Genomic DNA, 57,671 nt, shown 5'->3' on the forward strand with positions numbered 1-57,671 from the left:
AGGTTTGAGGCCGGTACAATCGCTCTTTTAAAGCCAAGCTTTGCAGCCTCTTGAACACGCTGTTCAATTCTAGACACCCTTCTCACTTCTCCAGTTAAACCAATTTCTCCGATAAAGCAGTCCGTTGGTGTAACCCCTGTATCTCGGAAACTTGAGACGATACTTACTAGGACGGCTAAATCGATCGCAGGTTCATCTAATTTTACTCCTCCCGCCACTTTTATATAAGCATCTTGCGTTTGGAGTAGTAATCCCATTCGTTTTTCCAGTACTGCCATTAGTAAGGAAACACGGTTTTGATCAATACCAGTAGCCATACGTTTCGGATAATTAAAACTAGATTGAGTCACTAATGCTTGAATTTCTACTAAAATAGGTCTGGTACCTTCCATCGAGGCAACAATTGCAGATCCTGCTGCTCCATGAGACCGCTCCTGCAGAAATAATTCAGAAGGATTAAGTACTTCTTTTAATCCGGATTGGACCATTTCAAAAATGGCGATTTCATTCGTAGAGCCAAATCTGTTCTTCTGAGATCTTAAAATACGATACGTATGGTGGCGTTCTCCTTCAAAGTACAAAACGGTATCTACCATATGTTCCAATATACGTGGTCCTGCAATTTGTCCCTCTTTTGTTACATGTCCCACTAAAAAGATTGCTACATTTTTAGTTTTGGCAATCCGCATTAGCTCTGCTGTACACTCTCGAACTTGTGATACACTTCCCGGTGCACTTGTTACATCGGGATGATGAACAGTTTGAATAGAATCGACAATAACAAATTTTGGCTCTACACTCTCAATAGTTTCATTGATTAACTCCAAGTTGGTTTCAGCATAGATATAAAGCTCTGCTGATGTTACCCCTAAACGTTCTGCCCGAAGCTTCGTCTGACGGATGGATTCCTCTCCCGAAATATACAGTACTCTTTCTCCTTTATTCGCAAGTAATGCAGAAACCTGCAAAAGAAGGGTCGACTTACCAATACCCGGATCTCCACCTATTAATATTAACGACCCAGGGACAATACCACCGCCCAGCACACGATTCAGTTCAGCAAAGTCAGTCGTCACTCGTGGTTCATCAGCTGTTACTACTGAAATTATTGGGGTCGCCTTCTGTGCTGTGCCATCTGAATGCTGAAACGAGCGTTTCGGGCCTTTGGATACTATTTCCGTTTCTTCTACCATTGTGTTCCATTCACCGCATCCAGGACATCTTCCCATCCATTTTGCGGACTCATATCCACATGAATTACACATAAACTTCGTTTTCTTTTTAGCCATAATACCTCCTACTATGAAAAGCACAAGCGCCTCTGAAAGAATTGCAATAATCCCTACCTCTGTCTTTATTGACCAGTCTGCAGCGATCGAACTGCTGCTTCCAGAGCTAAAAGTTAAAAAGGGCATTCCGGAAATATTTTTCGGAATGCCCGCTATATTAACCTTCTGTAACTAACGATTTAGTGCTGCGAACCACAAATTCATTGTCTTCTACATCAAATATTACATGTTGCCCGTCTAATACTTCTCCTTTAAGAAGTTCTTCGGATAGACGATCTTCTACATGTTTTTGAATTGCACGGCGTAGAGGACGTGCACCATATTCTGGTTCATATCCTTCAGTTGTAATTTTATCTTGTGCTGCTTCTGTAATTTCTAATTCAATGCCTTGTTCTTTCAAACGTTTAGATAATTGCTCTGTCATAAGTGAAACAATTTGTTTTAAATGCTCTTTTTCAAGCGAATGGAACACAATCATTTCATCTAAACGGTTTAAGAATTCTGGACGGAATGCTTTTTTCAATTCTTCTAGCATTTTGCCTTTCATATCTTTATAATCCGTTTTGCCACCTTCTGTTAAGTTAAATCCAACGTATTTATTGAATCTAAGTGCATCCGCACCAACGTTTGATGTCATGATTACTACTGTATTACGGAAATCTACTGTGCGACCTTTAGAGTCTGTTAATCGTCCATCCTCTAACACTTGAAGAAGAATATTAAAGACATCTGGATGTGCTTTTTCAATTTCATCTAATAGGATAACAGAGTATGGTTTACGACGTACTTTTTCTGTCAATTGCCCACCATCGTCAAAACCTACATATCCTGGAGGAGATCCAACTAGACGAGAGGTTGAATGTTTTTCCATGTACTCAGACATATCTACTCGAATCATTGCATCTTCGTCTCCGAACATCACTTCTGCTAAAGCGCGAGCAAGCTCCGTTTTACCTACACCAGTAGGTCCCAAGAAGATAAACGAACCAATAGGACGTTTCGGATCCTTCAATCCCGCGCGAGCACGACGAATAGCTCTTGAAATTGCATCCACTGCTTCACTTTGACCAATTACTCTTTCATGCAACTTATCTTCTAGTTTTAGTAACTTTTCAGATTCCGTTTGTGCTAATCTAGACACCGGTACCCCAGTCCACATAGAAACGACTGCCGCGATATCTTCTACTGTTACTTCAGATTCTTCTTTTCCTTGTTTTTCTTTCCAATTGTTTTTCATTTTCTCTAGTTCATCTTTGAGCTTCTGCTCTTTATCACGGAATGATGCAGCTTTTTCGAATTCCTGACTTTGAACTGATGCATTTTTTTCAGATCGGATTGCTTCTAGTTTAGCTTCTAATTCTTTTAGATTAGGAGGTGTTGTATATGAACGTAAGCGTACCTTAGAACCCGCTTCATCTATTAAGTCAATTGCTTTATCTGGCAAGAAACGATCAGAAATATAACGATCTGACATTTTCACGGCTGCTTCAACCGCTGCATCCGTAATCTTCACACGATGATGAGCTTCATAACGATCACGTAAACCGTAAATAATTTGAATCGCTTCATCTACTGAAGGCTCATCTACTTGAATTGGTTGGAAACGACGTTCAAGCGCGGCATCTTTTTCGATATATTTTCTATACTCATCCAATGTTGTTGCACCAATACATTGAATTTCTCCACGAGCAAGAGCAGGCTTCAAAATATTCGAAGCATCAATAGCACCCTCTGCTCCTCCAGCACCAATTAACGTATGAAGTTCATCAATGAATAGGATAACATTACCTGCTTGGCGAATTTCATCCATCACTTTTTTCAAACGATCTTCAAATTCCCCACGATATTTTGTGCCAGCAACAACTGTCCCCATATCTAGTGTCATTACACGTTTATCGCGTAGGATTTCTGGCACTTCATTTTGGACGATTTGCTGTGCAAGCCCTTCAGCAATAGCCGTTTTACCAACACCTGGCTCTCCAATTAGAACTGGATTGTTTTTTGTACGACGAGCCAAGATTTCAATTACTCTTGTAATTTCTTTACTACGACCAATTACAGGATCTAATGTACCTTCTCTTGCAATTTGTGTTAAGTCACGAGCTAGACCATCTAGTGTCGGTGTACTAGCTGGAGCTGTTCCATTGTTACCATTGCCGTGCGCTTGCTCTGTACTACCTAATAATTGAAGTACTTGTTGACGAGCTTTGTTTAAACTTACTCCTGCATTATTTAGTACACGAGCAGCTACGCCTTCTCCTTCACGGATTAATGCAAGCAATAGATGTTCTGTTCCAATGTATGAATGCCCAAGTTTTCGAGATTCATCTACGGAAAGCTCAATCACTTTTTTAGCACGAGGAGTGTAGTTAACAATTGGGCCAACTTCTTCTTTGCCTGCTCCTACTAGTTCCTCAATCCCTGCTTCAATTACTTTTAAATCTACTTCTATTGCCTCTAATGCTTTTGCAGCAATTCCACTACCTTCTCGGATAAGACCAAGTAATATATGTTCTGTTCCAATAGATTCATGCTTCAAGCGTATAGCCTCTTCTTGAGCTAGTTGTAATACTTTTTGAGATCTTTGTGTAAAACGATTAAACATCATTCAGATTCCTCTCCCTTTGTTTTCTGTTTTTCTTCTTTTTGCAATCTTTCCCTTAACAGCTTCGCGCGAAACATATCCCGCTCAGAAGTATTCAATGAAGTTCCTGCATATTTTTGTAGAAATCCTGGTTGCATAAACACCATACATTCATTCAAGATAGATACATCAACATCTTCTATGAGTCCCATATCTATTCCTAATCGTACATCCGATAGGCATCTCGCTGCTTCATCCGTTGCCATGATACGGGCAAATGATAAAGTTCCTAGAGATCGATATAGTCGGTCTTCTAGTGTATTGGCCGAATGCTTTAGAAGTGCATCTCGTGCTTCTCTTTCTTTTTGAATAATTTGTTCGGTAATACTCTGAAGATCAGCAAGTATGTCTTCTTCTGACTTACCAAGTGTGGTTTGGTTGGACACTTGATATACATTACCGAGCGCTTCACTACCTTCTCCGTAAATTCCTCTAACAACCATTCCAAGTCTTGAAATGATCGTAACAATTCTGTTCATTTGTTTGGTCATCGTTAATGCCGGTAAATGCATCATGACAGATGCACGCAAGCCAGTACCTGTATTTGTAGGACAACTTGTCAAATAACCAAACTGCTCGTCAAACGCATATGGTAATTCTTTATCTAATACACGATCTAACACATCTGCTTGTGCATAGGCTTCTTGAATTTGAAGCCCTGGAAAAAGACATTGTATACGAATATGATCCTCTTCATTGACCATTACACTAACCGATTCGTCATTGGATAATAAAACCGAGCCAGTCATAGGCGAGTTAGCGAGCTTTGGACTGATTAAATGTTTCTCTACTAACACTTGGCGACTTAGTTCCGATACATCCTTTATATGAATGGAAGAAAATTGCATATCTAATTCGTCACTTGCATCTAACAAAGTGGCAGATACAGATTGGTCAATTTTATGCGCCTCGTCTTCTGTAAATGCTAAAGGAAAACGATAGCCATTCAGATTTCTAGCTAAGCGTATTCTTGTACTCATCACGATATCTGAATGCTGTCCAACACCAGCCATCCAACTAGAAATGGAGTTATCTAAAAAGTGTTCAATTGACATTCGTTTGGTCACCTCCTCCTGTTGAAAGTTGACTTTCCAAATCTCTGGCTTCATCTCTCAACTTTGCGGCTTCCTCAAAACTTTCCGTGGCAATGGCATCTTTCATTTGAGTGCGAATGGCTTCTATACGTTTCTTTAAAGCAATCTTCTCTCCTAATGCACCTGGAGCCTTCCCGGTATGCTTCGTGTTTCCATTATGAAGTCGCTTAAATACATTCGGTAACTGAGGGCGAAAACTGTTATAACAATTCGCACAACCAAATTTTCCTTCATCTAAAAAACGCTGGATCGACCAACCACATTCATCGCATACAATTATATTTTTTTGTTGTTTTTGTTGCATTGGTTGTTGTTCTGTTTGACTAAACCAGTTCGATAATAGTTGATGTAAAGATAATGGATCTTGTTTGTACTCAACGTAAAACGGGTGGAGGCTATTTGCACAGACTTCACAATAATGTCTTTCAAGATGTTCACCATTATGCACTTGGGTAACCGTTACTTTCGCCGGTCTTTGTTTACAATTTTCACAAATCACCTTTAACACACCCCGTTCATTTTTCACTTTTTTCATATTTTAACGTTAATAACATGGCGCATAAAATACGAGACCTTAGTTCATCTCTGGCAGGTAACGGAATCACCAGAGTCGTTCTATTTAAAGCTGCTAAAATGAGTTTTGCTTCACGTTTAGTAATAACATCTTCATCGATTAATCGAAAAACGATATCTTCCGTGACCGATTCTGAAGCCCCATTTTCTAGTGTTTGTATAATATGCTCTATTAGATCAGCTTTTGTATGAGCTCGAACGCGGAGGATTCGAATATATCCCCCTCCACCTCGTTTACTTTCTACTAAGTATCCGCGATCTTGGGTAAATCGTGTATTGATTACATAATTTATTTGAGATGGAACACACTGAAACTTCTCCGCGATTTCACTTCGCTTAATTTCGATTTGTTCCTTACTTCCTTCTTCTATAATAGCCTTCAAATACCCTTCAATTATGTCAGATATATTTTTCATCTTCTCACCTCTTCTCACAAACTGACTTTGACTAACTTTGACTATATTATAACGAGAATTTTTTGTATGTGCAATTGATACGATTTGCACTTAAAAACAAGAAAAAACTACAAACCATTGTTTGTAGTTTAGGATATATTATTATGACTATTCCTATTCAATAAAACTTTTTTATCTTTCTTGAATGACTAATTGAACCTTCTATAGCTACAGCTAAATTAAATTTTCTTTTTATAATTATTTCGTTGAGACTTCGTAACTTGCTTCCATTTATTCGTTTCTGCTTTTTTGGCTGCAGCATCGCTTTTGCGGTCGATATGCGCAAGCTCTCGCATCAGTTTTACATAACTCTTGTATCGTTCTTGTTTAAGAGTACCATTGTCAATAGCCTCCTGAATTGCACAACCAGGCTCTTTTCCATGCTGACAATCACGGAAACGGCAATCTAATGCTAGGTCTTCGATATCCTGAAAACTAGCACTCACCCCATCACTTGTATCCCAAAGTTGAAACTCTCTCATACCAGGTGTATCGATTAGTAAGCCACCTTCAGGTAACAGCGTCAACTCTCTATGAGTGGTTGTATGGCGCCCTTTACTATCATCTTCTCTTATATGATTGACAGTCATTACTTCTACACCTGACAAGGCGTTTATCAAGGATGATTTCCCAACTCCGGAAGAACCTAAAAGTGCACCTGTTTTATGAGAGGCTAATAGACTTCCTAATCGATCGATACCTTCGCCGGTCACACTACTCACTGCGAATATATCCACACCAAATGCAATAGCCTCTACTTCTTTCATATAATATTCTAGGTCTTCACAAGCATCTTTTTTCGTTAATACCACGATGGGGGTCGCCCCTGAATCCCATGCTGCCAATAGATATCTCTCTAATCTACGGACATTGAAGTCATGATTAAGCGACATCACTAGAAATACAAAATCAACGTTTACCGCAATTAGTTGAATTTCTGTCGTCAATCCAGCCATTTTCCTAGAGAACTGTGAACTGCGAGGAAGTACTTCATGGATTATCCCCTTTTCCTCACCAGGCATCCGATCGAGCACTACCCAGTCTCCAACTGCCGGATATGCTTCTCTATCATTCCCAAATTTAAATTTCCCAGAAAGTGAGCATAGTAGCTCTCCTTCATTGGTCATAACTCTATATAAATTTTTATGTTCCAGTAATACGCGACCTGCAGTTCCACTACCTGTCATTTTTTCTTCCCAATTATTATTCCAACCATATTGTTCGATTAAATTCAATTCAATTTCCCCCTAATTTCCGTATGAATAATGCCCAAGCCACATTAATAGAGCTATAAGCTAAACAATAAAAAAACCATGACTGCACGAATCTGCAGCCATGGTTCCCCGGTCATTAGTAAAGAAGCATATATCTGGTTAGAGACATACGGAGTGGGACATCATAAACTTACAGATTCGTGGATACGTATATTCATTTGCCATGATGCCTCACTCCTTTCTTTTCGTTATTTTCAGAATACTACAAGTATTAGCATTTTGTCAATATAAATTATGCAAGATACGTATTTGTAATATGGGTATCATTATTAATTATAAAGATGACATCCTACAAAATGACCTGGTTCCTGTTCCTTCCAAGCTGGCTTTTTTTCCGTACAAATGGACATAGCATGTGCACATCTCGTACGGAACACACAACCTGAAGGTGGATTAATGGGGCTCGGAAGCTCTCCATGCAAAAGAATACGTTCTCGTGACTCCTCTATGTCAGGATCTGGAATCGGAATCGCAGATAACAAAGCCTGTGTATACGGGTGTAGTGGATTTTCATACAACTGGCTACTAGTGGTCATTTCTACCATATGCCCTAGGTACATGACCCCTATTCGGTCAGAGATGTACTTGACCATCGATAAATCATGTGCGATAAACAAATAGGTTAGATTTTTTTCCTTTTGTAGTCGTTGGAGCAGCTTCACTACTTGAGCTTGAACTGACACATCCAAAGCTGAAATAGGCTCATCAGCAATGATAAACTCAGGATCTAATGCAAGCGCTCGAGCTATGCCAATACGTTGACGCTGACCTCCTGAAAATTCATGAGGATATCGATTAGCGTGGTCTCTGTTCAAGCCCACATCCTCTAGTAATTCATACACTCTAGACTTTAACTCTTCCTTTTTGTATAGTTTATGTATTTCCATCGGTTCAGCAATAATTTCAAACACAGTGGAACGTGGATTTAAAGATGCATACGGATCCTGAAAGATCATTTGCATCTTTTTCAAGTAACCTCTTCTTTCTTTGTCAGTCATCTCATGCACATTTTCATTTTCAAACAGAACTTTTCCCTCTGTTCTATTGTACAATCCTAAAATAGTTCGACCTGCTGTGGATTTACCACAACCAGATTCACCCACTAGACCAAATGTCTCCCCTTTGACGATATCAAAACTTATCCCATCAACAGCCTTCAACGTCTCCCCATGTCCAATGTCAAAATGGCGCTTCAAATCTTGAACAGACAATAGAACTTTTTCCGTCATTTAAATCCCCCCTAAACGGCATATCTTCTAACTGCACAAATCTCCTTTTCTAACACAGATCCTGCTAGCCTTAAAATTTCTACTGTTTTCCCCGTTGAATGCGAATGCAATAGTTGGCCATTCCCATAATAGAACCCAACATGCCTTACCGTTCCCGTCCCTTCATCATTCGCAAAAAATAGTAAATCCCCTTTTTTCCAAAGCGAAGGGTCTTGTATAGAAATTTCTTCTCCCGATTTAGCCTGGTCACTTGCATCTCGAGGAATTATATAACCACAAGCCTTCAACATATTGTACGAAAAACCCGAACAATCATAGCCATATGGAGACATGCCCCCCCATAGATATGGTAAATCTAAATAATTTACCCCTAAAGCCACCGCTTCCTCTGCAGACCTCTTCGGAATCTGATCCACAGAAGATGCAAATTGGGCATGTACTTTCGATAATAACGCTTTGCCGTGTGGCGTAAGAACGGTATAAAATACTTCATCCTCTGAGATTATCGGTAGAATAGTATTAAAGGCTAAAACGAGTAGCGGATTATGTTGTAAATCCCAGAGCTGTACTTTTGCAGAAGAAACTCTGGCGGAACCCTTGGCATCCACTTGCTTTGTAGGTTGTATTTGCGAAAGCGGGATCCAACCTGGATAACCACGACTATCTTTTTTAGAGGGCTGCCAAATGGCAACAACTTTTGCCCATTCCCCTACTATCTCCTCCACAAGCACTGGTTCTCCGTAAAGTAGCTGCGTTTGCACACGATTTTCATCACATAAAGCTAACCTTTCTTTATACGGTAGTGCCTCAAGCCATTCCACCAATAACACAGGATTTGAGATTGCCGGAATATCTATCTCCCTGGCAGAGTTTGGTTCAGTCCAAATAGTTCCCACCTTTACAGCACAAACCCACTCTTTCTTTTCCACTGGCATCTTTTTGCCTCCTAATCCAAATTCACATGAACAATCCCTAATCCTGGTTCGTTGGAGAAGGTCATATCACTCTTATCATAGATAACACCACCGACTATTAAATCATTTTTTAGCATTAACGGTGCGTCAAAGTCAAAATATCGAATATTCGGCTGGCTAGCTGCAAAATGAGCAGCCGCTGTGATTCCCAATTTCGTTTCAATCATGCTGCCTACCATACATTTCACCCCACTTGCCTCTGCAAGTGTATTTATTTTTTGGGCGTGATAAATGCCACCCGATTTCATCAGCTTTATATTTATCAAATCAGCAGCTCGCATTTTTAGAACTTGTTTAGCATCCTGCACAGAAAAAACACTTTCATCCGCCATAATTGGAGTATATGTATGATCGGTAACATATTTTAGCCCTTCGAGATCCCAAGCAGGAACTGGCTGTTCTACAAATTCAATTGATAGTCCTGTATCCTCCATTAAGCTTATTGCTTTTACGGCCTCTTTAGCATTCCATCCCTGGTTAGCATCGAGCCTTAACTTTGGCGTCATTCCCACACGATCTCGAATAGCACGAATGCGTTGGATATCATCTTTTATCTCACCAATACCTACCTTGACCTTTAGAACTTTAAATCCATCCTTTATATACTGTTCTGCATCATCCGCCATCTCGCTAGGGTCATTCACACTAACTGTAAAATCGGTTTCTAGCTTTTTCCGATAACCTCCAAGAAATTGATATAAAGGAAGACCTGAATGCTTAGCAAGTATGTCGTATATGCCCATATCTAATGCCGCTTTAGCACTTGTATTTCTGACTAAGGCTGTGTTTAGTTTCTGGAATATCTGCTCACTTTGTAAAATGTTCATACCAATCAATTGAGGTGCAATTATCTCGTTAATAGCGTATCGAATACTGTCCATCGACTCGCCTGTAATTACATGTGTCGGTGGAGCTTCTCCATGACCTACTATGCCATCACTCGTCGTAATAGTTACATACACTGAGTAAGCCGTCGTCACAGTTCGTAGAGCAGTTTTAAATGGTTTAGTTAGAGGGACTGCCACATCAAAGGTTTCAATTGATTTTATATACAATCTCGTCTCCTCCTTATTCAACTCCAGGTAATATAGTTAGAGATAAGTTATCCGCATCCAATTCTGCTTCCATTCCAAGTGGGACGGCAAAATGAGGCTCGCAATGTCCTATTTTAAATCCTTTCACTGCAGGCTTACCTAATTTTCCAATGTAGTGATCAAACACTTCGTCTAACGACAAAGTAACCGGCCTTTTTTTAGGTTCTGCACCACTAAAATCCCCAATGACAAACCCAGCTGCCGCATCTAAAATACCAGCTTGGCGTAGTTGGTTTAGCATACCATCTACTTTGTAAGGCTCTTCCCCTACATCTTCTATCAGGAGAAGTTTTCCTTTTGTATCTACCTCATATTTTGTACCTACACCATTAGCAAGTAATGATAAATTTCCTCCTGTAAGTTCCCCTCTTACGATACCTGGAGAAACTTGTGTCAATGGAGAGATTGCTTCAGTATAAAATAGCTCCATTGGATTAAACAACTGCTGAAACATTTTTCGGGATAGCTCGGAGAACGTATCTTTTCCCACATCTGAAGCTAACATTGGTCCATGGAAGGTGACGATATCCGAATATAGATTCATACCTGTATGTAGAAAAGTTATATCAGAGTAACCCCAAAAAACCTTTGGATTCTCATGCATCAATTGAAAATCGATTTGATCTGTGTAACGTGCAGAACCATAGCCTCCACCGGCACAAATAATGCCTGCAATATTTGGGTTAGCGAACATCTCATGTAAATCTTCTAAACGTTCCTCATCAGTGCCAGCTAAGTAGCCATGTACATTTTCTAGACTTTTTCCTAATTGATAAGATAAGCCAAGCTCCTCTAAAAAAGCAAAAGAGCCCTTTAAGTTCTCTAGATTCGGTGGACTTGAAGGAGCAATAATACCGATAGTATCTCCTTTTTGCAATCGTTTTGGACGGATTTTCATATGTAATTTCTCCTTTATAATGAAGCCTTGATAAACCAACTCACTGCAAATTTTAACATATCTAATAGGAAAGAAAAGGGCGGTACCAAATGAGGCACCGCAGCTTTCGCATAGTTGCTAGGGCTTTTCTGGCAACTATTCTTTGTCAGCCCACTTTAAGTCCATATATCCAACTGGATGTCTTACGATTCCTGAAATTGTTGGTTTTTCAAGTGTTACTTGGTTGTAATAATGTACTGGGAAAATTGGCATTTCGTCCATTAATAACGCGTCTGCTTGAATAAGCATTTCCCAACGTTTTGCTTCGTCTGTTTCATTTTTTATATCAGCGATTAGTTTATCAAATTTTGCATCTGACCAAGTAGTACGGTTCATAGAGGAACCTGTGATGAAGCTTTCTAAAGCATTCACTGGATCTGCATAGTCAAATAAGAAGGAAGAGCGAGACAATTGGTATTTAAACTCTTTTTGCTCAGTCGCAAACACACTTGCTTCTACATTTTGTAATACTACATCTACTCCTAAAACTTCTTTAAATTTACTTTGCAGTGCTTCCGCTATTTTCTTATGAGTATCACTTGTAGAATAAGTTAACGTTACTTCAGGTAACTCTGTGTAACCCTCTTCTTTCATACCTTCAGCTAAAAGTGATTTTGCTTTTTCTGCATCAAAGCCTACCAGTTTACCAGCTGTTTCTCTGAACTCCTTACCATCAGGCCCTACAAATCCATAAGGAACAAAGCCCTCTGCTGGTTTTTCGCCATTTTTCGTTACAAACTCTACGATTTCTTGTTGATCAACCGCTAAACCAAAAGCTTGACGGATTTTTTTATTTGTAAAAGGCTCTTGTGATACGTTGAAACGGTAGAAATATAACCCTGCTTGATCTTCATTTTTCAATTCAGGAGAATCCAATAACTGATCTGCCAATTCCGCCGGTACACCAGATACATCTAATTCCTCTGTTTCGTACATTTGGTATTCGGTATTGGAATCATCAACCATAGCCCATTCCACTTTATCCAGCTTTACAGTATCGGCATCCCAATAATTTTCATTTTTTGCAAATGTAAAGCTTACATCATGCTCCCATGCTGTTAACTTGAACGGGCCATTTCCTACGAATGTATCTGCTTCTGTATACCAGGTTGCATTCTCAGTAGCCACTTTTTCATTAACTGGGAAGAAACTTGGGTTAGTAATGATGTTTAAGAATGCTTCTGTTGGAGCATTTAATTTCACTTCAAATACTTTTTCCTCTACCGCTTTAATAGCAACGTCCTCAGCTGCGCCTTCCCCACTATTATAGGCTTCTGCTCCATCAATGAAATACGCTAAAAATGCCGCTGGGGAAGCTGTTTCCGGATTTAACATATGCAACCAACCATAAACGAAATCACTTGCTAATACAGGCTCACCATTAGACCAATTCGCATCGTCGCGAATTGTAAATGTATACGTTAGACCATCTTCTGTAACATCAATTTTTTCAGCTGTTGCAGGTTCTGCTACATGGTCCTTTGACAGCCGTACAAGTCCTTCCATTAGATTATTCAATGCATTCCAAGAAACCGCATCAAATCCTACAGATGGATCAAATGATGTTGGTTCATTTCCATTATTTAATTTGAGTATTTTTTCTGTTTCAGTTTCTACTGCTGTTTCCTTCTCTTCTCCTTCGTTTCCTGTATTAGTTTCCTTTTTTTCACCCGCATCTTTCGTGGCTGTACAAGCACTTAACACAAGGACAAATAATGCTACTACAAATAACATTAACCATTTCTTCATCTTAGTTCCCCCTTTGTAATATATATGTGAATGCACTTAAGCGCGCTCATCCTATTTTAAGATAACTCTTGTAATACTTTTGCACGTTCGTCCTGAAGCCAACAATCAACCGCATGTGATTCAGATATCGTTGTCGTAAAAGGATAAACATGATCACATACTTCCATTGCATACGGACATCTTGCCGTGAAAGGACATCCTTTAGGTGGTGAAAATAAATCTGGTGGCGTCCCTTCAATTGGTTGTAATTCTTCCTCAACCAAGTCCAGACGAGGAACTGAATTTAAAAGCCCTTTTGTATATGGATGCTCCGGTGTGTAAAATATTGCACGTTTATCCCCAATTTCTACTACTTTTCCGGCATACATTACGGCAATTCGATCAGCTATTTTCGCAACGACTCCTAGGTCATGAGTGATTAATATAATGGAAATATTCGTTTTCTGTTGAATCTCCTCAAAGAGTTCTAATATTTGTGCTTGGATCGTTACATCTAGTGCGGTAGTTGGTTCATCCGCAATTAGGAGCTCCGGCTCACATATGAGCGCAATAGCAATCACAATTCTTTGTCGCATTCCTCCTGAAAATTGATGAGGAAATTGCTTTAAGCGCTCTTTAGGATTGGGAATTCCTACCAGTTCCAACATTTCTATCGCTTTTTGTTTCGCCTCTTGTTTACTTACTTTTTTATGCGTTCGAAGCCCTTCTGTTAATTGCTCCCCAATCGTGAGCGTTGGGTTTAGTGCTGTCATAGGATCTTGGAAAATCATCGATATGTCTACCCCTTGAATTTTCCGCAGTTGCGGCTTCGACATCCCCGTCAACTCTTTCCCTTTAAAAAGAACACTACCATTCTTAATAACCCCGGCAGGCTCCGGTATTAACCCCATAATGGCATTAGAAGTAACACTTTTTCCACATCCTGATTCCCCTACTATAGCCAGTGTTTCCCCTTGATGAAGATCGAAACTAACCCCCCTAACAGCTTCTACCTCTCCACCATACGTTCGAAAAGAAACTTGAAGATTATCTACCTGAAGTACTTTTACATCTGACCTTACCTTCTTTGTTTTCTTTCTATTCCTTTGCGTTTCAGAGGTACCTACTGGAAGTGATTTATCTACTTCATTAACTCGCTGTTTTACATGTTCCTTTGCAATATCTAACTGTTGTTCATTCATCCAATCTACCTCCTAAGCTTCGGATCTAGCGCATCCTGAAGTCCGTCCCCTAGTACATTAAAGGCGAACATCGTTAAAGAAATAAACAATGCTGGGAAGAATAAGCGCCACCAATGACCAGATAATATAACAGGAAGTGCATCATTTGCCATAACACCCCAACTTGCAAATGGAGCTGCTATCCCTAAGCCTAAAAAACTTAGAAAAGCTTCCGCAAAGATTGCACTTGGAACTGTAAGTGTCATTTGAACTATAATAGGACCCATTGTATTCGGCAATAAATTTTTCCGGATAATTCTAGAGCTCTTAGCACCAAACGATTTGGAGGCTGTTACAAACTCATAGTTTTTTATTTGTAGTACCTGTCCTCGAACAATACGCGCCATTCCTACCCATCCTGTAACAGTAAGAGCTACTATGATTGTCGTTAAACTTGCTCCCATGATAACCATTAACAAAATAACAACTAACAAATGGGGTAATCCATAAAGTACTTCTACTATTCGCATCATAATGGAATCCGTACGTCCACCTTTATAACCACTAATACCACCGTAAATAATGCCAATAAAGAAATCGATAAGCGCAGCCATTACTCCTACAAATATAGAAATACGGGCACCATACCAGGTTCTTGTAAACACATCTCTTCCTGCTTCGTCGGTACCAAACCAATGAGCAGCAGATGGAGGTTGGTTTTGGTTAGGGTAATCAGTAGCGGTAACCGAATATGGAGAAAAGATAGGACCAAATATAGAGAAAAGCATCAATAAAATGAGAAAAATTAATCCGCCCATTGCCAATTTATTTTTTCGTAATCGACGCCAAGCATCTTTCCAGTAGGATAATGAGGGTCTTACAACCGTTTCTGCTCCTCCATGCTTCTTTGGTAGAGGTTGAAACCACTCATCTTTTACATGCTGTGGGGACACTACTTCTTGTGAATTTGTCATTAGGCATCCCCTTCTTTTCGGTGTAATTTTATACGTGGGTCCAGTAATCCGTAGACAATATCTACAATGAATAGCATGAACACTAGAAATGCACTATAAAACACAGTTGTACCCATGATTACGGGGTAATCTCGATTATTAATACTCTCCACGAAATATTTCCCCATACCTGGAATGGCAAAAATACGCTCGATTACAAAAGTACCTGTTAGTATTCCAGCAAGCATCGTCCCTAAAATTGTTACAACTGGCATAAGTGCATTTCTTAATGCATGGCGAACAATTATCCGTACGGGAGATAATCCTTTAGCACGGGCCATTTTAATATAATCTTGTGTAAGCACCTCTAACATACTAGATCTAGTTAAGCGAGCAATAATAGCGGTAGGTCCCGTTGCAAGGGCTATTATAGGCAATATCATATGTAACGGACTAGACCAGGTTGCTGCCGGTAGCAAGTCCCAGGTCACAGCAAGTTGTTGAATAAGTAATGTTGCAAGTACGAAGTTAGGTACAGATATACCAACTACTGCAAATGTCATGGCAAAGTAGTCTACCAGACCATTATGTCGAAGTGCAGCAATCGTACCCAGTATGATCCCTGAAAGCAAAGCTACTAAAATAGTAGCCATCCCAAGTTCAAAGGAAATCGGGAATCCCCGCGCTAACAATTCATTTACGGATTCATTCGGCTTCTTAATAGATGGCCCAAAGTCAAATGTGACAATGGATTTTAAATAACTTAAATATTGAATATGAAGGGGTTCGTCTAGTTTATAAAATTTTTCTAAGTTTGCTTGAATGGTAGGATTAGTCGTCCGCTCTCCCTCAAATGGAGAACCGGGTATTAAGTGCATCAATACGAAGGTTAATGTAGCGATGATGAGAATTGTCGCAATCATCATGATAAAACGCTTAACAATATATTTTCCCATTCAAAAGCCCCCTTAACAGAATTTAGCTTGTAACGCTAATTCCACCATAACAAGCATTGCTCGATATGCTTCTAAAATATCTTTCGCTTTAAACTCCACCACTGTAGTATCTTTTATAATTTCACAACCCGGCATTAAAGCCGCCCACTCCGCTTGACCATAGTTTACAAATTCAATTCTTAGTACTGGTTTTTCAGGAGGAGTTAGAGGCATTATTTGATCTCGTTTTTCTATAGCCTCCACTATTTTCTCTCTAAGCAAGGCCTGTGATTTTAAAGGATGTAAGGTCTTAACAGCTGAACGAGAAATAGACTCCTTCACCACTGCAGTCACGACGCCAGGTAGAAGGTCTTCCGCTTCCCTACACGCACCGTCATCTCCTGCCACCATAATAACTGGCACACCATAATATCCTGCTACAAATGCATTTAATCCAAGTTCTCCAACTACTACTTCATTTATGTACATATTACGAACCCCAAATATCATCGAGTGACTCATTACACCGGGTTGTCCAGCCCGTGAATGGTAACCTGCAAAAACAGCTCCTAAATACGTTTCATCTAGTGCGTGCACCATTGAATAAGGCTTAAAATCCCCTGTGATTAAGGAAGCATCTGGATGTAATTCTTCTACCAGGAGATTATTCATTTTAGAGTGACTGTCATTGACTAGTACTTCTTTTATACCTTTTGATAAAGCACCTTCCACAATGGCATTTGCTTCTTGAGTCATTATACGTCTCGCACGTTCGTAATTATGCTTGTTGGACTCTACAAACGTGTAATCTGGCAAACCTGTTATTCCTTCCATATCGACCGATAAAAATAGCTTCATATTATTCCCCCATATCTTTCTACTTTTCTCTTTCTTTTAGAAACCGAAATAATTATAAACTTTATCAAAATATACTGAATATTACAATACATCTAAATACATAGATACATTGTATCGAATGATTAGAAAGAAAAGCTTTACATTAAAATAATAATAAAAAAGCAAATGCACTTTGATATAAAGGCATTTGCTGTTGTTTTCTTCATAACGAAGAAAACTAGAATACAGATGAATTATCTATTCTGACCTGGGAAGAACTGTTGCTGTCCGAATTGTTGTTGCCCAAACTGTTGTCCGTATGGTTGACCAAATGATTGTTGTGGAAACTGTCCTTGTTGCATAGGAAATGCCTGTTGACTGCCGGGTACCATTACATTTTGATTTGTAACTGTGTAAAAGTGCTGAGGAACGTTTACGATATGCTCTCTATTCACATTTACAATTGGATGGATAACAGGCTGCATTCTAGGTAAGAACGAATCACGCACTCGGTATTGCGGAGGACAAACAACTGGTTGAGCAGCTGGTTGTTGCCACTGCTTTTGTTGACAAGGATTACAGGAACAGGGTTGTTGATGTTGATGTTGATTCATTGTTAATTCACCTCCTTCTTGCACTACTATTAGTAAATGCAAGAGGAGAAGAAACTAACTAGACAAACATCCCCATTGAATGAAAATAAAAAAAGAATAACACTTCTTTATAGAACTCAGTTAATTTCTTAATGAAGTAATTATTTTTAAAGTCTGAACAAATTTGATTTCCATTTAGAGTGGGTTCCTTCCATGACTTGGCATCTACTTTCTCGAGCTGTTTCCACTAGACACGCCACCTCTTGTTACAATCATGAAGTCCATTTATAAACAGACAATTGGATAGTATCATATAACTATTTTCATTTATACAAAATTAAGAATTATTAATAGACCTAAATGATCTGAAATAACTTAAAAAACTAGATTCCTTCCCTATAATGAGGAAGGAGCCAGTTTAATTCAGTAAATATGTTGGGCTTTTACCCTCCGACTTTTCAACTACATTTCTTACTGCTTTTTCACGAATTTCTCTGAAAGCATCTACTGAATACCAAGCTGCATGCGGCGTCAAAACAACTTGTTTAAGATTACGGAGCGGGTGTGTCTCTGGAAGAGGTTCTTCTTCTGTAACATCCAAAAAAGCTCCGGCTATTTCATCATTTTCCAATGCGATTACAAGGGCTTTTTCATCTATTATTGGCCCTCTAGCAGTATTAATAATAAATGCTGATCTCTTCATCATTTTTAGTTCGCGTTCTCCGATTAAATGAGTCGTGGCTTTAATTAATGGGACGTGTATAGAGACAAAATCACTGCTTATCATAATTTCGTCAAACGTTGCCTTAACAACTCCATCTTCCTCCATCTTACCTGCAGAAATAAAGGGATCATATGCTTTTACTTTGTACCCAATCGCATTTAACTTTTGCCCTAAACGACGAGGTATTTTCCCATACCCAAGCAATCCTACTATAGCTTTATTTGCACGCAATGGTATCTGCGCTTTTTTAAAATCCCATCCACCTGCATTTGTGTCTTCATAATAAACGAATAAATTTCGTGCTGCAGCCATAATGGAAGCAAGTGCATGATCCGAGACTTCATCTACACAATAGTCATTCACATTTGCAACTTGAATCCCTAATTCTGTTGCTGCTTCAACATCAACCATATTAATACCTATCCCAAATCGAGAAATCAATTTTAGATTCGGTGCAGCTTCCATAATTTCTCTATCAATATTTGCGTAGAGTATAATAATGGCATCTGACTGTTGTGCAGCTTGGATGATCTCTGCTTTATCCCGAGACTGCAGCACAGTAAATTGAACATTTGCTTCACTTAACATACTTTCTTCAATTAACAAATCTTCCCACTCATGATCTATTAAAGTTACTTTAAACATACTATACTACCCCTTTTATACTAGAACTAATGAAATCCAAGAAATATACGTAATAATAAGTAATGATAAAATTAAAGCCAAGAAACCAGGCATTATAGCTTTCGACAATGGCTCAATTTTTATATTCGATATACTGGAAGCTACGAATAGATTTAATCCGAGAGGCGGTGTTATAAATCCTAGACTTAGATTGACAATCATAATAATTCCAAAGTGAATTGGGTCAACACCCATTTGAGCACTTAGAGGAAGTAAAATTGGAGTCAATATAATTACCGCTGCTATCGTTTCCATGAATGTACCTACGACTAATAGTAATAAGTTCACCAATAATAAGAATACAATCGGATTATCGGTAATTTGCATAATACTTGCAGCGACTGTATTTGGTATCTGTTCAAGTGCCAAAATGCGTCCAAAAACTGCTGCTGCTGCGACAATTAACATAATTGATCCGGTAGAAATAGCTGAATCATAGAAAATTGCAATTGTTTGTTTCCAGTTCAGCTCACGGTAAACTAAGAAACTTAATACTAGTCCGTAAACAACCGCTACGACCGCTGCTTCAGTTGGTGTAAATATCCCACCATAAATACCACCAAGAATTACCACTGGCATTAATATAGCGCCTTTTCCTTTATTAATAGCTTCAAATCTTTCTTTCCATGTTGCTTTTGGATCTGGTTTATAGTTTTCCTTACGAGCATGTAAATATGCCCACAACATTAACGCAAAGCCCATTAAAATTCCAGGAATAATACCAGCTTTGAATAAGTTCCCAATAGAAGTTCCTGAAGAAACCCCATAAATTACAAGTGGGATACTTGGAGGAATAACAATTCCTATTGTACCTGCAGCCGCAATAAGGGCAGTAGCAAATAATTTGTTATACCCTCTTTTCACCATTTCTGGAATCATAATAGTCCCAATTGCAGCAACAGTTGCAGGACCTGATCCTGATATTGCGGAGAAAAACATTGCAGTTAATACCGCTGCAATAGCAAATCCACCACGGTAGTGTCCCACAAACGAATTAGCTATATTCAGTAGCCGCTCGGAAACTCCCCCTCGTCCCATCAATACACCCGCTAGGATGAAAAATGGTATCGCCATTAGCGGGAAAGAATCATTCGCTGTAATCATTACTTGTGTCAATAAACTAAAAGGCAAGGAAATATCAGTTAGAAGTATTGTTCCTAAACTGGATAGTAGTAGTGCAAAACCTACTGGAACAGATAATAGTAGAAACAATATTAAAAGGCCAAATAATACTAATGCTGAACTCATATAATTGTATCCTCCTCTTTATTATTGGAAGCCTTACCAGTATAAAGAAGGATAGAAGCTTGGATAATTCTAATGATAGAGAACAGGAATCCAACAGGTAGTGCAGAATAAACTATCCACATTGGAATTTGAAGAGTTGCAGACTTTTGGTTAAAACTCCTCATATTTTCAATTAAATCTAGTCCTTGGACTAACAAAAATACCGACAAAACCAACAAAAGTAAGTAAACAAACTGTTGAATTGCCTTTTGAAAACCTAAAGGAAGACGATCTAAAACAATATCTATACTTATATGCTTTTTTTCAATAAATGAAATTCCAATGGATAAGAATATCAACCATATGAATAAATAACGAGAAGCTTCTTCAGTCCAACCTATTGCATCGCCCATAACATAACGAGAAAATACTTGTAAGAAGATTAAAATTACCATCAAGAACATCGATAATGTTACGAGAGTTTTTTCAAAGTTATTTAAAACTTTTGCAAATGACTTCATTAGAAAACCCTCCTTATGTACTAATGTAGGACAGCCCACTGACTGCCCTATCATTGCTCTCGTTATTCGACTGCATCCATTAATTTTTTATATAAATCTTCTCCAACCAACTTTTCAATTTCAGGATATACAACTTCCATTGCCTTTTTAAACTTCTCTTTTTCTTCTGAAGTAAGTTCTACGTATTCCATACCGCCTTCTTGAAGTAATTCAAGTGATTTTGCTTCATCTTCTGCTGATAATTGACGATTGAATGTACGTGTTTCATCAACAGCATCTTGTACAACTTGTTGCAAATCTGCTGGTAAATCATCAAAGAATTTTTGGCTAATGACTACTGGCCAAGGTGAGTATAGATGACCAGTCAATGTTAAGTATTTTTGGACTTCCTGAAATTTTTGAGCATACATTAATGCAAGTGGTGATTCCGCAGCATCCACTGTACCTTGTTGTAATGCAGAATAAAGTTCTGTAAATGCAATTGGAGTAGCATTAGCGCCTGTTGCATTCCACATTTGTATTTGTTGTTGGCTTTCTAGTGTACGAATTTTCAATCCTTTCATTCCTTCAATGGTAGAAACTTCATGCGTATTATTCATTAAATGACGGAAACCATTTTCCCAATAACCTAATCCTTTAATTCCTACATCTGATAGACTGTCTAACACTTCTGTCCCTACTTCACCATCTAATACTTCATGCGCCATCGCTGCATCTTCAAATAGAAATGGTAGATCCCATAAATACATACCTGAAGCAAATGATGTTAAAACAGCACTTGAAGGAGCAGCCATAGTTAAGTTGCCTAATTGTATAGCTTCTACCATCTCACGCTCTCCACCAAGTTGACCATTTGGGTAAATTTCTACTTTAATTTTACCGTCTGATTTTTCTTCTACTAATTCTTTAAATTTTTCAAACGATCCTTGTGCAAAATGATCTTCTGATGCCGCATGGCCAGCTTTAATTACATATGTGTCGTCGTCACTATTCGAATTTGTATCTGCTTCTGAGTTACCTGATTCATCCCCACATGCTGCAAGTAGTACTAAAAGTGCAAATATTAGACTAAATAAACCCCATTTTTTCATATCTCGATACCCCTTTTAATTTGTTTTTCCTTTGCTAAATCTTGCGCTACCCCAATAATCCAATCCTCTTGTCCACCAACTGCATTCATTTCCGCAATTTTGACTAAAATATCTCGTGCATCTACCCCATACTCTTTACCTGCGCGTTCTGCAAATAATAAGAAGCTAGAGTAAACTCCGGTATAACCAAGCATTAAGCTCAAACGATCGATTTGCACAGGACGGACCATCATTGGTTTCATAACATTTTCTGCCGCATCCATAACTTTGTATAAATCCACATTATGTGAAATTCCCATTCTATTCATCACTGCCACTAACTGCTCTAGTGCAGCATTCCCTGCACCCGCACCCATGCCAGCTAGACTCGCGTCAATTCTATCTACACCTTCTTGAATAGCAACAATCGAGTTAGCAACTCCAAGGGATAGGTTATTATGTGCATGGAATCCAATTTTTGTTGAAAGATGTTGTTTAAATAGTGATACTCGACTCCTAACATCATCCATCGTTAATGCACCCGCTGAATCAACAACATAAATTGTTTGCGCTCCATATGATTCCATTTTTTTTGCTTCTTCGAGTAAGTTTTCTGGTGATGTTCGATGGGACATCATCAAGAACCCTACTGTATCCATTCCTAGTCTTACTCCCGCTTTTATATGTTGTTCAGAGACATCCGCCTCGGTACAGTGAGTTGCCACACGTACAACTTGAGCACCCAACTGGTGAGCATTTTCTAAGTGTTCAATCGTCCCAACACCTGGTAATAATAAGACACCTACTTTAGCATTCTTAGCATTTTCAACGGCTGTACGTATAATGTCATCTTCAGTTTCTTTAGAGAAGCCATACTGAATGGAACTGCCTCCCAAACCATCTCCATGTGTTGCTTCAATAATATCTACGCCTGAATCATCTAGTAATCTAGTTAACTCCGCAATTTGCTCTTTGGAGTACTGATGACTAATAGCGTGCATTCCATCTCTAAGCGTTACATCATTTATAACTAATTGCTTACCCATTTATCTTCACCTCTTTATTCATAGCCTCTGCCATAATTTCAGCAGTTCGAACTGCAGCGGATGTAATTATATCCAGGTTTCCAGAGTATTTTGGCAAGAAATCGCCCATTCCTTCTACTTCAACTTGGACAGTGACTAAATCTCCTTTGAAAACCGGTTCGGATTTATAGCGATATCCCGGTACATAGTCCTGTAATACTTTCACCATCTGATCTATTGATTCTCTTATTTGTATATATAGTTCTTCTGAATGATCTTCTATTTTTACAAAAATGGTATTTCTCATAAGAACTGGTGGCTCCGCAGGATTCAATACAATTAACGTTTTAGATTCCTTAGCTCCGCCTACTTCTTTTAAGGCCTTAGCCGTTGTTACCGTAAATTCATCTATATTTTGTCGAGTTCCTGGTCCTGCACTCTTACTAGAAATAGCTGCAACAACTTCTGCATATGAAACATTCACAACATTCGAGATGGCTTTAACAATCGGTACTGTTGCCTGTCCACCGCAAGTAACCATATTCACGTTATCTAAATTAGTAACGTCAGAGGTTTCTAAATTTACAGATGGAATAATAAATGGCCCAACAGCTGCTGGAGTTAAGTCAATCGCTTTTTTACCAAGTTCTTTTAGTATTTTTGCATTTGTAAGATGAGCTTTAGCAGAAGTCGCTTCGAACACAATATCCGCTTTCTCATGAATTTCTTTAAATCCTTCAATTCCGTTATATACGGGAGTCAAACCATGTTCCTTAGCTAAAGCTAAGCCCTTTGACTGTGGATCGATTCCTACCATTACAGTTGGCTCAAGTAATTCACTACGAAGTAATTTATACATTAAATCCGTTCCGATATTTCCAGAGCCGATAATTGCGCATTTCACTTTTCTTTTTATCATATTCATTCTCCTTCTCCCTGCAATTCAAATACCGCCTTACTATAGTAATCCGATGCCCCTTCTAAATGCGTTCTTAATAGTGATTGAGCTTGTTCAATATTATTTAAAAGTAACGCATCTGCAATGACCTTATGTTCTAAAACAATTTCATTTTGTCGTTCTGCCGTAAATTCAGATGTTACTTCTATCAATGTTTTAATGATTTCATTTAATGAATTCCATAACCGTATTAAAGTGCGATTACCAGTCATCATCAAAAGCTGTTGATGAAATTTTAAATCTGCTTCTACACTTTGTTTGCCCCCCGTTAAAGATTCCTCCATCTCTTGTATATATTGATAGAGTAACTCCCCTTCATTATCTAACTTTTCAGAGTTCTGAATTGTTAGTGCATATATCTCTAACAAAATTCTACTTTCATATAGATTTCTTATGTCTTTCTCTCCAAATTTCTGCACAATTGTACGTCCGTTTGAAGGTGTAATAACAAGTCCTTCGGCTTCTAATTTAGAAATAGCCTCTCGTATGGGTCCTCTACTAATAGAAAGCTCTTCGGATAACTCGGACTCTTTTAAGTGATCCCCTTCTTTAAACTCCTGGAGCATTATTTTTTTTCTTAAGTAAATCAATACCTGCTCACTGATATGTCTTTTTTCAAATTTCAACAAAGAACCACCTTCATTTTTCTGAAAATTCTATTTGTTAACAGTTAACCGTTAACATTTAACTAAATATAATGTAAACGTTTTCAGTGGTGTTTGTCAATACTTTTTCTGAATATTCATTTTATCGAACTAGTCTAATAAACTAAATGTGATGTAATACGCAGAAAAGTGAAATTCTGCACTAAGAAAAGCTATTGAATAGTTTTTATTGCCCACAGAGAAAAGAATTATAATTATTCGCAATTTTTTATTACTTTTGATTTAGTATCGATTATTTTAGTTTGTTAATAATTAAGAAGTTTCAATCTCAGCTAAAATGGAAATACTATAAGGAATAAATATAAGTATTTTGGTTGATTCTATAATATTTTATTAGTATAGTTAAGCGTTTAAGCTAAAAACGCGAGAGAGGGAAAACATGAAAAAATTATCAAAGGTATTTTATATAACGATTGGTTTAATAGTATTAGCTGTTGGATACGGCGCTTTAGCCCCAGAAAGTTTTGAAGCTATTACTAGTACTATTAAATCTTTTGTTGCTTCATCATTTGGTTGGTACTATATGTTACTTATGACGCTAATGTTAATATTAAGCATCTTCTTCATCTTTAGTCCCTATGGAAAAATCCGACTGGGAAAAGATTCAGATCGTCCACAATTTTCAACTATTACTTGGATTTCTATGTTATTTTCTGCTGGTATGGGAATTGGGCTTGTCTTTTATGGGGCAGCTGAACCCTTATCACATTTTGCCATCGATCCTGCTACAGCTGAACCAGGTACGAGTGCAGCTTTTAAAGAATCCCTTCGTCAAACCTACTTCCACTGGGGATTCCATGTTTGGGCTATGTATGGGGTTGTTGCATTATCTCTTGCATTCTTCCAATTCCGTAAAGGGGAGCCAGGCTTAATCTCCTCCACTTTGAAACCAATTTTCGGCAAAAAAATGGAAGGTCCATGGGGTACTCTCGTAGATGTGCTCGCTGTCTTTGCCACAGCATTTGGCGTTGCTACTTCTCTTGGGTTCGGCGCTGTTCAAATTAATGCCGGCTTAAATTACTTATTTGGCTTCAAAATTGGCATTACTTCTCAAATTATCATTATAGCGATTGTCACCGTCCTCTTTGTAGCTTCTGCTTGGTCGGGATTAAGTAAAGGGATAAAATATTTGTCCAATATGAATTTACTATTAGCTCTTGCTTTACTTGGTTTTATCATTATTATGGGACCTACTTTACTGATTTTAGATATGTTTACAGATTCTTTCGGAGGTTATTTAGGGAATATTGTACAAATGAGTTTTCGCACTTCCCCATTAAATGGTCATAATCGAGAATGGCTAGACAATTGGACTATCTTCTATTGGGCTTGGTGGATCTCATGGGCACCATTCGTTAGTATGTTCATTGCTCGAGTATCTAAAGGTCGCACAATACGGGAGTTTGTTACAGGTGTTCTTGTAGCACCTACTTTACTGGGAACATTTTGGTTTTCAGCTTTTGGTACAACAGCCATTGACTTTCAGAAGAGAGGCATTGCTGATTTAGCACAAGCATCTACTGAATTGACTATTTTTGAAATGTTCCATGTGATGCCTTTCTCTACAGGTATTTCTGTTTTTGCTGTGTTATTAATTGGTTCCTTTTTCATTACTTCGGCAGATTCTGCCACTTTCGTTCTTGGTATGCAGTCGACCAACGGATCCCTGACTCCACCGAACAGAGTGAAGCTCGCTTGGGGAATCACATTATCCGTAATCGCTATTATTTTGTTATCCGTTAATGGATTAGCGGCATTACAAAATACAATTATTATTGCCGCCTTACCATTTTCATTCATAATGTTGCTTATGATTATTTCACTGTTTAAGGCTTTAAAAGCAGAAAGAAAATAATGAAAACAAATGAAATGCCAAGGGTTTATTCCCTTGGCATTTCATTTATGTTTAAACCTTTACTTTCTTTCTCATTATCAAATGAGATCCGAAAAAGAAAGTTATATTTTTACTCAGCTACAGTATTCTACAAATGAGTATGGAAAGTAGTCGAGATCTTACACGGATTAACTCCAAACTTCTCTAGAAATATCAACAATGTATTTTAATCTTTTATACCGCTGTTCTTCTGTCAGCTTATTACCATGATGTGTAGAAGCAAATCTGCATTGCGGATTAATTCTCAACTGCTCAAGTAGAACATTGAGTTGCTTCCTTGTTCGAAGAAGTCTAAATGCCCGCCAGTAAACTTTCTGGTCTTAACAAACTTCCTACATGGTCCGCTCGAAATGGTGCTTAAATAGCTGTTTGAACTGTCCATTTATCTCGCTCCTTTTATGGTAAGATTGCAAATGATCGAACTGGAAATCCAGAGGCTTTTTCTGGCTTCGGGACGATATTGAAAATAATGGCTCCTGTTGCAGGGAGCTTATCTAAGTTCGTCAATAATTCTATTTGGTAAGTGTCTTGTTCAAGCACATAATATTCTCCGTGTAATGCGCCGTTTTTTAGATAGTCAGCACTTGAATCCGTGTCGAATGTTTCGTGTCCTATAGCTTTAATCTTTCGTTCTTGAAATAAAAACTTTAAAGCTTCTAATCCCCAACCCGGTGCGTGATTATTACCCGCTGCGTCCTTATTGTTAAATTCCTTTTCGTCTGGCCAACGTTTACTCCAATCGGTTCTAAGAGCGACAAATGAGCCTTCTTCGATTTTTCCGTGGGCTTTTTCAAATGTGAAAATGTCATCCACCGATAAAGTAAAATCATTATCTTCAGCCGCTTCCTTTGACTGATCAATGACGACTAATGGTAATACCAATTCTTTCAATTCGAGTTCTTCTAAGTAACGCGTATCTCTTACAAAATGTATAGGTGCATCTATATGTGTGCCGTACTGTCCTGCAAATTGAAAGCTTTGTGCAAAGAATCCATCATCATGATTAAACAATGTATCGATTTCAGCTGCTTTAAAAGCGGCGAAATGTGGTGAATTAGCTCCAAATGTGTGTGTTAAATCTACCCACTGCTTTTCCTTCAATGTGTTGAATGCTTTTAGTAATTCCGATGACATATTGATTTCTCCCCCTATTTTTTATAGTTAAAATCAAATAAAACCCCTTCTTAGAAACAAGAAGAGGTTTACACGTCATCGGTGAATTAGTCTCTTCTTATCTTCAAGCATAACGCTTCTGGAATTAGCACAGTACAAATTTTTGCCTGTTGCTGAGGTATCATAGGGCCAAGTCCCTCCACCTCTCTTGATAAGAAAGTTGTTTTATTTGATTAATACCTAGTATACAAATAGATATTACCTAAGTCAACCATTATTTTCTTTTTATTTAGAATATAATATTTTTAATGGTGGAAGCATCATAATTTTCTTTTCATTTCCTCTGTTTTTTAGGTACATTAATAATATGAAGACTATGAGATAATATGAAAAGAGATAGTGATGAAAAGAGGGGTATGTATGATCCATACGATTGGCATAACGACCGATCATGAAATAGTAAATGACTTTCCTATAGAAGATATAAAACGGAGAAAGTTTGAATGGTACTGGATTGACATTGCCGAGCCAACCAAAGAAGAAGAACTTTTGCTTAGTTCTTTCTTTCGTTTTCATCCACTGGCAATTGAGGATTGCTTACAAAGGCTACAGCGTCCTAAAGTGGACTATTATGATGGTTATAACTTCTTTGTTTTACATTCTTTCAATGAGGAAACCTTAGAAGCGGAAGAGTTAGACATATTTGTTGGTCAAGACTATGTAGTGTCATTTCATTTCCATCCGATGCATGAAATGGAGCAAGCACGGCAGCGTATTAGACAAAACTCACAAGGCTGGGATAGAGGTGCTATCCATGCAACTTATAATATCATCGATACAGTAGTAGATGCCTATTTTCCGATTGTCTATAAAATTGAAGGCTATTTAAATGCTGTAGAAGACAAGCTTACTTATGATATGCGCCATTTTTCTATGGATTCAGTGTTTGATCTACGAGGAGATTTGTTGCGTTTAAGACGTACAGTTATTCCTATGCGAGATTTACTTTATAGAATATTAAATTCAGAACGAATGAATTTACAGCAGACAGAACACACCTACTTTGCCGATATTTACGACCATTTAATACGACTGACGGAAATGATTGAATCTAATCGAGAGCTGACAGCTGATATACGTGATAGTCATATGTCGATAAACTCTAGTAGGATGAACCGTATCATGATGATCTTAACGATTGTATCAACTGTTTTTATACCCTTAACGTTCATTGTTGGAGTATACGGTATGAACTTTGCAAACATGCCTGAACTTGAGTGGAAATATAGTTATTTCGTAGTACTCGGTGCTATGGTCCTCATCGCTTTTTCTATGCTTAGTTGGTTCAAATATAAAGGGTGGTTTAATCTGTTTAAAGATTAATATAAGAGAATCCAGGTATAAAAGCGCCCGTCCCTTGAAGGTCAAAACTGTTTCTTTCGTTTTCGAGGGACTTTGGACAAACGTCTTGCTATATGATTACCGATTGAATTTTTAGTGATATTGGTTGTGACTTAGTCACAACCAATATCGCTTTTTTTAAATAATCTTATGGCATTTATCTGCCCGTCGCCCTTCTACAACTCTTAGAACTAGGTAAGTATGTTTTGAGAAAAGTATTACAGAGTAGTATCCCTAATTCAACAGACAATTTTATCACTATATTAGCTTGGGCGACTCATATCATCTAAGCGAAAGGCTGCAATATCTTAAAGTTAAGTACTACACATTTGATTGCAGTGGAAGGTGGCGACTCCAGCGGAAAAAGCGTTATGTGAAGACCCGCAGCGTAGCGAGGAGGCTGAGGCAACGGCCGCGCAAAGCGTCCACCTGAAACGGAAATCAGCAGTACTATTCATTCTTTTAAGTCACCCTAATTCATTTTTCACGTTACATTTTTATATACTTCTTGGGCACATAATGAGTATAGAACATATATTTTCTTTTTAAAAAACGAGTAAATTCTAGATGAATTTGCTCGTTTTTATTGATTGGCTGTCCAATAGTAAAACAATGCAGTAAAAGTTAGTTTTTCTGTGTGCGTTAAATTATGCGCAAGAGAGACATGGACATTCATTGCTTGTATTTCAAATGCAGGATGCGTAGCATATGGGAAAATTCCAAACCGATATGTCGCTAATCTTTGACCACCTAAATCATGAACGTCAATGTCTCCATATACACTTTTCGCTTCCATTTGAAGTAGTTTTTCGTTATTTGCATCAAATATTATAGCTCTATTTTTTAAAGACATTAGTGGCATAACAATAGTAGTTGCGTGTAAACGATTATGATCTAGTACCTTTATTTTCATAAACTTAAGCTTATTGTGAATGGTAAACGTAGACACTACCTTCTCATCCATCGTTATTATTCGATAAGTAATTGGAAAGAACATTCCCATTTTGAAAATATTTAATGTGGATAGTTTCCTTCGAAAGGGCTGTTCTTCGGTAGGACTTATTTTATATAACCGCTCCCCTGTACTGGAGACTAAATAGGTCTGTGGAATTAACGAAACGTCTCGTTGGAAATTAAGTTCCTGAATCGGAAAACTAGCTGAGTAATAATTGCTATCCACTTTTTTCTCTTCAGGCAATTTTTCTGCAGCATGTTGAAACAAAAAAGAAGAGCTATATAAAACAAGTAATGTAAAGCCAACAGCAAAATGAGTTTCAAAGTCTTGCCACATAACATCTTTGAAAACTATAAGCAAAACTATGTATATTCCTACTAAGCTTATTGATGCGAATTTTGTATATTGAGCTGATTTTTCATAAATATGTTTCAAGTTTTTCACCTCTAATAGTCTTTACGAAGAATTAGCAAAATAGTTCCATCAAAATACTGAACAAAAAAACTGTAAACACACTGCTTTAAGCAATGCACTTACAGTTTTTCATTGTTTTTCCAACGCTCTTCCAAATAGCTTACCGATAAAATACCATAAAATATATATCCCAATTACTATACATACAAAGAATAGAGCACTCTCCATTTTTTCGGGAAGACCTATGGGCTCTAAGAATATTTGAATCGTTACTAACAGATAAATGATACTTGCAATACCTGCTAGTAATACGATACCGATAATAGATAGTTGCGAATAAGTTAGTTGTTTAATATGATGCCGATGCTTACTAAATTCCAAGAGGATTACGAGTATAATTGCTGTGAAAGTGATAGTAACTTCTTGAAGATAAATTGAATTGATCAAATATATGACAAGCAACATAACCATCAAATATTTGTAAAGGTCATCAATTTGTTTTAGCACTTGAGCCACTTCCTACTCTTTTAGTATTTCATTTCTAGGCGTTGCTTACGATGAGCGCGTCTAGCAGGTCCCGTTTCAAATAGACGTTTTTCCTCTTCTGTTTCTGGATGTATGCCCTTAACAGGTACAGGTTTCCCATTGTCGTCAACCGCAACCATTGTTACGTAAGATTCTGTTGTTAGTTTTTCTTCCCCTGTAAGTAGGTTCATGGACGTTACTTGAACATAAACTTCCATGGAAGAACGACCTGTAGAAGAAACAACTGCTTCTAGCTCTAATACATCACCCACTTTAGCAGATGAAAGGAAGTCAACAGAATCTATAGAAGCTGTCACTACAGCTCCTTGTGCATGTTTCATAGAACATATCGCTGCAATTTCGTCGATAAAAGCAAGTACTCTTCCTCCAAAAATTGTTTCGTGGTGATTTGTATCTGGTGGCAATATTAAATGTGTTTGAATAGTTCTTGATTGACTCATTGGATTCGTGTTCATTATTCCTAACTCCTCTAATCTAAATAGTATATGTTTAGTATAGCATGTTCATCAATTTGAGCCAGAATTTGCTGCTGCAGCGCTTGTTGCTGCCATAGTCGAAATCATAATTGCTTGCTGTGCTTGTAAAATAAGCTCTAGAGAAGTTGCCATGGAAATTGCGGCACTTGCATAAGCTTCTTTAGAGGATCTTAAAGATAATCCGAAAGCAATGGGAAGAGCCGAGTCTTTGTACCATGAAAATAATTTCGTACTAGCAATGGATTCATAGGTTGTTACAACCTCGTTCAGTTGTTCTTCATCTAATTTTAAAGCTGCCATAAATCCAATAATAGGATATTGTGCTGCGGATGTTTTTATTTTGACGCTTTTCAAACCATTGCGGATAATAACTGCCCTATTCACCATATTTTCTTCATATTCAGGGTTAGAGTACGTGAGAACCTGTGACATCCATTGTAGTTCATTCCCTGTGTAAAATTTATGTTGCTTTAGTTCTTTATAATAGCGATTCATCGTTTCCGCTCGAACTGCAGTATCGCCTTCCATCTTCCCTAGAAACATTGCATAAGGGTAGTCATCTGTAGAGGTTAAAAAACGATGATACGTCTTCATATCATCCATTAACTTTTGTGTCATCTTCAATTCAAATGACCATTGCTCTTTTTGATCTGACATCATAAGAGCAGCTAAATAAGTATAGCTATTCATTTTAATACCAAACTGTTTTAAAGCATCTGCTTTTTCCATATACAGATTTACTGCTTGTTCCGGATCTGCTCCTGATACATCTAGAGTTGCTACAAAAAGAGGATGTAAATGTGAGCGTAAAGTAGAAAAGATTCCAGCTCTTTTTTTCAAATGACTAGACACTTCTTTATATCTACTTTCATCAAATTCTTTTTCTAAAGTTACATAATACCCTGCAAGTGACAAAGTTATACGTTTATCTACAGTCCAACCTAATGTTTTTTTCAGTGCATTAAATGTTTGCTCTAATCTTTGTTCAACTGTCATACCAATCACTCCTTTTCTAATTTACGCTATTACTCTAATTTAGTTTCAACTTTTGTTATAATTAATGCATCAAGAAAAGTAGGTGTCTATAATGCGAATTAATAAATTTCTAAGTGAGGCAGGAATTACTTCTAGACGCGGTGCCGACAAGTGGATTACTGATGGAAGAGTAGTGATTAACGGAAAAACTGCAGAACTCGGTAGTAAGGTTGAAGCGGGCGATGATGTTCGAGTTGATGGCAAACAAATTGTTGTAGAGCAACCACTCGTTTATCTAGTATTAAATAAACCTGTAGGTATTACTAGCACTACAGAAACTCATATAAAAGGTAATATTGTCGACTTCGTTAATCATCCACTTCGTATTTTCCATATTGGGCGATTAGATAAAGATTCCGACGGTTTAATACTTCTTACAAATGATGGTGATATTGTAAATGAAATTCTACGTGCAGAAAACAGCCACGATAAAGAGTATATTGTGACAGTCAATGAAAAAATCACCGACACATTTATAGAAAAAATGGCTGCCGGTGTAAATATTCTAGGGACAACAACATTGCCATGTAAAGTAAAGAAAATTGGACCAAAAACCTTTAACATTATCTTGACCCAAGGCTTAAATCGTCAAATTCGTAGAATGTGTTCCGCATTAGGGTTTTCAGTGAAAAGATTACAACGAATACGAATCATGAACATATCTATTGAAGGTCTCCCTATCGGAGAATGGAGAGAACTTACACCTACTGAAAAAACAGAGCTCTTTCAGACGCTTAACTATTCACCAAAACGGTAATAGTGTGGAGCAGAGGGTTAACATGGCATATTGATTGGTAAATTTATACTCATGAAAAAAAGCAGCTCCAACAAAATGGAACTGCTTTTTTCATATTATGTGTTTCCCGCTACACGTTTTTCAAGCGGTTGGAATAATTTCTTTTTATCGACATTCGGACGAATGACTTCTAGTTGTTCAAGTGCAAGTTTTGCGCCATAATCCATTCCTTGGCAACCTGCTAATAACAGTAAGTCTCCATCCGTAACATCGTAAAGACCATGTTTAATAGCTTCAGGCAACTCTGCGTAAAGTTGTACTTTGATACCCGCTTCTTCCATAACTTCGAGGAATACTTCAAGCTCACTCTCCGAAACTACATCCTTTTGAGTCACATGGGAACGACTTAATGTCGCAATCACTTCATGTATACCAAGTTTAGGTGCCCATTTAGCAATAGTCTCTGCATTCTCTCTATTCACTGTCACTCCACGATCTCCACGAATAGCATAAACAAGCTTGATACGTTCAAAGTCCATTTTTTCTAAAGTTCCAAGCGTGATGTCAATGTTTCCACTGTTTGCAAAGTGGTCATCAATAATTTTAAAATCATCTTCAAAAATAATTTCAAAACGACGCTCTACGCCTACAAACTCTGCCAAACTTTTTTGGATAGTAGCTACTGGCACTTCACATAATAGTGCAATCACAATACTGACCATTGAATTATATACAGAGTGAAAACCTGGAGTTGAAAGTTCAATTGTAAATTTTTGCTGAGGTATTACTAGATCCTGCGTTACTAGATCTTGTTGAATTTCCACCGTGAATTTGGCTCTTCCTGTTGATAGGTCTAAATTGGTACAGATAACATCTGCAGATTGATCTTCAACACCAATGGTAATAACTTTTGCTTTCGTTTTGTTCATAAGTGAAGCAGAATAAGAATCATCCAAGTTTAAAATAGCTACTTTATCAGCACCAGCATTTCGAATAAGACTAGACTTATGATGAAAATAGTTTTCAAACGAAGAATGCAAGTCGATATGCTCACGACTAATATTATTCAGTGTAACAATATCAAAGTCTACACAGCCTACACGATTTAATTCCAATGCAGAGGAGGAAACTTCCATTGTTGCATGACTGACATTCTCCTCCACCATTTGTGCATAAAAACGTTGTAAATCAAGTGATTCTGGCGTTGTTAATTCAGAAGGCTCGGCATAGTCCCCAATTTTCACTACAACTGTCCCCATTAGCCCTGTTTTAAAGCCATGGTTTTCTAATATGGCATTCGTCATAAACGAAGTAGAAGTCTTCCCATTAGTCGCGGTAATCCCTATCGTCTTCAACTTCCGTGTCGGGTGATTATAGAAAGCATCTGCAAGAGTAGCTAGAGCCACACGTCCATTTTCCACTTTATATTGCGGTAACTCAATTCCATCGATAAAGTCCTCTACTACTAGAGCAACGGCACCATTCTCAACAGCTTGTCCTGCAAATTGATGTCCATCTACTTTGAATCCTTTTATACATACAAATACTTGTCCTTTTTCCACTTTGCGTGAATTATAAGCAAGTCCTGTTACTTTTATTGGTCCAGCATTTTTAGTTTCTAAAACAGGTATATGCTTCAATAAATTTGTAATCTCCATCAAACAGCCACCTTTTATAGTAAATCTTCTCCATCAGTTTACCTCAATTTCGATAAGAATTAAACTCATACAACTATTATTAGTAGAATTCTATTTAAACAGGTGATTCTGATTAAGAATTAGTTACATACTCCGTTAACGTGTGGCAAAGGAATGAGAATATTTATTATTCCAGTCTATTTAATAGTAAGTTGTTTTCGTGTAGTCATTTCTGGACTCTACTACTATTAGAACTTTGAAATAATGGGGGTTAAGTCGAGGGAAAAGTATTCAGCATGTCATAAAACGAATTGAATGTTGGTTGACATAATAAGGAGTGCATATAGAAGACCAAGGTCTAAAAATGCTATTTTTTTTCACAAGTAACTGGAGCCCAAAATCCATCCTTCTCCACCATTACTGCTTCTACTTTATCAAAGTTCTCAAAAAACTTTTCTATAATAAGTTCATTTGCTTGATAATTTTTATGAATCTGATTAAACACTAAACCGCCAATCGTTAGTATAGCTAGACTTCCAACTATTGTGATCATGATTTGTAGTTGTTTTTCTTCAAGTGTACCTCCATTTACGATTGGTTTTTCCTACCAGTTTAAGCAACAAACTTTGAGATAACAGGCTAAAAATAAAAACCAAGAAGCGATTTAATTCGCTTCTCGGTTTTTATTTACTGTTATAATGTTCTTTACAAAAAGCAAGAACGACTGCTTCTTCTTCGTCTTCTAAACCAAAGTCTAATACTTTACCGTTACTCCGATTTAAGAAATGGTATTGTACAATACGCGCTTCTGTTTCTTCTACGACTAGAATAACACGTAAGTCTAATGAATTATTTTCATCAAAAAGTTCATCGTCTTCAGGTACTTCTAATCCAAGTAAGAATTCATAACGATCGCCTGTTATAATTCCTGTTGGATCGTTTAACTTATCAACTTCGTAGGATGTTATTTTCAAAAAGTCCACCTCCGTACTTATAGTTTATCATTTTTTCTAGATAATAATCCATTTTCATTATTATTGATATAATAATGCTTAGCAACTACCAAGTTTAGGAGTGAAAAAATGCGTCTAAATCCAGAAAAATTTATTTATATTTTAGTTCCTTTATATCTTTTACTATTAATATTCGGTAGAAATATAAATGAAGTGCTGTATTCTATATTGTCTTTTGTCTTGGGAATTAGCATGCTTTACTTGGCTTATAAACTTTTAAAAAAACAACAAAATCGAAAAAAGAAATAAATCCAATATTATTTTAGAACGATTTTTCTAATTCTAGCATCATTGCATATGCTCCTTTAGATTTGTTGGAGCATATAGCTACAATAACGTTATTATGTGGGTAATAAGCCGAGTGAAAACTCACTCCTGGATCATATCCCATTACATGATACTTATGGATTTGATTTTCTTTTTTCTCTATCCAAATACCATACCCGTAATAACTATTAGATTCCTCTTGAATATGTGGGGTCATTAATATTGCCTTATCATTCAATAATTTATCTTGTATTAGTGCTTCCCAAAATAACACCATATCATCAGCAGTGACAAATCCTCCACCATCTGATCCTCCTTGTATCGGAATAGAATACATATTCGTTTTCCATGTGCCGTCTTCGTGATCTATATAACCAATTGCTGTTTTAGTAGGTAATGCATCTAAGGCAAAATAACCGGAATTGCACATCCCTGCTTTGTCCATAATATTTCGTTGAACATAGTCTATGAAAAGCATTCCAGTCAATTTTTCTACTATTAAACCAAGTACTATATATCCCGCATTATTATAATAGAACTTTTCACCGGGTATAAATCTTTGCTTCTCGCTTTGAAAAAAGGGTAAAAAATCATGCAAACGGCGGATATGGTACATCGGAGTACTTATCCATAACTCTTCAAAGTCATCCATTATTTCCTCATCAAAATAGTCTGGAATACCTGAAGTATGCGTTAAAAGATGATGGACTGTTATGCCTTCATGAAAATGTGGAAAAGAAGTATCTAGGATTTCTTTTAATAGGCTATCAAATCTTAGTTTTCCAGCTTCTACAAGCTGAGCAATCGCAACTGCAGTAAATAATTTACAACCCGAAGCAATCCCAAAACGTGTATGCTTCTCATTTAGTACTGCATCTGTACGATTTGCATAGCCAAAACTTTCTTGAAGCTGTACCGAATCACCTTGTTTTACAACAATAGATCCTGAAAATTGGTTTTCTGTTTGCCTCTTTTTTAATTGTTCTGTTAAAATTTCCATAGTAAAACACCCCTATTTTGTATATTGATCAATCCAATTGGTTGTTGTACTTTCCATTAGAGCGTTTTGAACTTTATCTTTAAATATGCTCGGATCTATTAACCTCTCAAAATCATCTCCAAACCATTGCTCCACATTCTCTCTGGTCATCACATAGGATTGGTCTGAAAAACGCATATCTATTACTTCTAAATTTTTTATCAATACAAAAGCAGCTGTTGTATTATATATAACTGCTTTTTCGTCGCTACTCGTGTTGTAATTTATAGCGGCTGTGAATGTATCTGGCTCCAACTCTACCGTGTACTTATAATTAGAAAGTGGAAGTTTATTAAATAGGTTTGTAATGTTAGAGTTATTGCCCATATAATCATTTTCATATGCAAGTACTTTATTGAAATTATGAGTTTCTACAGACAGTTGTTTCACATCTTCCTTTTCGACTTGTTTCTGATTATTACTAAGTACATAAAATACTCCTATTAATAGTACTAAAGCGATTCCGACTACAAGCCCTATTGTCTTTTGCAATTATTTTCCCCCCTCTACTTTCTAAACAATTTAACCAACTCATTAATGATTAATGGCAGCAAGCTAAGTGCAATGACAATTAGCCAATCCATCGAACCCAATGATTGAACGCTAAACAATTTAGCTAATGGTCCAACCGAAACTATTAGGACTTGAATAATTACGCCAACTAGAATAGAAGCTAACAAGAACTTATTTTTGAATATACCTACTTTAAATACAGATTGGTTCATAGATCTAAAGTTCAGCGAATGGATTAACTGTGAAAAACTAAGTGTAATAAATGCCATTGTCTGTGCATGCATTAATACATTCTCGGGAACACCCGATGTTACGCCATTTAAACCAATCATAAAAGCTACAAGGGTAATTATACCGATTAACAATCCGTTCAATATTAAAAATGGTAGCATTCCATGAAAAAGTCCCTCTTTTTGTCTCCTCGGTTTTTCCTTCATGACTCCTGGTTCCTCTGGATCTACACCAAGTGCCAATGCTGGGAATGTGTCTGTCACTAAGTTCACCCAAAGAATATGAATGGAACGGAGTGGGGTTGGCCATCCAGCCACAATAGCAAAAAACAGCGCAATAATTTCACCTAAATTACAGGAAATTAAAAAGATAACCGACTTTTTTATATTTTTATATATATTTCTACCTTCCTCTACTGCTTTCACGATAGAGGCAAAGTTATCATCGGTCAATATCATATCTGACGCACCTTTTGCTACATCAGTTCCTGTTATTCCCATTGCAACTCCAATGTCTGCTTCTTTAAGGGACGGCGCATCATTCACACCATCTCCTGTCATTGAAACAGTATGACCGGCAGACTTTAATGCTTGCACAATTTTCACCTTATGTTCAGGTGATACTCTTGCAAAAACGTTTGTTTTATTACATGCAGTCTTTATTTCTTCGTCTGTTATATTATCCAGCTCAATACCTTCCATTACTTCTGATTCTTGCTTGGCAATACCTAACTCACGAGCAATGGCAAAAGCAGTATCTCTATGGTCTCCAGTTATCATCACTGTTCGAATACCAGCTTTTTTACACACTTCAATAGATTCCTTCACTTCTAATCTCGGTGGGTCCATCATTCCCACAAAACCTACAAATATTAAATCCTCTTCAGACCCTACTAGTCCTTTATGTCCCTCCACTTGGTATGCCGCAGCTAATACACGAAGTGCAGACTGTGACATGGTATGTGAAGCAGAGATAATTTCTGCCTTTATTTTCTCGGTTAAGGGCATGACACCTTCTTCAGTCATTATTTGATTACAATGATTTAATAATCGATCTATTGCACCCTTTGTCATGCGGTAATATTCATTTTCATGTATATGCACTGTAGTCATTAACTTCCGGTTCGAGTCGAATGGAATTTCATGAATACGTGGGTACTCTTTTTCTAGTAAATCTTTATCTAGATGGTTTTGAGCTGCTGCTGCCACTAATGCTATTTCAGTGGGATCACCAGTTTCTGCATCTTTTGTATATGTAGCATCATTACATAATACAAAGATTTTCATCAATAGACTTTGTATATCGTTTTCTAACTGAAAATCTTTTAGGGCATGTATTTGACCGTCGGCATAGAATTTCGTTACTGTCATTTTGTTCTGGGTGAGTGTTCCGGTTTTGTCGGAGCAAATAACATTTACTGAACCCAATGCTTCGACAGCTGGTAATTTTCTAATAATGACATGTTGTTTAATCATCCTCTGTACACCGATTGCAAGAACAATAGATACAATGGCAGGCATTCCTTCAGGAATAGCAGCAACCGCCAAACTTACAGCAATCATGAACATTTCTAGAAAATCTCGCCCCTGTAAAATTCCTATTAAAAACATGACCAGTGAAATAATCAAAGCCCCTATACCTAGGTATTTCCCTACTTGTGCCAGGCTTTTTTGTAATGGTGTTTGCTCATCTACAGTAGTATTTAACATACCGGCTATTTTACCAATTTGAGTGTCCATCCCTGTAGCTACAGCTATTCCTGTTCCTCGTCCGACTGTTACAAGCGTAGACATAAATAGCATGTTTAGCTGATCTCCAAGTGGAATATCCTGTTCGTCCTTTTCTAACAGAGCAAATGCATCTTTATCAACAGGAACTGACTCTCCCGTAAGTGTTGCTTCTTCTACCTTCAAATTAGCAGACTCTATTAGACGAATATCACATGGGATATAAGAACCTGCCCCTACCACCACAAAATCTCCAGGCACAACCTCTGCTGAGTCTATTTCTTTCATTTCTCCATCTCTTTGCACAATCGCTTTTGGGGTAGCCATATTTTTTAGTGCTTCCAGTGCATCCTCTGCTTTGGATTCTTGAATAACTCCCACAACAGCGTTAATTATTACGACCAGTCCTATAATAAGTGCATCTGCAATCTCGCCAACAAAAGCAGAAACGACAGCAGCAACTATCAAAACATAAATGAGAACATTGTTAATCTGTGAAAATATTCTCTCTACCCAAGTTTTCTTGCGATTAGTAGCTAATCGATTGTGGCCGTATTGCTGCAATCGTTTTTGTGCTTCTAGCTCCGTGATCCCTTTGTCGTTTTTAACATGAAGTTCCTGGAACACTTCTTCTTTAGATTTTTTATACCATATCATCTCGGTTTCATCTTTCCTTTCTAGTAATTGTTTAAATTACGATATTTTGTTCCACCTAAGTGGAATAATTTGTTCAGTACCCTTACAATAATATTAATATTAGAAAGATTGAAGGAGATAGATGAAATGAGTCATCTAAACAAAGAATTATTTGATTTTATCATGACCAATAAATCGGAAATAACAGATGCATGGTTAACTCAACAGTCAAAAGATAATCCAACCTACTCCCTACCACAAAACAATACATACTTGAGAGATGAAAATGGAGCTTTAATAGAAGCTATATCTTCTGTCTATATCCGTGATCAATATGAATATCTTGAATATATCAACACCCGTTCTGCAGTAGTCGCAGAAAAGAGAGCAAAAGAAAAATTCCCTTTGTATGAAAGCATCCGAAGTTTTCGTAATGTCCGGATTGCCTATTGGGCTTTCGTTCAAAAATTTATCCAACAGTCTACAACTCCTGTAACTGGAAAACAGGTTGCGGAATGGTCTAATTTGATGAATACTGCATTTGACCACATCATTGAAAACTTTGCAAAGTATCATCATATATATACAGCAAATCTTCTCGCTACCCAACAAGCTCTGATTACAGAGTTAAGTAGTCCTGTTATTCCTATTAAAGAAGGGATAGGAGTTTTACCTTTAGTAGGAAATATTGATACCGAACGTGCATCCATTATTTTAGAAACCACCTTGCAACAGAGTTCTGCTAAAAAGCTTAGTACCCTTTTTATAGATTTATCGGCAGTACCAGTATTAGACACGATGGTTGCCCAACAATTGTATCAGCTGCATTCTGCACTAAAACTTATTGGTGTGCATGCTATTTTCTCTGGAATTCGACCTGAACTTGCTCAAACGGCAGTTTCACTAGGTATTAACTTTGCAGATATGCAGTCCTATTCCACATTAATGTACGCTTTGAAGGCTAATTCTTAAGTTATTCACAGTGTATCCACAGTACACAAATTTCCAGAGAGTTACCCACATGTTAATAACTTTCCAAAAGAAAAGCGACAATTATTCCACTGTGGATAATTAGTCGCTCTCTTTTATTGAATCGTTATTTTTCCTTCTCTATTTACTAGAATTTCTTTTCCAGTCTCCAGAACTATTTCTAATGGAGAAGTTTTACTCATATTTTTAGAAAAATACCATTTTCTCTGTGGGGGAACTAATAAAATAAACGTATCTTTTTTTCCTAGAAAGTTTAATTCATCCGGTTCAATTTGGACATGCCCGGAAATAGGAATACCAATACTTTGCAGCTTTTCTCCTGTTTCCTCTACAAAGGGAGTAGTAATACTTACCTCACTTAGATTTAAAAATGACTCGATGCTGAAATCACTCCATTTGTCTACATTTCTCCTTGCTATTAACTCAATCACATTACCCGTTGGATCTTCAAAGTAGAAAGCATCTGCTTCAAACCGAGCATAATAGATTTCATCTACAGATGCTTCTCTATTTAGCAACACTCTCTCTTTTGCCCAATGTTTTGCAAGGGTGAATTGGTTACCTGGTATATTAATGGCAAAATGATAGGAAGTCTGTAAATCGGAATGTCGAAAAATGAGCGTCGAAGTTCCAATTGATAGTTGGAAATATTCGTCTGTAGATTGTTCTATAGGAAGCTCTAAAACATTCCCATAGAAGCCTCGTAATTGTTTTAATTGATTTGTATATAGCGTTACTGTCTTAAACATATTCTCTCCTCCATTACTTAACGTCTATAAGTTCAAAACGCTCGCAAACTAGTAACATCTCTTCTGAAAACTCCCTATCTAATTCTTTTAACTCATTTGAGAAAAATTCGATATGTACCTTACGCCAATGTTCATAGCTAAGATCCCCTTCTCCTTCTGCATAAGCAAAATCCAAAGGTACCTCTTTCATCGGCATTATTTTCACGTCCGATGTCCGAATTATACAAACTGGTTCATCCTTACTATTAAGTACAATACTATAATCGTTTACCATAGGAAGTGGCTCATTCTCTAACTCATAATGTAAATGCAATGAGCAGGTAGCAGATTTTACTCCATCCTTTACTAGCTGAGCCAATTCATCTGGAATACCACCAAACTGCCATGCAGTGACTGAAAGCGTCTTTTCTTTTCCAACAAAATACGTATCCCAATACTTTTTAGCTAATGCATTCATCATGAAAACCTCATTCAATTTATTTTTTCTTTAAATTCAGTATATTAAACTACGTCTGTAATTACTATTGCAAAGGTAGATTTATTCTTACCTTACATATGGGTTAACATTAGCACTCCAACTTGTTTATAATTCTTGTATATTTGTTATAAGCATTTTGCTTTAAAAGCATGCTCAAAACTTTCCAATCCAAAGGAGCCATTTAAATGACTAATAAACTCTATTATGAAAATCCCAACATCCAATCCTTTCATGCAAAAGTAATTGAACAGCAGCAAGATTATGTTGTTCTTTCCAAGACTGCCTTTTACCCTACCGGTGGTGGTCAGCCGCATGATCTTGGGCTGTTAAACGACGTTGAAGTGACAAATGTAGAAATAGTTGATGGTGAAATTAGACATTTCATTAATAATCCTTTACCTGAAAATACTTTGGAGGTAAAGGGACAGCTTGACTGGAAGAGACGTTTTGATCATATGCAACAACATGCTGGTCAACATATCCTATCGGCAGCCTTTGAACAATTATTTGGATTCCAAACGGTTAGCTTCCATTTAGGAAAAGATACAGTGACGATTGACTTAAATGCAGCCGAAGTAACAGAAGCACAGTTAATAGAAGTAGAGCTAAGTGCAAATCAAGTAATTCTAGAAAATCATCCTATTGAAACAAAGTGGATAACCGAAGAGGAATTATCAAACTTCCATTTACGAAAAGCGACATCAGTAAAAGAAAATATTCGACTCGTCATCATTCCTGACTACGATTACAATGCATGCGGGGGAACCCATCCATCCTCTACTGGGCAAGTAAGAGCTATTAAAATTCTTCAGACAGAAAAACAAAAGAAACTTGTACGAGTGGAGTTCATATGTGGGGAAAGAATTCTTACACATTTACATAGAAAACACCAGGTACTTGTAAATTTAGTTAGTACATTAAGCACTCCCGAAGACAAAATTATTAATGCTGCCAAAAATCTTTTAGCACAAAATTCCGCATTAGAAAAGGAAATAAAAGATCTATCCAATTCTCTTTTAACATATAAAGCAAGAGAGTTAAGAGAAAACTCAGATGGAACTACGATTACTTGTATACTCGAAAATAGATCGATGCAAGAGCTTCAAAAACTAGCTAAATTAGTCATCCAAGACACCCCACAATCTATGTGTATTTTAGTCTCTCACAATGATGACAAGCTACAAATTGTCGTTGCGAAAGGAAGTAATGTAGTTCAAAGTATGAAAGACCTCATTACACATATTTTGCCTTTTATCCATGGCAAAGGCGGGGGCAACGAGAACATGGCTCAAGGTGGTGGAGATAAAATAATAACAAGTGAACAATTAATCGAAATAGCTAAATCATATATCCATTAAGCACCGTTCCACAAATGTCCTCCTGACATATACTAAGTTGATTACTCTATGAAAGGAGGATTAAGCAATGAACAATCAATTTCCTTTTCCACAAGGTCCAGGCGGTCCCCAAGGATTTCCACCTATTGAAGGACAACAATTTAGAAATCCACCGTTTCCTGGAAGTATGATGCCACCATTTGGAAATCAACAATTTCCTGGGAACATCTTCCCTCCGTTTGGTCAACAACAAGGGCCATCATTCCCTCCTAGCTTTCCACCAGGGAGACCACCAGGGGGTCAACAAGGCGGTGGTCAACAAGGAGCTCCGACTAGCCCACCACCTTCTTTTGTTCCACAAAGACAAAGTGTCGGGGTATTTGCTGTAGATCCTGGTTCCATCCGAGGTTGTCTATTCCGCAATACGTATGTATGGCTGAATAACGGCAATTCTTTTTGGCTTTATCCTACGTTTGTCGGCAGAAGATCTGTATCAGGATTTAGATGGAACGGATTCATGTGGACTTACTACGGAACAGATTTGGAGAGAATTTCCTCTTTTCAATGTTTTTAACCTAGTAAATGTACCGAGCATATTGCTCGGTTTTTTTATTTCACTTAAATAGCATAACTATGTACTCTTTACAAATATTATTTTTCGCCGTAACATATATTTAGTTAGCTAAGTAATTTGGATTTACATAAAAGGAGAGATTCACTCAATGAATCCACTTATTCACGAGCTTTTTCAAAAATATCGTTTTTTAAAACAGGAAGTTAATCATACTTTAAAAGAATTTAATTTATTCGCTTCGCAGTGGTCAGTTCTTTACTGTATCCAAAAGCATAATGAAATGACATTGACACAGATTTGGAAATACTTAAACGTAGAAGCACCCACTATTACAAGAACGGTTAATAGGTTAGCTGAGCTTGGTTGGATTGAAATCTCTTCTGGTAAAGATAGACGAGAAAAAATTGTAAAACTGTCTGAACATGCGCTACAACAGTTTCCAGTTATCAACGAAGCGATGAAGGAATTTGAGGAACGAGTTCTCAATGGCTTGTCCAAAGAAGAAGAACTTCTATTGTTTGAACTGCTACAAAAGGTAAAATAAAGAGATAAATTAAAGTTAGAAGGAAGCGATTGACCTAGACGAAGCCATATGTGGCATCTTCTAGGTTCTACTTCGTGCTTTGATGGGTTAGTATATCTCTGAACTCTTATGATGGTATGGACGCCAATGTAGGATTACTGGACTCCCTTTGGTCAGACCATAAATACGAGATATACAGGAGGATTATTATGTTAAAAACTAAAGAGCCTATATGGACGAAAGCATTTATAAGTTTGTTTACTACAAACTTTTCTATTTTTATAATTTTTTATGGACTTGTATCGGCACTTCCACTTTACGCTACAGATGTATTATCGCGCTCAGACGAGGATGCAGGTCTATTAATGACTATCTTTTTAGTTTCTGCAATTGTTACTCGTCCTTTTTCTGGGAAAATATTAGACCTAATTGGAAAGCGCAAGGTATTATGGCTTACTCTGTTCCTATACTTAGTATGTACAGGCCTTTATTATTTTATTGAACCTTTTGAAGGATTGTTAGTACTACGATTTGTACAAGGTATTTTCTTTAGTATTGCTACTACCGCTAGTGGTTCGATGGCTGCAGATAATATTCCTATTTCTAGGCGTGGTGCTGGACTAGGCTATTTTACGATGTCTACGAATTTAGCAGTTGTAATCGGGCCGTTAATAGCTTTGACCCTTATGCAATCTTTCTCCTATGATGTTATGTTTTTATCTTTAACGATTTTGCTTCTAATTGGCTCCATCGCAACATTACTAATACCTGAGGGTAAAAAAGTGGAAGCTACTTCCCCTAGATCGAAGTTAACGTGGAATGATCTTTTTGAAAAAAAGGCATTACCTGTTGCTTTAATAGCCAGTTTAGTTGCTTTTTCTTATGCTAGTGTACTTTCTTACCTATCTATTTACTCCCAAGAAAAAGGTGTACTTCACTTAACTAGTAGCTTTTTTGCTGTCTTTGCTATCGTGATGTTAGCGACACGACCATTTACAGGTCGAATCTTCGATGAAAAGGGACCAAAATATATTGTTATTCCAGGGCTTGTCTCGTTCATGATCGGACTTGCCTTACTTGCTTTTATGAACTCCCCATTCCTTTTCTTACTCTCTGGTGCATTTATCGGCCTAGGTTATGGTGCTGTAGTTCCGAGTTTTCAAACACTTGCAATTCAGTCCACGAAGCATGAACGTAGTGGATACGCTACGGCAACATTTTTCACGCTTTTTGATACTGGTCTAGCTATAGGTTCTTACATTTTAGGACTTATCGCCACTCGACTTGGTTATCAAAATTTATATCTCTTCTCTATTATTTCTCTCATTATTGCACTGGTTCTGTTTATTGTAAGAGTAAAAAAAGTACAACGTCCTGTATAGCATAGAGGGTGTACCCTTTATTAGTTAGTTTTTAATCTATGTATATAAAAGCCCTTATTTTGGTAATACTGGAACCATTAAAGTATTTCAAGGAGGACAATACATGAGAAAGCAAATCGTAATTCCATTACTAATAGCAGTCACGGCACTAGGAGGGTGTAATTTCCCTTCTGCAGACGCTGATCTAAAAGATGCAGTGCAGGTTTCATTATTGAATATAGAAGGTAAAGAAGTAGGGAAAGCCACTTTGTCCGAGCATTCCAAAGGAGTGCATATATTATTAAAAGCAGAGGGTCTTACTCCTGGCATTAAAGCAATTCATTTCCATGAAAAGGCAAGCTGCGAAAAACCTACTTTTGAATCCGCGGGTGCTCACTTTAATCCAACTGGAAAAGAGCACGGGTTTGAAAATGCAAAAGGCTATCATTTAGGAGACTTACCAAACATTGAAGTTGGAGAAGATGGTACAGTAGAGTTAGAAACTGTTTCTCCGGCGGTTGTTTTGACTGCAGGAAAAAGTAACTCATTATTAGATGCGGATGGAAGTGCCCTTGTTATTCATGAAAATGCGGATGATTATAAAACGGATCCTTCCGGAAATTCTGGTGGAAGAATTGTATGCGGGGAAATTAGTAAGTAGTTTGGAGGTTTAACATGAGAAAAATAGGCTGGTTACTACTTTTTGTTATAGCGCTATTCTTTACTAGACCTTTATGGGAAGAATACACAGTAGAATACGTTGATCTAGCATTTCTAAACCCCGTGGACGACTGGATTGATTCACTGGAAGTAGAACAATATTTGGATGAAGTAAAAGCATACTGGATGCAGGCAAAAGATGAACCAGCCTCTCATATTGCAGCATCAGATCAAAAAACTTTACCAGGTACTGGAATTGAGTTAGACGAAATAAAAATAGGGATGAAAAAAAGTGAGATTGAGAAAATTCATGGTAATGCTAAACGAGTTAGTCTTAATGAATATAGTTTAGTATGGCATACCTATCATGAAAACTATCAAAATTTTATGATGGTTTCCTATGATAGTAACAACCGGGTAAATGCCATGTTTACCAATCAGCCTTCTGAATCTTCTTTTTTAGGTCTACAAATGAATAGTACTAGGGAAGAAGTACTCTCACAATTGGATGAGCCTATTAAGAAACTGAAAAAAGGGAATATCATCTACCTCCTACCTGATGCAGGTGAATATGATTTGTTCTTAATTGATAATAACTATGTAACTTTTTTCTATGATCTCCATGAAGACAATACAATAACAGCCATTCAAGTAGTCGAAAAATCTGTAGAAAAAAATCATAAATCTACTTTTGGGGTACCATCGGACGAACTGAAGAAAGGATTTGAATTTCAGCTTTTTGATCTTACGAATGCTGCTCGAGTAGTTCATGGCCTTTCTGTTCTATCTTACGATGAGAGTGTGAGCAACACTGCTCGAAAACATAGTGAGGATATGGCAATTCATAACTATTTTAGTCATGAAAATCTAGAGGGAAAATCTCCATTTAATCGATTAGAGGAAGATGGACTGAGTTTCTCTTATGCCGGAGAAAATCTAGCATATGGACAAACTAGTAGTATTTTTGCTCATGAGGGATTGATGAATTCATTGGGACATCGGAAAAACATTTTAAGTGTTCATTATGAAAATCTTGGTGTCGGCACCGCTTTTGATAAAAAATCGACTCCTTACTACACAGAAAACTTTTTCACAAACTAAGAGGTTGTCTCTAAGTCAGTGTTCACTGATTTTTAGGGACAACCTCTTTTTGTTTAGTCATTTAAAATGTTTTAACGCTTCTCTCTTACTTAAGGGAGCAAGTGTATGACTTCCAACAAATTCTTGCACTACTTGAGGACGTGTTTTAGCATATTCCCTCAATACCCAGCCAATGGATTTTTGAAGAAAGAATTCTTTTGATTCTGCATGACGTTGAATGGTCGCAAATAATAACTCTTCATTTGTTTTGTCCTTGTATTTTAACTGATGTAAAATAGATGCTCTATTCGTCCACTTATTCGAGGACTTGGCCCACTCGACCATCACGGCTTCTCCTTCCATTCTGTTTGCCAGGACAATATCCCCTACTATTTTAGGAGCGATAGAATCTACACTATCCCACCAAGACTTCATTTCAATGAGTTTTTGACAAAACAATAGATCTTTTACAGCTAACTGTTTTTTATAATTAGATAATAATTCAATTGCTATGTAATGATATTCTCGTTCTTCTAACTGGAACAATCCCCATACTTCCTTTTCCATATCTTCATACGGTGGAAGTTCCATTTCATTAGTCATTGCTTTAAAAAGCAGTCGACGTTCTGGTGTCTTAATCCCAAGAAAGGGGAAGTGATTTTTCATATACTTGGCCATGGGTAGTGCGATTTCATCATTTCGTTTAGGCTCCATATAACCTTTAACTTGCTCTATTGTCCACTCTTTTTTCACTTGAGAGTAAATCCTTTACTCGCCAAAAATTCTGCCATATGAGGTCTTCTAGGCGTCTCCAGGAATTCAGCCATCGACTTAGTCCAATTTGCTGTTTTCTGATTGGAGCCACGACTTTTATAATAGTCTTCCATTGTTTGATCATACTCAGGTAATAACACTTCATATTTGGCACTATTATAGTTATTTTCATGTAATACTGCAGTCACTGGCAAACGAGGTTTGACCTCATTTTGCTGATCTGGAATACCAAGAGTTATAGCAAATAGAGGGAATACTCCCGTTGGCAATTCAAACAATTGACTAATTGCTGCTGGTTCGTTACGTACTCCTCCTATATAACAAATACCAAAACCTTTTGCTTCTGCTGCAATGACTAAATTTTGCGCAAAAAGAGCAACATCAACTGCTCCTACTAACACATTCTCAGTTGTATCTATAACAATATCTGTTTGCTGTAATTTACCTGCCACCTGTAAACGATGAAAATCAGCACATAATAATAATGCCGCTCCAGCAGTTTCAAATTGCGTGGGATTTTTAGATAATCTACCTAGTTCTGCTTTTTTCTGTTCATCACTTACCCAGATAACACTATATGCTTGCACGAAATGTGAACTAGCAGCATGCTGAGCAGTCTCCACAAGTTCGGATACTTCCTCTTTTGTTAATGTATAATCTTTATACTTTCTGACAGACGAATGCTTTCTTAATAATTCTTGAACCAAAGTAAGAACCCTCTTTCATCATAAAATTACTTTTAGTATAACCGAAAATAGCGAAGTAGAGAGTTATACACTCTTTACTTCGCTTCATTCATACTTGTAATTGGTTGTTTTCTTCTTGTGTAAATGCTCGAGATCTTGTTAAAAATCGTTTTCCCTCTACACCTTCCAAGGAGAACATTCCACCACGACCTACCACTACATCTATGATTAGCTGCGTATGCTTCCAATAGTCAAACTGACTTTTGTGCATATAAAATGGAACATCCCCTATTTTTCCAAGAAGTACATCTTGGTCACCTATGATTAGATCACCTTCCGGATAACACATAGGAGAAGAACCATCACAACAACCACCAGATTGATGAAACATCAAAGGTCCATGCTTACCTTTCAATAGATCAATGAGTTCTAGTGCAGCGTCAGTAGCAATTACGCGTTCAACCATCTACACTCACCCTTTCTACAGCATCAGAAGAAGCCTTGCTTGTTTTCACTATAACTTACAAGAAGGTTTTTCGTTTGTTGATAATGATTAAGCATCATTAGATGATTTTCTCTACCAATACCCGACATTTTGTATCCACCAAATGCTGCATGTGCAGGATACTGATGATAACAATTTGTCCATACACGACCTGCTTGAATTTTACGTCCAAAACGATATGCAGTATTCATATCACGTGTCCAAATACCAGACCCTAAACCGTATAACGTATCATTAGCTATTTCTAGTGCCTCTTCTTTTGTTTTAAATGTCGTTACCGAAACAACAGGTCCAAAAATCTCTTCTTGGAAAATACGCATTTTATTATTTCCTTTGAAGACTGTCGGTTTTATATAGTAGCCTTCTGCTAGTTCTCCGTCTAATTTGTTTTGTTCTCCACCGATTAAACATTCTGCTCCTTCTTGCTTTCCAATATCTAAGTAAGAAAGGATTTTCTCCATTTGTTCAGTTGAAGCTTGTGCTCCCATCATGACAGATGGATCTAGTGGATTTCCTATTTTGATAGCTTCCACGCGCGCTATGACGCGTTCAATGAATTTATCATAAATAGATTCTTGTATTAGAACACGTGAAGGACAAGTACATACCTCTCCTTGGTTCAAGGCGAACATAACAAACCCTTCTACCGCTTTATCCAAAAATGCATCATCTTCGTCCATAATATCTTCGAAGAATATGTTTGGTGATTTCCCACCAAGCTCTAACGTTACTGGTATTAAATTTTGCGATGCATATTGCATAATTAAACGTCCAGTCGTAGTTTCCCCAGTAAATGCAATCTTACTAATTCGTGGACTTGATGCTAAAGGCTTTCCAGCTTCTAATCCAAACCCATTGACAATATTTACTACTCCAGGCGGCAAAAGATCTCCAATTAGTTCCATCAACACTAGGATAGATGCTGGTGTTTGTTCTGCTGGTTTCAAGACCACACAGTTCCCGGCAGCAAGTGCCGGTGCTAGCTTCCATACAGCCATTAGAATAGGAAAATTCCAAGGAATAATTTGTCCTACCACTCCTAATGGTTCATGGAAATGATAAGCAACGGTATCATTATCAATTTGACTTAAACCACCCTCTTGTGCACGAATGGCACCAGCAAAATAGCGAAAATGGTCAATAGCTAGTGGGATATCCGCATTCAACGTTTCTCTAACTGCTTTCCCATTATCCCAAGTTTCAGCTACTGCTATCAATTCAAGGTTTTCTTCTATTCTATTCGCAATTTTATTTAAGATATTTGCTCTTTCCGCAACTGAAGTGGAGCCCCACGCATCTTTAGCACCATGTGCTGCATCCAATGCCAGCTCAATATCTTCTGAAGTAGAACGGGCAACTTGTGTAAATACTTTACCTGTAATTGGTGTAACATTTTCAAAGTATTGTCCTTTAACAGGGGGTGTCCACTCGCCATTAATATAGTTTTCATACTTGTCCTTAAACGATACCTTCGAGCCTTCTGTATTCGGAAATGCATAAACCATTTTCTATTTCCTCCCCTTCATATCTATTTAGCACATTCCATATATTATGTAAGATGCAATCTATGTATGCGCTTTCAAAACTATTAAAATAAAAAAATAGTCTTACCGTCATTTTGACAGACTATATGGAATATTACAATAATAATAGTTTCAAATATTACTATTGACTAACAATGTCCCATTTAGGAATAGAACTTTCAATATTACTATTCTCACTTCTTTTAGTAAGGTCAGTAATTCTTCCTTCCTATCTATAGATTTTTTCTATAAAATAAATATATGATTACTTTCAGGAAAGAGGAGATTAACGTTGAGTGATTTAACATGTGAAATCAAACCTATCAAAACTCCCCACCGAAGTACCCCTAAGAAAGTCGTATTTGTTCGCTTATTAATGATAGCAATAGGTGCTATCTTAATGTCTATTGGCTTAGAACTATTTTTAGTCCCTAACCAAATATTAGACGGTGGTGTTGTAGGGGTATCCATCATTATTTCCCACCTAACTGGAGTTCGTTTAGGTATTTTTATATTCATCCTGAACATCCCATTCTTTTTCCTCGGATATAAACAAATAGGAAAAACCTTTGCTTTATCCACATTATTTGGCATAACCATTCTATCGATTTGTACTTCTTTCCTCCATAATATTGATGCTATTACACCTGATTTACTACTTGCTACTGTATTTGGAGGTATCGTTCTAGGAACAGGTGTTGGGCTAGTTATTCGTTATGGGGGCTCCCTTGATGGTTCCGAAATACTTGCTATTTTATTTAACAAGGCTACTCCATTTTCAGTTGGAGAAATCATCATGATTATAAATCTTGTCATTTTTGCAATTGCTGGTTTTGTTTTTACTTGGGAACAGGCTATGTATTCGTTTTTAGCATATTTTATTGCTTTTAAAACCATTGATATTGTGATTCAAGGATTAGATGAGTCAAAATCCGTCTATATCATTAGTGAAAATATAGAAGATATTGGTGATGCGATTATGGACCGGTTGGGTCGTGGATTAACTTATTTACACGGTGAAGGAGCATACACTGGGGATAATAAAAAAGTCATTTTCACCGTAATCACTCGATTAGAGGAAGCAAAACTAAAATCCATTGTGGAAGAAATAGACAGCCATGCCTTTTTAGCTGTTGGTAATATTGCTGAAGTTCGAGGAGGCCGCTTTAAAAAGAAAGATATTCATTAGACTGTAAGCCTCCGACAAGATCACCTACTACAAGCTTTATGCTGTAGCTGAAGAAAAAGCCGACTCAAATGAGTCGGCTTTTTTCTATATTAAAGCTTTTTCTTTACTGAGCATCGTTCCATTTTTCGCCAGTTCTGTGTGGAATGAAAATGCTTTTTCTAGGACATGCGGAGTTTGACCGCCTCTAGTTAATGCTTCTTCATAGTAATCTTGTAACTGTCTTTTGTACATCGGATGTACACAGTTATTAATGATTAACTCTGCACGTTCTCTTGGCGCTAAACCCCGAAGATCTGCATAGCCCTGCTCTGTTACGACTACATCTACATCATGTTCCGTGTGATCGACATGAGCCACGAAAGGTACAATACTGGATATGTTACCGCCTTTGGCAATAGATTTAGTTACAAAAATAGCTATTCTAGAGTTACGAGCGAAATCGCCTGAACCACCAATTCCGTTCATCATTCTAGTACCAGATACATGTGTAGAGTTGACATTTCCGTAAATATCAAACTCTAAAGCAGTATTAATAGAAATAAGCCCTAAACGACGAATGATTTCCGGATGGTTTGTAATTTCTTGTGGTCGTAACACTAATTTATCTCGATATTCCTCCAAGTTACCATACACTTTATCCATCATTTCTTGTGAAAGTGTTATTGAACATGCAGAAGCAAAATTAACTTTGCCAGCATCGATTAGCTCAAATACGGAGTCTTGAAGAACTTCCGAATATACTTGTAGATCTTCAAATTCCGAGTTAATCATGCCTCCAAGCACAGCATTGGCAACAGAACCTATACCCGCTTGAATTGGAGCTAACTTATTAGTTAATCGACCATTGCTCACTTCGTGACGCAAAAAACCGATTAAATGCTGGGCCATTTCCTCTGTTTCTTCATCGGGTGGGACAATAGGAGATGGTGAATCCAAATTGTTAGTAAACACGATTCCTCTTACTTTAGATGCATCAAAAGGAATTCCTATTTGACCAATACGATCCTCTACTTTTGATAAAGGAATTGGTAATCTACTTCCTGGATCTGCAGGTTCGTATATATCATGAAGGCCTTCTAACATTTCCGATTGTGCTACATTAATTTCTATAATTATATTTTTTGCTTGCGAGACAAAAGTTGTAGAGTTACCTACAGATGTGGTTGGAATAATCATTCCATCTGCAGTAATTGAAACCGCTTCCACAATTGCAAAGTCAATAATTGGCAATACACCCGAACGTATTAACTCCGCTGTGTGAGATAAGTGCTGATCCACAAACAAATGATCTCCTGTATTAATATGTTTGCGCATCGTTGCATCCGCTTGAAAAGGTAAGCGTTTATGCACAATTCCTGCTTCGGATAGTAATTTATCAATATCAGATCCTAAAGAAGCACCTGTAAATATATTCACTTTAAATGATTCATTGGCCGCTCTCTCTACTAGTGCAAATGGAACCGCTTTCGCATCTCCCGCACGTGTAAATCCACTTAACCCTAATGTCATCCCATGTTGAATCCATGAAGCAGCTTCTTCTGCTCCTACTACTAAATTATGTAAACTAATATCTTTAACACGATCCAAATTGTTAAACATAAAGTATCCCCCTCAAAAAGTGCATTTAAATTATTTTACCCCCTTTTGTCACAATTTTGTTGAAACTTGTCGAAGACACATTTTATTTGTCCTAAACAGAATATATTGATACCAGAACAGAACAAATTTCCCTATACATTGATATTTAAGCGCTTTTTATAGAAATTAATAAAAAAAACGCTTGAATGTCAGAGTAATTACCCCTTATTCAAGCGCTTTCTATTAAAATCCCAACAATTTCCGGAAATAACTTGCATAAGATTGACTAACAGAAATTTTTTCTCCATTTGACATAGCTAGTACAAAAGTTGAATGTGTATCCGGAAAAATCTCTTTAATTTGATGTACATTAACGATAAAAGAACGATGACAACGTATGAACATTTCTCTTGGCAATCTATACTCAAATTCTTGAAGTGAGTTAGTATGATTTCCTTTGAAAGATGTAGTTACAATATGAGTTTTACGATCTTTTGCCTCCAAGTAAATTACATCGGAAAAAGGAGTTGGAATCCAACCGTCTTGTGTTTTGATAGTTATGACAGATTTCCCCTCTGTAAATGCCGGGTAAATAGCTAGCACACAACCTTCTAGTTCCCCTTTATGTAAGAAAGGAACGGCCATTCCATGATATGGGACACCAAAAACCTCACGATTGATAAATTCCGATACCTTCTGTCTACTTTGCAATGCTTTATAAGCTAAAGTTTCCTCCTTTAACAAATCTCCAGGAAGAATCTTTAAATCGATACGTTTACTAGGGCGATAATAAATATATTTTTCTGTATCAGTAACAGCAATAGACACTTCATCTGAAAATAGCTCACCAATTACATTTAATAAGGCAACTATGGATAAATCCTTCATCCTTCCATCCCCTTTTTTAGTTAATCTACTGACAAACGACTATTTCACGTGTAAATTGTTGTTTTTTCGTTATACACCGGTCTGTGATATGCAAACCTACAGTATTTAGTCGATCATCCATAGACTCAATCGTAACGATAACTACTTTTTTGGCAATTCTACGAGCGTGTTTTAAAATAGTAAACTGGTCTTCCCAAGATGCATTTGTATATAAATTATACGGTAAATCTATTATTGCGACATCATACATCTCTTCGATGTCTTCAATTGCACTCTTTCGAACATCTCCAGTCAGTCCAAAGTATGCTATATTTTCCCTAGAACCTTCACACACAAGCGGGTTAATATCTCTTCCTACAATATCAATCCCCATAGATAATGCCTCAACTAGTACCGTACCAATACCGCAGCAAGGATCAATAGCTTGAATACCTTTCGGATGTGGAACTGCAATATTCGCTACTGCTCTGGCAACTCTTGTGCTTAGTGCAGTAGAATACTCTCGCGGTTTCTTCATATGATTAAACCAAATAGGTTCGCTTTTCGTGTATAACCCGAAATACCAACGACCTTCAAATGGCACTACAGCGAATAACTGATCCGGATTTTGTAGATCAAAGTTACCTTGCATATCACTTCCAATGGCTCTTTCTATACGAAGCCTCTCCGCATTCTCCACCTTATCTTTTCCTTGGCGGTCATTTATCTTTAAAAATATTACTTTATTCGTTTCTTTTTCTGAACCAAAATTGGGTGCTTGGGAGATAATTTCCTCCACTTTGTCCCCTTCAGCTAAAACCTCTAGTCTTCCTTTCATAAAAGGACTTCTACTAGGATCAATTTTTATGAAACTCTTTAAAATTTTTGTTTCGGTGTCTTTGTCAAAAAAAGAGCGCATCTCTAAATGACACAGAGAGCGTTCGGCCTCGTTATAAGCATATGTATATATAAATGCCGGTTGTCGGCTGTTGTTCATCAATATATTCCCTCCAATAGTGCCTCTATTATATCATGTGTCACCGTTCAAATCATTTTTACAACAGTGAATAGTAATTCATAATTTTATAGAATATAATAAAAATAAGTTTCAGAATTATTAGAAAATGAGGGATATGGATGGAATGGGATGTCATAGTAGTCGGTGCTGGACTAGCAGGACTTGTTGCTACCGCTGAACTTGCGGATGCAGGAAAGAAAGTTTTACTACTGGATCAAGAGCCTGAAGCATCATTTGGAGGTCAAGCCTGGTGGTCATTTGGAGGATTATTTTTAGTAGATTCCCCAGAACAAAAAAGATTAGGTATTCAGGACTCATATGAACTCGCATGGCAGGATTGGCTTGGAACAGCTGGGTTCGATCGGGAAGAGGATCAAGATTACTGGGCGTTGAAATGGGCGGAAGCTTATGTTCGGTTTGCAACCGAGGAAAAACGTGATTGGCTTCACGCACAGGGTGTTCGATTCTTCCCCGTAGTAGGTTGGGCAGAACGAGGAGGCTATCTTGCAGATGGACATGGAAACTCAGTACCAAGGTTTCATATCGTATGGGGTACCGGACCTGCTATTGTGAAACCTTTTGAAACTCGTGTTCGAGCTGCCATGTCCAAAGGAAATGTAGAATATAAACCGCGACACCAAGTAGACGAACTGGTCATGGACAATGGAAAGGTCATTGGTGTGAGTGGTTCATTATTGACTCCTAGTTCTGCTGGTCGTGGAGAACCAAGCCCAAGAGATGTGGTTGGCCATTTTCAATATGTAGCTAAGTACGTAATGGTAACGAGTGGTGGAATTGGCGCTAACCACGAACTGGTAAGAGAAAACTGGCCTTCACGGCTTGGGGAACCTCCCAAACGTATGATTTCTGGAGTGCCAGAACACGTGGATGGACGAATGCTTGCCATTACAGAGAAAGCTGGTGGTCGCTTAGTAAATAAGGATCGCATGTGGCATTATACAGAAGGTATTAAAAACTGGAATCCAATCTGGCCACTTCATGGAATACGTATATTGCCAGGCCCATCCTCGATCTGGTTAGATGCCACAGGGCAACGATTCTCTGCTCCAAACTTCCCTGGTTTTGATACTTTAGGAACGTTAGAGGCTATCCAAAGAACTGGGTATGACTACTCTTGGTTTATACTTACCGAGAAAATTATTGAAAAAGAATTTGCCCTTTCAGGATCTGAGCAAAATCCAGATTTAACGGGGAAAAGTATCAAACAGGTTTTGAAGCGAATTTTACCAGGACCCACTGCTCCAGTGAAGGCCTTCATGGAAAATGGAGAAGATTTCATAGTATCTAACAATTTATCCGACCTAGTAGATGGGATGAATAAAATTACTGGCGATAATCTCTTAAACTTGGAACATATTGAGAACCAACTACTAGCTAGAGACCGTGAAATGGATAATAAATTTACAAAAGATCTTCAAGTAACGGCTCTTCGAGGAGCTCGAAACTATATAGGTGATAAAT

The 57,671-nt window shown here is 37.4% G+C and carries 55 protein-coding genes, 1 pseudogene and 1 riboswitch (2 of these 57 cut by a window edge); of the genes and pseudogenes, 12 read left to right on the top strand and 44 right to left on the bottom strand.

Annotated elements, in window-relative coordinates; genetic code table 11:
• From radA to BM260_RS13685, 23 genes are all read right to left on the bottom strand, one after another.
• Positions 1 to 1,289, bottom strand: partial view of a DNA repair protein RadA gene (gene radA / locus BM260_RS13575; RefSeq protein WP_093537889.1) — the 5' portion only. Its footprint begins 82 nt before the window's first position; only the first 1,289 of its 1,371 coding nucleotides appear in the window; the start codon lies at positions 1,287 to 1,289; the stop codon falls past the left edge of the window.
• Between the two features lie 157 nt (positions 1,290 to 1,446).
• Positions 1,447 to 3,897, bottom strand: a complete 2,451-nt coding sequence (locus BM260_RS13580) for an ATP-dependent Clp protease ATP-binding subunit (protein WP_093537890.1) — start codon at positions 3,895 to 3,897, stop codon at positions 1,447 to 1,449.
• Entirely contained in the window at positions 3,894 to 4,988 is a 1,095-nt protein-coding gene (locus tag BM260_RS13585; protein WP_093537891.1) for a protein arginine kinase, read from the bottom strand. The genes BM260_RS13580 and BM260_RS13585 overlap by 4 nt, the downstream gene beginning before the upstream one ends.
• The gene (locus BM260_RS13590) at positions 4,978 to 5,526 is read right to left on the bottom strand and encodes a UvrB/UvrC motif-containing protein (RefSeq protein ID WP_093537892.1); all 549 of its coding nucleotides are present in this window, start codon (positions 5,524 to 5,526) and stop codon (positions 4,978 to 4,980) included. Before BM260_RS13590 ends, BM260_RS13585 begins: the two co-directional genes overlap by 11 nt.
• Positions 5,527 to 5,542: 16 nt before the next feature.
• Positions 5,543 to 6,016, bottom strand: a complete 474-nt coding sequence (locus BM260_RS13595) for a CtsR family transcriptional regulator (protein WP_093537893.1) — start codon at positions 6,014 to 6,016, stop codon at positions 5,543 to 5,545.
• Positions 6,017 to 6,234: 218 nt separating this feature from the next.
• Positions 6,235 to 7,290, bottom strand: a complete 1,056-nt coding sequence (rsgA, locus tag BM260_RS13600) for a ribosome small subunit-dependent GTPase A (RefSeq protein ID WP_093537894.1) — start codon at positions 7,288 to 7,290, stop codon at positions 6,235 to 6,237.
• A gap of 308 nt (positions 7,291 to 7,598) precedes the next feature.
• Positions 7,599 to 8,558 (bottom strand): ABC transporter ATP-binding protein, encoded by a 960-nt coding sequence (locus BM260_RS13605; RefSeq protein ID WP_093537895.1) that lies wholly within the window; start codon positions 8,556 to 8,558, stop codon positions 7,599 to 7,601.
• Positions 8,559 to 8,569: 11 nt separating this feature from the next.
• Positions 8,570 to 9,493, bottom strand: coding sequence for a C40 family peptidase (locus BM260_RS13610; RefSeq protein WP_093537896.1), 924 nt, complete (start codon positions 9,491 to 9,493; stop codon positions 8,570 to 8,572).
• An 11-nt stretch (positions 9,494 to 9,504) separates the two neighbouring features.
• Complete coding sequence (locus BM260_RS13615; protein WP_093537897.1) at positions 9,505 to 10,587, bottom strand: dipeptide epimerase; 1,083 nt, start codon at positions 10,585 to 10,587, stop codon at positions 9,505 to 9,507.
• Positions 10,588 to 10,600: 13 nt separating this feature from the next.
• Entirely contained in the window at positions 10,601 to 11,524 is a 924-nt protein-coding gene (locus BM260_RS13620) for a S66 peptidase family protein (protein WP_093537898.1), read from the bottom strand.
• A gap of 135 nt (positions 11,525 to 11,659) precedes the next feature.
• On the bottom strand, positions 11,660 to 13,312 hold the full coding sequence (locus BM260_RS13625; protein ID WP_093537899.1) for a peptide ABC transporter substrate-binding protein: 1,653 nt from the start codon (positions 13,310 to 13,312) through the stop codon (positions 11,660 to 11,662).
• A 56-nt stretch (positions 13,313 to 13,368) separates the two neighbouring features.
• Complete coding sequence (locus BM260_RS13630; RefSeq protein ID WP_093537900.1) at positions 13,369 to 14,493, bottom strand: ABC transporter ATP-binding protein; 1,125 nt, start codon at positions 14,491 to 14,493, stop codon at positions 13,369 to 13,371.
• 5 nt (positions 14,494 to 14,498) lie between these two features.
• Positions 14,499 to 15,446, bottom strand: a complete 948-nt coding sequence (locus BM260_RS13635) for an ABC transporter permease (RefSeq protein WP_093537901.1) — start codon at positions 15,444 to 15,446, stop codon at positions 14,499 to 14,501.
• Positions 15,446 to 16,381, bottom strand: coding sequence for an ABC transporter permease (locus BM260_RS13640; protein WP_093537902.1), 936 nt, complete (start codon positions 16,379 to 16,381; stop codon positions 15,446 to 15,448). Before BM260_RS13640 ends, BM260_RS13635 begins: the two co-directional genes overlap by 1 nt.
• Positions 16,382 to 16,393: 12 nt before the next feature.
• On the bottom strand, positions 16,394 to 17,218 hold the full coding sequence (locus BM260_RS13645) for a M55 family metallopeptidase (protein WP_093537903.1): 825 nt from the start codon (positions 17,216 to 17,218) through the stop codon (positions 16,394 to 16,396).
• A gap of 233 nt (positions 17,219 to 17,451) precedes the next feature.
• The gene (locus BM260_RS13650) at positions 17,452 to 17,811 is read right to left on the bottom strand and encodes a hypothetical protein (RefSeq protein ID WP_093537904.1); all 360 of its coding nucleotides are present in this window, start codon (positions 17,809 to 17,811) and stop codon (positions 17,452 to 17,454) included.
• Positions 17,812 to 18,208: 397 nt separating this feature from the next.
• Entirely contained in the window at positions 18,209 to 19,159 is a 951-nt protein-coding gene (locus tag BM260_RS13655) for a C-terminal binding protein (protein ID WP_093537905.1), read from the bottom strand.
• 15 nt (positions 19,160 to 19,174) lie between these two features.
• Positions 19,175 to 20,446 carry a TRAP transporter large permease gene (locus BM260_RS13660; RefSeq protein ID WP_093537906.1) on the bottom strand — a complete coding sequence of 424 codons (1,272 nt, stop codon included), beginning with the start codon at positions 20,444 to 20,446 and terminating at the stop codon, positions 19,175 to 19,177.
• Positions 20,443 to 20,946 carry a TRAP transporter small permease gene (locus tag BM260_RS13665; protein ID WP_175496303.1) on the bottom strand — a complete coding sequence of 168 codons (504 nt, stop codon included), beginning with the start codon at positions 20,944 to 20,946 and terminating at the stop codon, positions 20,443 to 20,445. Before BM260_RS13665 ends, BM260_RS13660 begins: the two co-directional genes overlap by 4 nt.
• Before the next feature lie 62 nt (positions 20,947 to 21,008).
• On the bottom strand, positions 21,009 to 22,037 hold the full coding sequence (locus tag BM260_RS13670) for a DctP family TRAP transporter solute-binding subunit (protein ID WP_093537908.1): 1,029 nt from the start codon (positions 22,035 to 22,037) through the stop codon (positions 21,009 to 21,011).
• Positions 22,034 to 23,062 carry a 4-hydroxy-2-oxovalerate aldolase gene (gene dmpG / locus BM260_RS13675; protein ID WP_093537909.1) on the bottom strand — a complete coding sequence of 343 codons (1,029 nt, stop codon included), beginning with the start codon at positions 23,060 to 23,062 and terminating at the stop codon, positions 22,034 to 22,036. Before dmpG ends, BM260_RS13670 begins: the two co-directional genes overlap by 4 nt.
• Positions 23,055 to 23,960, bottom strand: coding sequence for an acetaldehyde dehydrogenase (acetylating) (locus tag BM260_RS13680; RefSeq protein ID WP_093537910.1), 906 nt, complete (start codon positions 23,958 to 23,960; stop codon positions 23,055 to 23,057). The genes dmpG and BM260_RS13680 overlap by 8 nt, the downstream gene beginning before the upstream one ends.
• A 2-nt stretch (positions 23,961 to 23,962) precedes the next feature.
• Complete coding sequence (locus BM260_RS13685; protein WP_093537911.1) at positions 23,963 to 24,625, bottom strand: GntR family transcriptional regulator; 663 nt, start codon at positions 24,623 to 24,625, stop codon at positions 23,963 to 23,965.
• A 418-nt stretch (positions 24,626 to 25,043) separates the two neighbouring features.
• On the opposite strand from BM260_RS13685, the gene BM260_RS13690 reads away from it, so the two are divergent.
• Positions 25,044 to 26,519, top strand: a complete 1,476-nt coding sequence (locus BM260_RS13690; RefSeq protein WP_093537912.1) for a BCCT family transporter — start codon at positions 25,044 to 25,046, stop codon at positions 26,517 to 26,519.
• A 167-nt stretch (positions 26,520 to 26,686) separates the two neighbouring features.
• Here BM260_RS13690 and BM260_RS18675 read toward each other — a convergent pair.
• Positions 26,687 to 26,821 (bottom strand): annotated as a pseudogene (locus BM260_RS18675) (5-methyltetrahydropteroyltriglutamate--homocysteine S-methyltransferase); the annotation flags it as partial.
• A gap of 133 nt (positions 26,822 to 26,954) precedes the next feature.
• The gene (locus tag BM260_RS13695; RefSeq protein WP_093537913.1) at positions 26,955 to 27,692 is read right to left on the bottom strand and encodes a cyclase family protein; all 738 of its coding nucleotides are present in this window, start codon (positions 27,690 to 27,692) and stop codon (positions 26,955 to 26,957) included.
• 94 nt (positions 27,693 to 27,786) lie between these two features.
• Positions 27,787 to 27,889: riboswitch (SAM riboswitch) on the bottom strand.
• A 202-nt stretch (positions 27,890 to 28,091) separates the two neighbouring features.
• Here BM260_RS13695 and corA point away from each other — a divergent pair.
• Complete coding sequence (gene corA, locus BM260_RS13700) at positions 28,092 to 29,054, top strand: magnesium/cobalt transporter CorA (protein ID WP_093537914.1); 963 nt, start codon at positions 28,092 to 28,094, stop codon at positions 29,052 to 29,054.
• Between the two features lie 601 nt (positions 29,055 to 29,655).
• On the opposite strand, the gene BM260_RS13705 is transcribed toward corA, so the two are convergent.
• The 4 genes from BM260_RS13705 to BM260_RS13720 all read right to left on the bottom strand — a co-directional run bounded on the left by BM260_RS13705 (position 29,656) and on the right by BM260_RS13720 (position 32,459).
• Positions 29,656 to 30,462: a hypothetical protein gene (locus tag BM260_RS13705; protein WP_093537915.1), complete on the bottom strand. Its 807-nt coding sequence runs from the start codon at positions 30,460 to 30,462 to the stop codon at positions 29,656 to 29,658.
• Positions 30,463 to 30,570: 108 nt separating this feature from the next.
• Positions 30,571 to 30,948, bottom strand: coding sequence for a hypothetical protein (locus BM260_RS13710; protein WP_093537916.1), 378 nt, complete (start codon positions 30,946 to 30,948; stop codon positions 30,571 to 30,573).
• Between the two features lie 20 nt (positions 30,949 to 30,968).
• Positions 30,969 to 31,442, bottom strand: coding sequence for an acyl-CoA thioesterase (locus BM260_RS13715; protein ID WP_093537917.1), 474 nt, complete (start codon positions 31,440 to 31,442; stop codon positions 30,969 to 30,971).
• A gap of 51 nt (positions 31,443 to 31,493) precedes the next feature.
• Positions 31,494 to 32,459, bottom strand: a complete 966-nt coding sequence (locus tag BM260_RS13720) for a DUF4003 family protein (protein ID WP_093537918.1) — start codon at positions 32,457 to 32,459, stop codon at positions 31,494 to 31,496.
• Between the two features lie 91 nt (positions 32,460 to 32,550).
• Here BM260_RS13720 and rluF point away from each other — a divergent pair, with 91 nt between their 5' ends.
• Complete coding sequence (gene rluF, locus BM260_RS13725) at positions 32,551 to 33,255, top strand: 23S rRNA pseudouridine(2604) synthase RluF (RefSeq protein ID WP_093537919.1); 705 nt, start codon at positions 32,551 to 32,553, stop codon at positions 33,253 to 33,255.
• 95 nt (positions 33,256 to 33,350) lie between these two features.
• Here rluF and BM260_RS13730 read toward each other — a convergent pair whose 3' ends face one another.
• The 6 genes from BM260_RS13730 to BM260_RS13760 all read right to left on the bottom strand — a co-directional run bounded on the left by BM260_RS13730 (position 33,351) and on the right by BM260_RS13760 (position 40,318).
• Positions 33,351 to 34,892: a Mur ligase family protein gene (locus BM260_RS13730; protein WP_093537920.1), complete on the bottom strand. Its 1,542-nt coding sequence runs from the start codon at positions 34,890 to 34,892 to the stop codon at positions 33,351 to 33,353.
• Positions 34,893 to 35,238: 346 nt separating this feature from the next.
• Positions 35,239 to 35,424 (bottom strand): hypothetical protein, encoded by a 186-nt coding sequence (locus tag BM260_RS13735; RefSeq protein ID WP_093537921.1) that lies wholly within the window; start codon positions 35,422 to 35,424, stop codon positions 35,239 to 35,241.
• Positions 35,425 to 35,554: 130 nt separating this feature from the next.
• Positions 35,555 to 35,854 (bottom strand): DUF6509 family protein, encoded by a 300-nt coding sequence (locus BM260_RS13740; RefSeq protein WP_322788095.1) that lies wholly within the window; start codon positions 35,852 to 35,854, stop codon positions 35,555 to 35,557.
• A 292-nt stretch (positions 35,855 to 36,146) separates the two neighbouring features.
• On the bottom strand, positions 36,147 to 37,151 hold the full coding sequence (locus tag BM260_RS13750) for a serine hydrolase domain-containing protein (protein WP_093537924.1): 1,005 nt from the start codon (positions 37,149 to 37,151) through the stop codon (positions 36,147 to 36,149).
• Between the two features lie 12 nt (positions 37,152 to 37,163).
• Positions 37,164 to 37,682: a DUF4825 domain-containing protein gene (locus BM260_RS13755; RefSeq protein ID WP_093537925.1), complete on the bottom strand. Its 519-nt coding sequence runs from the start codon at positions 37,680 to 37,682 to the stop codon at positions 37,164 to 37,166.
• A 14-nt stretch (positions 37,683 to 37,696) separates the two neighbouring features.
• Positions 37,697 to 40,318 carry a cation-translocating P-type ATPase gene (locus BM260_RS13760; protein ID WP_093537926.1) on the bottom strand — a complete coding sequence of 874 codons (2,622 nt, stop codon included), beginning with the start codon at positions 40,316 to 40,318 and terminating at the stop codon, positions 37,697 to 37,699.
• A 126-nt stretch (positions 40,319 to 40,444) separates the two neighbouring features.
• Here BM260_RS13760 and BM260_RS13765 point away from each other — a divergent pair, with 126 nt between their 5' ends.
• The gene (locus BM260_RS13765) at positions 40,445 to 41,269 is read left to right on the top strand and encodes an STAS domain-containing protein (RefSeq protein ID WP_093537927.1); all 825 of its coding nucleotides are present in this window, start codon (positions 40,445 to 40,447) and stop codon (positions 41,267 to 41,269) included.
• A gap of 113 nt (positions 41,270 to 41,382) precedes the next feature.
• On the opposite strand, the gene BM260_RS13770 is transcribed toward BM260_RS13765, so the two are convergent.
• Together BM260_RS13770 and BM260_RS13775 are read right to left on the bottom strand one after the other, a co-directional pair.
• Positions 41,383 to 42,036, bottom strand: a complete 654-nt coding sequence (locus BM260_RS13770) for a hypothetical protein (RefSeq protein ID WP_093537928.1) — start codon at positions 42,034 to 42,036, stop codon at positions 41,383 to 41,385.
• A gap of 13 nt (positions 42,037 to 42,049) precedes the next feature.
• Positions 42,050 to 42,493 (bottom strand): ASCH domain-containing protein, encoded by a 444-nt coding sequence (locus BM260_RS13775; RefSeq protein ID WP_093537929.1) that lies wholly within the window; start codon positions 42,491 to 42,493, stop codon positions 42,050 to 42,052.
• Between the two features lie 206 nt (positions 42,494 to 42,699).
• Between BM260_RS13775 and BM260_RS13780 the strand changes: the two genes are divergently transcribed.
• The 6 genes from BM260_RS13780 (at position 42,700) to BM260_RS13805 (ending at position 48,070) form a co-directional block, all read left to right on the top strand.
• Positions 42,700 to 43,872, top strand: coding sequence for an alanyl-tRNA editing protein (locus BM260_RS13780; RefSeq protein ID WP_093537930.1), 1,173 nt, complete (start codon positions 42,700 to 42,702; stop codon positions 43,870 to 43,872).
• Between the two features lie 67 nt (positions 43,873 to 43,939).
• On the top strand, positions 43,940 to 44,425 hold the full coding sequence (locus BM260_RS18555; protein WP_217646103.1) for a hypothetical protein: 486 nt from the start codon (positions 43,940 to 43,942) through the stop codon (positions 44,423 to 44,425).
• A 148-nt stretch (positions 44,426 to 44,573) separates the two neighbouring features.
• Entirely contained in the window at positions 44,574 to 44,969 is a 396-nt protein-coding gene (locus BM260_RS13790; RefSeq protein ID WP_093537931.1) for a MarR family winged helix-turn-helix transcriptional regulator, read from the top strand.
• 188 nt (positions 44,970 to 45,157) lie between these two features.
• Complete coding sequence (locus tag BM260_RS13795; protein ID WP_093537932.1) at positions 45,158 to 46,330, top strand: MFS transporter; 1,173 nt, start codon at positions 45,158 to 45,160, stop codon at positions 46,328 to 46,330.
• A gap of 103 nt (positions 46,331 to 46,433) precedes the next feature.
• Positions 46,434 to 46,970 (top strand): superoxide dismutase family protein, encoded by a 537-nt coding sequence (locus BM260_RS13800; RefSeq protein ID WP_093537933.1) that lies wholly within the window; start codon positions 46,434 to 46,436, stop codon positions 46,968 to 46,970.
• Between the two features lie 14 nt (positions 46,971 to 46,984).
• A complete protein-coding gene (locus tag BM260_RS13805; RefSeq protein ID WP_093537934.1) occupies positions 46,985 to 48,070 on the top strand; it encodes a CAP domain-containing protein in 1,086 nt (361 codons plus the stop codon).
• A gap of 57 nt (positions 48,071 to 48,127) precedes the next feature.
• Here the strand turns inward: BM260_RS13805 and BM260_RS13810 are convergent, their stop codons facing one another.
• The 4 genes from BM260_RS13810 to adh all read right to left on the bottom strand — a co-directional run bounded on the left by BM260_RS13810 (position 48,128) and on the right by adh (position 51,519).
• Complete coding sequence (locus tag BM260_RS13810) at positions 48,128 to 48,763, bottom strand: DNA alkylation repair protein (protein ID WP_093538027.1); 636 nt, start codon at positions 48,761 to 48,763, stop codon at positions 48,128 to 48,130.
• A 35-nt stretch (positions 48,764 to 48,798) separates the two neighbouring features.
• Positions 48,799 to 49,530, bottom strand: a complete 732-nt coding sequence (nfsA, locus tag BM260_RS13815) for an oxygen-insensitive NADPH nitroreductase (RefSeq protein WP_093537935.1) — start codon at positions 49,528 to 49,530, stop codon at positions 48,799 to 48,801.
• 88 nt (positions 49,531 to 49,618) lie between these two features.
• Complete coding sequence (locus BM260_RS13820) at positions 49,619 to 49,975, bottom strand: DUF779 domain-containing protein (RefSeq protein ID WP_093537936.1); 357 nt, start codon at positions 49,973 to 49,975, stop codon at positions 49,619 to 49,621.
• 23 nt (positions 49,976 to 49,998) lie between these two features.
• A complete protein-coding gene (gene adh, locus BM260_RS13825) occupies positions 49,999 to 51,519 on the bottom strand; it encodes an aldehyde dehydrogenase (RefSeq protein WP_093537937.1) in 1,521 nt (506 codons plus the stop codon).
• A 394-nt stretch (positions 51,520 to 51,913) separates the two neighbouring features.
• Between adh and BM260_RS13830 the strand changes: the two genes are divergently transcribed.
• Positions 51,914 to 52,726, top strand: coding sequence for a YitT family protein (locus BM260_RS13830; protein ID WP_093538028.1), 813 nt, complete (start codon positions 51,914 to 51,916; stop codon positions 52,724 to 52,726).
• A gap of 84 nt (positions 52,727 to 52,810) precedes the next feature.
• On the opposite strand, the gene BM260_RS13835 is transcribed toward BM260_RS13830, so the two are convergent.
• From BM260_RS13835 to BM260_RS13845, 3 genes are all read right to left on the bottom strand, one after another.
• Positions 52,811 to 54,325, bottom strand: a complete 1,515-nt coding sequence (locus BM260_RS13835) for an acetyl-CoA hydrolase/transferase family protein (protein WP_093537938.1) — start codon at positions 54,323 to 54,325, stop codon at positions 52,811 to 52,813.
• Positions 54,326 to 54,547: 222 nt separating this feature from the next.
• Positions 54,548 to 55,192, bottom strand: a complete 645-nt coding sequence (locus BM260_RS13840; protein WP_093537939.1) for a LytTR family DNA-binding domain-containing protein — start codon at positions 55,190 to 55,192, stop codon at positions 54,548 to 54,550.
• A gap of 25 nt (positions 55,193 to 55,217) precedes the next feature.
• Entirely contained in the window at positions 55,218 to 56,168 is a 951-nt protein-coding gene (locus BM260_RS13845) for a TRM11 family SAM-dependent methyltransferase (RefSeq protein ID WP_093537940.1), read from the bottom strand.
• A gap of 140 nt (positions 56,169 to 56,308) precedes the next feature.
• Here BM260_RS13845 and BM260_RS13850 point away from each other — a divergent pair, with 140 nt between their 5' ends.
• Positions 56,309 to 57,671, top strand: partial view of an FAD-binding dehydrogenase gene (locus tag BM260_RS13850; RefSeq protein ID WP_093537941.1) — the 5' portion only. The gene runs 299 nt beyond the window's last position; only the first 1,363 of its 1,662 coding nucleotides appear in the window; it begins with the start codon at positions 56,309 to 56,311; its stop codon lies beyond the right edge, outside the window.

It is taken from the genome of Psychrobacillus psychrotolerans (assembly GCF_900115805.1).
Lineage (GTDB): Bacteria > Bacillota > Bacilli > Bacillales_A > Planococcaceae > Psychrobacillus > Psychrobacillus psychrotolerans.

Coding starts and splice junctions, on each gene's coding strand:
- BM260_RS13580 (WP_093537890.1), bottom strand. CDS start 3,897: ATGATGTTTAATCGTTTTACACAAAGATCTCAAAAAGTATTACAACTA.
- BM260_RS13585 (WP_093537891.1), bottom strand. CDS start 4,988: ATGTCAATTGAACACTTTTTAGATAACTCCATTTCTAGTTGGATGGCT.
- BM260_RS13595 (WP_093537893.1), bottom strand. CDS start 6,016: ATGAAAAATATATCTGACATAATTGAAGGGTATTTGAAGGCTATTATA.
- BM260_RS13605 (WP_093537895.1), bottom strand. CDS start 8,558: ATGACGGAAAAAGTTCTATTGTCTGTTCAAGATTTGAAGCGCCATTTT.
- BM260_RS13610 (WP_093537896.1), bottom strand. CDS start 9,493: ATGCCAGTGGAAAAGAAAGAGTGGGTTTGTGCTGTAAAGGTGGGAACT.
- BM260_RS13620 (WP_093537898.1), bottom strand. CDS start 11,524: ATGAAAATCCGTCCAAAACGATTGCAAAAAGGAGATACTATCGGTATT.
- BM260_RS13625 (WP_093537899.1), bottom strand. CDS start 13,312: ATGAAGAAATGGTTAATGTTATTTGTAGTAGCATTATTTGTCCTTGTG.
- BM260_RS13630 (WP_093537900.1), bottom strand. CDS start 14,493: ATGAATGAACAACAGTTAGATATTGCAAAGGAACATGTAAAACAGCGA.
- BM260_RS13635 (WP_093537901.1), bottom strand. CDS start 15,446: ATGACAAATTCACAAGAAGTAGTGTCCCCACAGCATGTAAAAGATGAG.
- BM260_RS13640 (WP_093537902.1), bottom strand. CDS start 16,381: ATGGGAAAATATATTGTTAAGCGTTTTATCATGATGATTGCGACAATT.
- BM260_RS13645 (WP_093537903.1), bottom strand. CDS start 17,218: ATGAAGCTATTTTTATCGGTCGATATGGAAGGAATAACAGGTTTGCCA.
- BM260_RS13650 (WP_093537904.1), bottom strand. CDS start 17,811: ATGAATCAACATCAACATCAACAACCCTGTTCCTGTAATCCTTGTCAA.
- BM260_RS13655 (WP_093537905.1), bottom strand. CDS start 19,159: ATGTTTAAAGTAACTTTAATAGATCATGAGTGGGAAGATTTGTTAATT.
- BM260_RS13660 (WP_093537906.1), bottom strand. CDS start 20,446: ATGAGTTCAGCATTAGTATTATTTGGCCTTTTAATATTGTTTCTACTA.
- BM260_RS13665 (WP_175496303.1), bottom strand. CDS start 20,946: ATGAAGTCATTTGCAAAAGTTTTAAATAACTTTGAAAAAACTCTCGTA.
- BM260_RS13670 (WP_093537908.1), bottom strand. CDS start 22,037: ATGAAAAAATGGGGTTTATTTAGTCTAATATTTGCACTTTTAGTACTA.
- dmpG (WP_093537909.1), bottom strand. CDS start 23,062: ATGGGTAAGCAATTAGTTATAAATGATGTAACGCTTAGAGATGGAATG.
- BM260_RS13680 (WP_093537910.1), bottom strand. CDS start 23,960: ATGATAAAAAGAAAAGTGAAATGCGCAATTATCGGCTCTGGAAATATC.
- BM260_RS13690 (WP_093537912.1), top strand. CDS start 25,044: ATGAAAAAATTATCAAAGGTATTTTATATAACGATTGGTTTAATAGTA.
- BM260_RS13695 (WP_093537913.1), bottom strand. CDS start 27,692: ATGTCATCGGAATTACTAAAAGCATTCAACACATTGAAGGAAAAGCAG.
- corA (WP_093537914.1), top strand. CDS start 28,092: ATGATCCATACGATTGGCATAACGACCGATCATGAAATAGTAAATGAC.
- BM260_RS13715 (WP_093537917.1), bottom strand. CDS start 31,442: ATGAACACGAATCCAATGAGTCAATCAAGAACTATTCAAACACATTTA.
- BM260_RS13720 (WP_093537918.1), bottom strand. CDS start 32,459: ATGACAGTTGAACAAAGATTAGAGCAAACATTTAATGCACTGAAAAAA.
- rluF (WP_093537919.1), top strand. CDS start 32,551: ATGCGAATTAATAAATTTCTAAGTGAGGCAGGAATTACTTCTAGACGC.
- BM260_RS13730 (WP_093537920.1), bottom strand. CDS start 34,892: ATGGAGATTACAAATTTATTGAAGCATATACCTGTTTTAGAAACTAAA.
- BM260_RS13735 (WP_093537921.1), bottom strand. CDS start 35,424: ATGATCACAATAGTTGGAAGTCTAGCTATACTAACGATTGGCGGTTTA.
- BM260_RS13750 (WP_093537924.1), bottom strand. CDS start 37,151: ATGGAAATTTTAACAGAACAATTAAAAAAGAGGCAAACAGAAAACCAA.
- BM260_RS13760 (WP_093537926.1), bottom strand. CDS start 40,318: ATGATATGGTATAAAAAATCTAAAGAAGAAGTGTTCCAGGAACTTCAT.
- BM260_RS13765 (WP_093537927.1), top strand. CDS start 40,445: ATGAGTCATCTAAACAAAGAATTATTTGATTTTATCATGACCAATAAA.
- BM260_RS13770 (WP_093537928.1), bottom strand. CDS start 42,036: ATGTTTAAGACAGTAACGCTATATACAAATCAATTAAAACAATTACGA.
- BM260_RS13775 (WP_093537929.1), bottom strand. CDS start 42,493: ATGAATGCATTAGCTAAAAAGTATTGGGATACGTATTTTGTTGGAAAA.
- BM260_RS13780 (WP_093537930.1), top strand. CDS start 42,700: ATGACTAATAAACTCTATTATGAAAATCCCAACATCCAATCCTTTCAT.
- BM260_RS18555 (WP_217646103.1), top strand. CDS start 43,940: ATGAACAATCAATTTCCTTTTCCACAAGGTCCAGGCGGTCCCCAAGGA.
- BM260_RS13790 (WP_093537931.1), top strand. CDS start 44,574: ATGAATCCACTTATTCACGAGCTTTTTCAAAAATATCGTTTTTTAAAA.
- BM260_RS13795 (WP_093537932.1), top strand. CDS start 45,158: ATGTTAAAAACTAAAGAGCCTATATGGACGAAAGCATTTATAAGTTTG.
- BM260_RS13800 (WP_093537933.1), top strand. CDS start 46,434: ATGAGAAAGCAAATCGTAATTCCATTACTAATAGCAGTCACGGCACTA.
- BM260_RS13805 (WP_093537934.1), top strand. CDS start 46,985: ATGAGAAAAATAGGCTGGTTACTACTTTTTGTTATAGCGCTATTCTTT.
- BM260_RS13810 (WP_093538027.1), bottom strand. CDS start 48,763: ATGGAGCCTAAACGAAATGATGAAATCGCACTACCCATGGCCAAGTAT.
- BM260_RS13820 (WP_093537936.1), bottom strand. CDS start 49,975: ATGGTTGAACGCGTAATTGCTACTGACGCTGCACTAGAACTCATTGAT.
- adh (WP_093537937.1), bottom strand. CDS start 51,519: ATGGTTTATGCATTTCCGAATACAGAAGGCTCGAAGGTATCGTTTAAG.
- BM260_RS13830 (WP_093538028.1), top strand. CDS start 51,914: ATGATAGCAATAGGTGCTATCTTAATGTCTATTGGCTTAGAACTATTT.
- BM260_RS13835 (WP_093537938.1), bottom strand. CDS start 54,325: ATGTTTAACAATTTGGATCGTGTTAAAGATATTAGTTTACATAATTTA.
- BM260_RS13840 (WP_093537939.1), bottom strand. CDS start 55,192: ATGAAGGATTTATCCATAGTTGCCTTATTAAATGTAATTGGTGAGCTA.
- BM260_RS13845 (WP_093537940.1), bottom strand. CDS start 56,168: ATGAACAACAGCCGACAACCGGCATTTATATATACATATGCTTATAAC.